A 54,686-nucleotide genomic window follows, 5' to 3' on the forward strand; every position below is an offset into this window, starting at 1 on the left:
ACCGCCACCCCGCTCACCCCCCACCCCCGCGCCGCCCGCTCCCGCCGCCTGCGCCGCGCCCTCGCCGCCGCCCTGCTCCCCGCCGCCACCCTCGCCGTCCTCGGCACGGTCCTCGACACCACCGGCCTCCACATCGCCGCGGCCCTGAGCGCCCTCCTCCTGACCCCGCCGGCCGTCCTGCTCGCCCTCGACGCCTACCGCAACCTCGGCCACGCCACCACCGACGCCTACCTGATCACCCGCTCCGGCACCGTCCGCCGCACCACGGTCGCCCTGCAACGCGGCGGCGTCATCGGCTGGACCATCCGCCAGTCCCTCTTCCAGCGCCGCGCGCACCTCCTCAGCGTCACCGCCACCACGGCCGCCGGAGAAGGCGCCTACACCGTCCACGACGCCGACGAGACCGAAGGCCTCACCTTCGCCGCCACCGCCGTCCCCGGCCTCCTCGAACCCTTCCTGGAACGCCGACAACGCACATAACGCCGACCGAGCAGCAGGCAGGGCATACGACGAAGGCCCGGCCCACCTCCAGGTGGACCGGGCCTTCGCAAACGCCACGACAGCGATCAGGCGGACGCCGGCGGATACAGATCCCGCGGCAGCAGCGAAGCCGCCGCCGCGTCCAGCAGCCACAGCGTGCGGGAGCGGCCCACCGCACCCGCCGCAGGAGCCTGCACCGGACCCGCGCCCGACAAGGCCAGCAGGGCCGCCTTCGCCTTGTCCTCGCCCGCCGCGAGCAGCCACACCTCACGCGCCGCCCGGATCGCCGGGAACGTCAGCGAGATCCGCGTCGGCGGCGGCTTCGGCGCGCCGTGCACACCCACCACCGTCCGCTCGGTCTCACGAACCGCCGGCAACTCCGGGAACAGCGACGCCACATGCGTGTCCGGTCCGACCCCCAGCATCAGGACGTCGAACGTCGGCACCGGCCCATGGTCCTCAGGACCGGCCGCCGCCGCCAGCTCCTCCGCGTACGCCGCCGCGGCCGCGTCGGCGTCGGAACCGTACGGACCGTCCGAGGCGGGCATCGCGTGCACCCGCGCCGGATCCAGCGGAACACTGTCCAGCAGCGCCTCACGGGCCTGCGTGACATTACGCTCCGGATCGCCCTCGGGCAGGAACCGCTCGTCGCCCCACCACAGATCGAGCCGCGACCAGTCCACCGCGTCCCGCGCCGGAGCCGAACGCAGCGCCGCCAGCAGACCGTTGCCGTTACGGCCACCGGTCAGCACCACCGACGCCGAACCACGGGCCGCCTGCGCGTCCACGATCCGGGTGATCAGCCGCGCGGCCGCGGCCTGAGCCATCAGCTCCTTGTCGTGGTGCACGACGAGCTGCGGAGCACTCACTTCCCCGCCGCCTTCTTCGCCGGCGCCTTCTTCGGCGCGGGCGCCTCGGCCGCCGGCTCCGCCACGGGAGCAGGATCGGGCTCGACGTCGGAGTGCGCACCCAGCCGGTCCACGCCGTACCGCAGCGCCGACGCGTACGTGTCGTCCGGATCCAGCCGCCGCAGCTCCTCCGCGATCAGCTCCGCCGTCTCACGCCGCTTGAGCGCCACCGCCCGGTCCGGCTGACCCTGGATCGACAGCGTCGCCAGCGAACCGTCCGCCCGGTCGAGCACGATCGGCCCGCAACTGGACTCGAGCCTTACGGCCGTCAGACCCGGTCCCGTCGACAGCGACCGCCTGACCGGGATCTTCAGCCGGTCCGCCAGCCACATCGCGAGCAGCTCCACGCTCGGGTTGAACTCCTCGCCCTCCACCTCGGCCCCGGTGACCTCACAGTTCACCTGGTCCAGGGCGGCGGCCAGCATCGAACGCCACGGCGTGATCCGCGTCCAGGACAGATCCGTGTCACCCGGCGTGTACGCCTCGGCGCGCGCCGCCAGCTCCTGCACCGGCTGCTCACAGGCGTACGCGTCGGTCACCCGGCGCTGCGCCAGCGCACCCAGCGGGTCGTTGGCCGGGTCGCTCGGCGCGTTCACCGGCCACCACACCACCACCGGAGCATCCGGCAGCAGCAGCGGCAGCACCACCGACTGGGCGTGGTTGATGACCTCGCCGTACAGCCGCAGCACCACCGTCTCACCGGTGGACGCGTCCGCGCCCAGCCGCACCTCGGCGTCCAGCCGGGCCTTGGCCCGGTCACGCGCCGAACGCGCGGCCCGCTTGATGACCACCAGCGTCCGCGAAGGGTGCTCGCGGGACGCGTCGTTGGCGGCCCTCAGCGCGTCGTACGCGTTCTCCTCGTCGGTCACGATGACAAGGGTCAGCACCATGCCGACGGCCGGCGTGCCGATCGCCCGCCGCCCCAGCACCAGCGCCTTGTTGATCTTGCTGGACGTGGTGTCCGTCAGGTCGGTCTTCATGGCCGGCGCCAGCTCCGTCCGTCTCGTGCGAGCATTTCGTCCGCCTCGACCGGACCCCACGTGCCCGCCTGATACTGCGCGGGCTTGCCGTGCGCGTCCCAGTACTGCTCGATCGGGTCGAGGATCTTCCAGGACAGCTCGACCTCCTCGACCCGCGGGAAGAGGTTGGAGTCACCCAGCAGCACATCGAGGATGAGCCGCTCGTACGCCTCCGGGCTCGACTCGGTGAACGACTCGCCGTACGCGAAGTCCATCGAGACGTCCCGGACCTCCATCTGCGTGCCCGGCACCTTCGAACCGAACCGCAGCGTCACACCCTCGTCCGGCTGCACCCGGATCACCAGGGCGTTCTGCCCCAGCTCCTCGGTGGCCGTGTGGTCGAAGGGGGAGTGCGGCGCCCGCTGGAAGACCACCGCGATCTCGGTGACCCGCCGGCCGAGCCGCTTGCCGGTCCGCAGGTAGAACGGGACACCCGCCCAGCGGCGGTTGTCGATCTCCAGCTTGATCGCCGCGTAGGTGTCCGTCTTCGACTTGGGGTCGATGCCGTCCTCCTGCAGATAGCCGACGGCCTTCTCGCCGCCCTGCCATCCCGCCGCGTACTGCGCCCGCACCGTGCTGCTGCCCAGGTCCTTCGGCAGCTTCACCGCGCCCAGCACCTTCGTCTTCTCCGCCGCCAGCGCGTCCGCGTCGAAGGAGGCGGGCTCCTCCATCGCCGTCAGCGCCAGCAGCTGAAGGAGGTGGTTCTGGATGACGTCACGGGCCGCGCCGATACCGTCGTAGTAGCCCGCCCGGCCGCCGATGCCGATGTCCTCGGCCATCGTGATCTGCACATGGTCGACGTACGACCGGTTCCACAGCGGCTCGAAGAGCGTGTTGGCGAACCGGAGCGCCAGAATGTTCTGGACGGTCTCCTTGCCCAGGTAGTGGTCGATCCGGAAGACCTCGTTGGGCGGGAAGACCTCGTGGACGACCTCGTTCAGCTCCATGGCGGAGGTCAGGTCATGACCGAACGGCTTCTCGATGACCGCGCGCCGCCACGACCCGTTCTTCTGGTCGGCGAGCCCGTGCTTCTTCAGCTGCCGTACGACCTTGGGGAAGAACTTCGGCGGCACCGACAGGTAGAAGGCGAAATTGCCGCCCGTGCCCTGCGCCTTGTCCAACTCCTCGATCGTCGTCTTGAGCTGGTCGAAGGCGTCGTCGTCGTCGAAGTCGCCCTGGACGAAGCGCATCCCCTGGCTGAGCTGCTGCCACACCTCCTCCCGGAACGGCGTGCGCGCATGCTGCTTGACGGCGTCGTGGACCTCCTGCGCGAAGTCCTCGTCCTGCCACTCCCGGCGGGCGAAACCGATCAGCGCGAAGCCCGGCGGCAGCAGACCGCGGTTGGCCAGGTCGTACACCGCGGGCATCAGCTTTTTACGGGACAAATCGCCCGTGACGCCGAAAATCACCAGGCCCGACGGCCCCGCGATACGCGGGAGCCGTCGGTCTGCGGCGTCACGAAGCGGATTCGCTTCATGAACAGCGGTCAAGGTGTCACGCCTCCGAAGCTACGGACGGCGCAAGGCGCTTCAGCTCCGCCTCGGTCGACTCGAGCAGGTCGTTCCAGGACGCCTCGAACTTCTCGACGCCCTCGTCCTCCAGCAGCTGCACCACGTCGTCGTACGAGACACCGAGCTTCTCGATCGCGGCGAGCTCGCCACGCGACTGCTCGTACGTACCACGCACCGTGTCACCGGTGACCTCACCGTGGTGCGCGGTGGCCTCCAGCGTGCCCTCCGGCATCGTGTTCACCGTGCCCGGCGCCACCAGGTCCACCACGTACAGCGTGTCCTTGTACCGCGGGTCCTTCACACCCGTCGAAGCCCACAGCGGACGCTGCTTGTTGCCCTGCGCCTTGTCCAGCGCCGCCCACCGCTCCGACGAGAACACCTCCTCGTACGCCTCGTACGCCAGCCGGGCGTTGGCCAGCGCGGCCTTGCCCTTCAGCTCCTTGGCCTCGGCCGTACCCACCGCGTCCAGACGCTTGTCGATCTCCGAGTCCACCCGGGACACGAAGAACGACGCCACCGAATGAATCTTCGACAGATCCAGACCGCGCGACTTCGCCTTCTCCAGACCCGCCAGGTACGCGTCCATCACCGCGCGGTACCGCTCCAGCGAGAAGATCAGCGTCACATTCACGCTGATCCCCAGACCGATCACCTCGGTGATCGCCGGCAGACCCGCCTTCGTGGCCGGAATCTTGATCAGCGTGTTCGGCCGGTCCACCAGCCACGCCAGCTGCTTCGCCTCGGCGATCGTCGCCGTCGTGTCATGCGCCAGGCGCGGGTCCACCTCGATGGACACCCGCCCGTCCTGACCGTCCGTCGCGTCGAAGACCGGGCGCAGGATGTCGGCGGCGTCCCTCACGTCAGCCGTCGTGATCATGCGAATGGCCTCGTCCACCGTCACCTTGCGGGCAGCCAGGTCGGCGAGCTGCTGCTCGTACCCGTCACCCGACGAGATGGCCTTCTGGAAGATCGACGGATTCGTCGTGACACCCACGACATGCTGCTGATCGATCAGCTCCGCCAGGTTGCCCGACGTGATCCGCTTACGCGACAGGTCGTCCAGCCAGATCGCGACGCCTTCGTCGGAGAGGCGCTTGAGTGCGTCTGTCATGAGAGTTGCATCTCCATTAAGTCGTACGTATACGGCGTCAGCGCGCCGCGGCAGCCAGAGATTCCCGAGCGGCGGCCGCAACCGCGCCGGCCGTGAAGCCGAACTCACGGAACAGCACCTTCGCGTCCGCCGACGCACCGAAGTGCTCCAGCGACACGATGCGACCCGCGTCACCCACATACCGGTGCCAGGTCAGACCCACACCGGCCTCAACCGCCACCCGCGCCTTCACCGACGGCGGCAGCACACTGTCCTTGTAGGCCTGGTCCTGCTCCTCGAACCACTCCACCGAAGGCATCGACACCACACGCGTCGGCACACCGGCCGCCTGCAGCTGCTCCCGCGCCTCCACGGCCAGGTGCACCTCGGAACCCGTACCGATCAGCACCACCTCGGGCTGACCACCCTCGGCCTCGAACAGGACGTAACCACCCTTGGCCGCGTCCTCGTTCGGCGCGTACGTCGGCACACCCTGACGAGTGAGCGCCAGACCGTGCGGAGCGCCCTTGCCGAACACCTTCGTGTGACGCTTGAGGATTTCGCGCCACGCGATCGCCGTCTCGTTCGCGTCCGCCGGACGCACCACGTTCAGACCGGGAATCGCCCGCAGCGACGCCAGGTGCTCCACCGGCTGGTGCGTCGGACCGTCCTCGCCCAGACCGATCGAGTCATGCGTCCACACGTACGTCACCGGCAGGTGCATCAGCGCCGACAGCCGCACCGCGTTACGCATGTAGTCAGAGAAGACCAGGAACGTACCGCCGTAGATCCGCGTGTGACCGTGCAGCGCGATGCCGTTCATCTCCGCGGCCATCGAGTGCTCACGGATACCGAAGTGGATCGTCCGCCCGTACGGGTCGGCCTCCGGCAGCGGGTTGCCCTCCGGCAGGAACGACGAACCCTTGTCGATGGTCGTGTTGTTCGAACCCGCCAGGTCCGCCGAACCACCCCACAGCTCGGGAATGATCGCGCCCAGCGCCTGCAGCACCTTGCCCGACGCCGCACGGGTGGCCACACCCTTGCCCGCCTCGAACACCGGCAGCTGCTTCTCCCAGCCCTCCGGCAGCTCGTTGGCCTGGATACGGTCGAACTCTGCCGCCCGCTCCGCGTTGGCCGTACGCCACGCCGCCAGCGACTTCTCCCACTCGCCCCGCACCTCACGGCCACGGTCCAGCAGACCCCGCGTGTGTGCCAGAACCTCGTCGGAGACCTCGAAGGTCTGCTCCGGGTCGAAGCCCAGCACCCGCTTCGTCGCCGCGACCTCCTCGTCGCCCAGCGCCGAGCCGTGCGCGGCCTCGGTGTTCTGCGCGTTCGGCGCAGGCCAGGCGATGATCGAACGCATCGCGATGAACGACGGACGCTCGGTCTCCGCCTCCGCCGCCCGGATCGCCGTGTACAGCCCGGCCGGATCCAGGTCGCCGTTCTCCTGCGGCTCCACACGCTGGACATGCCAGCCGTAGGCCTCGTACCGCTTCAGCGTGTCCTCGGACACCGCCGTCTCGGTGTCGCCCTCGATCGAGATGTGGTTGTCGTCCCACAGCATGATCAGGTTGCCGAGCTTCTGGTGCCCGGCCATCGAGGACGCCTCCGCGGAGATGCCCTCCTGCAGACAGCCGTCACCGGCGATCACATAGATGTGGTGGTCGAACGGCGACTGGCCGGGCGCGGCGTCCGGATCGAACAGGCCACGCTCGTACCGGGCGGCCATCGCCATACCCACGGCGTTGGCGACACCCTGGCCCAGCGGACCCGTGGTCGTCTCCACACCGGCCGTGTGGCCGTACTCCGGATGACCCGGAGTCTTCGAACCCCAGGTACGGAACGCCTTGAGGTCGTCCAGCTCCAGCCCGAACCCGCCGAGGTACAGCTGGGTGTACAGCGTCAGGGACGAGTGGCCCGCGGACAGAACGAAACGGTCGCGTCCGACCCAGTCCGGATCGGCCGGGTCATGCCGCATCACCTTCTGGAAGAGGGTGTACGCGGCAGGCGCCAGGCTCATCGCCGTACCAGGATGGCCGTTGCCGACCTTCTGTACGGCGTCCGCGGCCAGGATGCGAGCGGTGTCCACGGCCCGCTGGTCCAAATCGGTCCACTCGAGCTCTGTGGTGGTCGGCTTGTTGCTCACCCTGAGTCAGGGCTCCTCTCCACATGTTCGAAACCCGGTGACTGAGGGCGCACCGGCGTTGTCGAGCCTACCCTTGCGTCAGCGCGCATCTTTTCGAGTGCAGGCCTTGGGAAAAAGAAGACACAGCCAGAGTGCGGGCGACTGTGTCACTTCGCCTCCCGGGTCACCCCCCGGACCACCCCCAGTCCTCCGGAAGGTCACCCCCAGTCGCCTCCCCGGCCGCCCCGCAGCGCCCACCCAACACGACCCGACCCCCGCGAAGATCGGCGTATGGGCAACGTCTAGAGTGGCGTGGTACGCGCAAGTATTTACCGGGCCTTCACACAGCGCCCGGGCAGCTTGCTGGGAATTCTCTGTCAGGGGTGTGCGTGACGGCCGTCGAGTCCCGACCCGCAGGGGTCGTCTTGACTCCCAGCCCGGGGGGCCATAGGCCATTCGGTGCCCGCGTCAAGGCATTCGTGGCGCTGACCAAGCCGCGAATCATCGAGCTGCTGCTCATCACCACCGTTCCGGTGATGTTCCTCGCCGAGCAAGGCGTGCCGAACCTCTGGCTGGTGCTCGCCACCTGCGTCGGCGGCTACCTCTCCGCCGGCGGCGCCAACGCGCTGAACATGTACATCGACCGGGACATCGACGCCCTGATGGACCGTACGTCCCAGCGCCCCCTGGTCACCGGCATGGTCTCGCCCCGCGAAGGCCTCGTCTTCGGCATCACCCTCGCCGTGGTCTCCACGCTCTGGTTCGGCCTGCTCGTCAACTGGCTCTCCGCCGCACTCTCGCTCGGCGCGCTCCTCTTCTACGTCGTCGTCTACACGATGATCCTCAAGCGCCGCACCGCCCAGAACATCGTCTGGGGCGGCATCGCCGGCTGCCTGCCCGTCCTCATCGGCTGGTCCGCCGTCACCAACTCGATGTCCTGGGCCGCCGTCATCCTCTTCATGGTCATCTTCTTCTGGACGCCGCCGCACTACTGGCCGCTGTCCATGAAGGTGAAGGAGGACTACGCCCGCGTCGGCGTCCCCATGCTCCCGGTCGTCGCCGGCAACAAGGTCGTCGCCCGCCAGATCGTCCTCTACAGCTGGGTCATGGTCGCCGTCTCCCTGCTGCTCCAGCCCCTCGGCTACACCGGCTGGTTCTACACCGCCGTCGCCCTGGCCACCGGCGGCTGGTGGCTCTGGGAGGCCCACGCCCTCCAGGCCCGCGCCAAGGCCGGCGCCACCGGCGCCAAGCTCAAGGAGATGCGGCTCTTCCACTGGTCCATCACCTACGTCTCGCTGCTCTTCGTCGCGGTCGCGGTGGACCCCTTCCTCCGCTAGCCGCACGCAGTTCCCCCGAGATTTCCCCCGCACGGGCGGGTCACGTGGTCAAGGCCACGTGACCCGCCCGTCGCCAGTCGATCTACCCGTCGGTAGCATCCTGCTCATGGCAGACACCAAGCAGGCGGAAGACCAGGCGGCGGACACCCGGCAGGCGGCGCGCGCCGAGCGCACGGCGGCCAGGCTCGCCAAGCGGATCACCACGTTCTCCAAGAAGCACGGCGGCGCCGAAGGCCAGCTCGCCTACATCGGCCAGACGGGCACCCGCATCGTCCTCGTCGGCGAGGACGGCGGCTGGGGCGACGTCGTGGCCCCCACCCACACCATCGCGCGCAGCGCCGCCGAGAAGGCCGGCCTCACCCTCCACGACACCTTCGACGGCGACCTCGCCGCCAAGGTCGTCACCGGCCCGTACGAGTGGACGCGCATGGCCGGCATCCAGATCGGCGGCCCCGCGAACCCGACCGCCGGCAACTGAGGCAACACCTCACACGGGGCTCACCCGTTAGGACGGGTGGAAGCGCGTCCATCGCAGGGAGCCCCCGAATGATCGACACCCCGACCCTGGTGGACCAGTACTGCCACGGGGTGCTCCGTACGGAGCTCGGCCTCGGCACCTTCGAGGCACACCTCGGCAGGACCGCCGGGCCACCCGCGCCCGGCACCACCTTCTTCGACACCCAGACCGGGTTCGCCGTACGACGCTGGTGCCCACCCCTGCTCGGCCTCGAACCCCACTGCCCGCCCGCCCGCTACCTGGCCCGACGACGAGAACTCGGCGTCATCGAATCAGGACGCCGGCTGCTGCGGGCGAGCGGCATCTCCACCTACCTGGTCGACACCGGACTCCCCGGCGACCTGACCCCACCCGCCGAGATCGCCGCGACCGGCGCCGCCGAGGCCCACGAGATCGTCCGCCTCGAACTCCTCGCCGAACAGGTCGCCGACACCTCCGGCACCGTCGACGCGCTCCTCGCCAACCTCGCCGAAGCCGTCCACGGCGCCGCCGCCTCCGCCGTCGCCTTCATCTCCGTCGCCGCCCTGCGCTGCGGCCTCTCCCTCGCCCCCGAACCCCCCGGCCCGGGCGAAGTACGCGGCGCCGCCTCCCGCTGGCTCACCCGCCGCCCCGTCGGCGGCCGGCTCACCGACCCCGTACTCCTACGGCACCTGCTGTGGATCGCCATCTCCTCGGGCCGGCCGCTCCAGCTCCACGTCGGCATCGAAGACCCCACGCAACTGGGCGAATTCGCCGCCGCCACCAGCGGCCTCGGCACCGAACTGATCCTCCTGCACGGCTACCCCCACCACCGCCAGGCCGCCCACCTCACCAGCGTCTTCCCCCACGTGTACGCGGACCTGGGCCCCGTCCTCGTCCAGACCGGGCCACGGGCGGCCGCGATCCTCGCCGAGATCCTGGAGCTGGCCCCCTTCGGCAAACTGCTCTTCTCCAGCGGCGCCCACGGCCTGCCCGAGCTCCATGTGGTGGCGGCGAGCAGCTTCCGGGAAGCACTCAGCCGGGTCCTCGCGGAATGGACGGGCGGGGGAGCGTGGTCACGTACGGACGCACAGCGGGTGGCGGGGATGATCGCGGCGGGCAACGCCCGGCGGGTGTACGGCCTGGCGGCGGGCGACGGCCGATGACGGACACCCGATGACGGACGACGGATGACGGGTGACAGATGTGGTCATCCGTCACCCGTCATCGGTCAGCTGTGATCCGCCGTCCGCCGTCCGTCATCCGCCGTCACGCGTTGGTCAGCGCCGCGTCCGTCTGTGCCGGGATCTCCGCCTTCTCGACCGGCCGCTCCCGCAGGCTCAGCGCCAGCCGCAGCACCGCGATCCACATCAGCGAGGAGCCGAGCATGTGGAGGCCGACGAGGACCTCGGGGACCGAGGTGAAGTACTGGACGTAGCCGATGCCGCCCTGGAGCAGTACGACGATCAGCAGGTCGCGGGCGCGCGCCCGGGTGTCGTTCGGGGCGTCCACGACCCGGAGCACCAGCCACATCGCCACGGCCAGGGCGCACACCACCCAGGCGGCGATGGCGTGCACATGGGCGGCGACGGTCCAGTCCCAGGGCATGCGCGGGACGTCGCTGCTGTCACCGGCGTGCTTGCCGGAGCCGGTCACGGAGGTGCCGAGGACGATCAGGAGCGCGGAGACGCCGGTGATCGCCCAGGACAGCTTCCGGACCGGACCCGGGACCCGCGGCCGGGGCGCGGTGTCGCCCTCGTGGGCGCGGTGCCAGGTGAGGACGGCCGCGGTGAGCAGGGCGTTGGCAGCGATGAAGTGGGCGGCAACGGTCCAGGGGTTGAGCGCGAGCCGGACGGTGATGCCGCCGAGGACGGCGTTGAACACGACGAGCCAGAACTGGAGCCAGCCGAGCCGGGTCAGTCCGCGCCGCCACGGTTTGGTGGAGCGTGCCGCGACGATCGCCCAGCCGACGGCGGCCGACAGGACGTACGTCAGCATGCGGTTGCCGAACTCGATCGCCCCGTGGAGCCCCTGTTCGGGGGTGGCGAAGAGGCTGTCGTCCGTGCACTTGGGCCACGTGTCGCAGCCGAGGCCGGAGCCGGTGAGCCGGACCGCGCCGCCGGTGACGATGATGACGACGGTCATCACGACGGGGGCGAGCGCGGCACGCCGGAGCGTGCGGGGGCTGGGCGTCCAGCGTCGGGCGATGTGGGCGAGGGGGGTCAACACGGCCACTATCGTAGGCGCACGCTTGTGCGCGTTTTCACGAGGGGTCCATTTCGTATGATCCCGTGTCACCGCGCGGGCTTCCCACCCCCCTGGGTCACTCCCAGCGGAACAGTTTCGCCGCCGCGCCCAGCCCCGCCGCCGCCCAGAGGGCGAGGATGCCGAGCTCGGCCCACGGCATCGCCGCCCCGTCCTGGAGGACGTCGCGCAGGCCACCCGAGAGGGCGGAGATCGGCAGCAGTTCGAGCAGACCGCGGGCGGCGTCCGGGAACTTGTCCAGCGGCACCACCACACCGCCGCCGACCAGCAGCAGCAGGAAGACCAGGTTCGCGGCGGCCAGTGTCGCCTCCGCCTTCAGCGTGCCCGCCATGAGCAGTCCGAGGCCGGAGAACGCGGCCGTGCCGAGGACGATCAGCAGCAGCACCGGCAGCGGGCCGCCCTGCGGTGACCAGCCGAGGCCGAGCGCGATCGCCGTGAGCAGCGCGATCTGCAGCACTTCGGTGACCAGCACGGCGAGCGTCTTCGCCGTCATCAGCGCCCAGCGGGGCAGCGGCGAGGCGGCGAGCCGCTTGAGGACCCCGTACCGCCGCTCGAAACCGGTGGCGATGGCCTGGCCGGTGAAGGCGGTGGACATCACGGCCAGCGCCAGCACACCGGGCGCCAGGAAGTCCACCGGCCGCCCGTCGCCCGTGTCCACGATGTCGACGGTGGAGAAGAGGACGAGCAGCAGCGAGGGGATGACGACGGTCAGCAGCAGCTGTTCGCCGTTGCGCAGCAGCATCTTCGTCTCGAAGAGGGCCTGCGCGGCGATCATCCGGCCGACGGGGGCGGCGCCGGGGCGCGGGGTGTACGTTCCGGCGCTCATGCGCGCAGCTCCTTGCCGGTCAGCCCGAGGAAGACGTCTTCGAGGGAGTGCCGCTCCACGGAGATGCCGTCGGGCATCACGCCGTGCTGGGCGCACCAGCTGGTGACGGTGGCGAGCAGCTGCGGGTCGACGGTGCCGCTGATCCGGTACGCGCCCGGGGTCAGCTCGGCCGCGGCGGTGCCGTCGGGGAGCGCTTTGAGTAGGGAGCCCATGTCGAGGCCGGGGCGGCCGGTGAAGCGCAGGGTGTTCTCCGCGCCGCCGCGGCACAGCTCCTCGGGGGAGCCCTGGGCGACGACCTTGCCCGCGTCGACGATGGCGACGTCGTCCGCGAGCTCCTCGGCTTCGTCCATGAAGTGCGTGGTCAGCACGGTGGAGACGCCGTCGGCGCGCAGTTCGCGTACGAGGTCCCAGGTGGAGCGGCGGGCCTGCGGGTCGAGGCCGGCGGTGGGTTCGTCGAGGAAGACCAGTTCGGGACGGCCGACCACGGCCATGGCGAGCGCGAGGCGCTGCTGCTGGCCGCCGGAGAGCCGGCGGTAGGTGGTGCGGCCGCAGGAGCCGAGGCCGAGGCGCTCGATCAGGGCGTCGACGTCGAGCGGGTCGGCGTGGAGCTTGGCCATGTGGCGCAGCATCTCCTCGGCGCGGGCGCCGGAGTAGACCCCGCCGGACTGGAGCATCACGCCTATCCGGGGCCGCAGCCGGGCGGCGTCGGCGACCGGGTCGAGCCCGAGGACGCGGACGGTGCCCGCGTCGGGGCGCCGGTAGCCCTCGCAGGTCTCCACGGTGGTGGTCTTGCCGGCGCCGTTGGGGCCGAGGACGGCGGTGACCGTGCCGGCCCGGACATCGAGGTCGAGGCCGTCGACGGCGGTCTTGGATCCGTACCGCTTGACCAGGCCCCTGACCTGGACGACGGACTCGTTCTTCATGCGGGGAAGTCTAAGGAGCCCCGGCGGGCCGCCGGGCGGCGGGGGAGAACCCGGGGGCTCAAGGGGCGGGAATGGCCTGAACTGGCACGTGAGGCACCTTCACATGGACCTGTCAAACCTTTCACGGTCAGGTGACGGTACGTGCCCATCGGTGCACCTCTCGTGAGGGGGTCGTGGCCCTGCTCCCTCCGTCCCGAACCGAGCCCCCGACCGGAACCGAGCCCGCTTCAGACCCGGGCGCCCCAGAATCACCTTCGACACCAGGGGCCAGGCCCCCGGCACCGTGCTCACCGGCATGCTCCAGGTGACGTCGCGCAGCGGCCGCCAGCCGGTGATCGACATCCCGGTGAAGCTGGTCGTCCCGGCCTACCGGACGGCGATCGACGCCGGCGCCGCCACCGAGTCGGTGGACGCGCTCGGCGACACCTGGGGACCCGACCGCAAGCACGCGGCCGGCTCGTACGGACACCTGGGCACCACCAGCACGCTGTCCACCACCCGGCGATCACCGGCGCCGCCGACCCGACGATGTACCGCACGGCACGCCAGGGCATGTACGAGTACCGCTTCGACACCCTCCCCGAGGGCACGTACGAGGTCGAACCGGGCTTCGCCGAGCTCGCCGCCAGGCGTCCGACCGGCCGGGTCTTCGACGTGATGGCCGAGGGCACGCAATTCGTACCCAATCTGGACCTCGCCCTGGAGGCCGGCGTGCGTGTCGCGCACACCCGTTCCTTCACCGTGAAGGTCACCGACGGCCAGCTGAATCTGTGCTTCGTGGCCAACGCCGGAAAGACGCGGGTGAACTCGGTAAGGGTCACTCACAGGCCCGACCTGACCAGCTGATACGTCCGATGTGAGGGCCGTGGCCGCGTCCGTCCGGACGCGGCCGCGGTGCGTCCCTGAGATCATTTCCGCAGGTCAGATTAGGTTTACCTAAGTGATGCAGCGCACCGTTCGATGATCAGGCGGTGGCTTGTCACTCTCTCGAGAATTACGCAACAATGGCGTTGTGAAAAACGTCGGCGAGGCCCCAGCGGAGGAACTCGCGACCGGTGAGCGGTCCACCCGCAACCGGGTCGCGCGCTCCATCCTGGACCACGGCCCGTCCACAGTCGCCGACCTCGCGGGCCGCCTCGGCCTCACCCAGGCGGCCGTCCGCCGCCACCTCGACACGCTCGTCGCCGAAAACGTCGTGGAAGCCCGCGAACAGCGCGTCTACGGCGCGCGCACCCGCGGCCGCCCCGCCAAGGTCTTCGCACTGACCGACTGCGGCCGCGACGCCTTCGACCAGTCGTACGACACGCTCGCGGTCGACGCGCTGCGCTGGATCGAGCAGAACGCCGGGGGAGAGGCCGCCGTCGCGGCCTTCGCCCGCGACCGGATCGAGGCCCAGGCGGAGGCCTACCGCCAGGCCGTCGAGACCGCGGATCCGAAGGACCGCACCGAGGCGCTCGCCAAGGCCCTGACGGCGGACGGGTACGCTGCCACTGCGCGGAACGCGCCGGTCGGCCAGCAGCTCTGCCAGCACCACTGCCCGGTCGCCCACGTCGCCGAGCAGTACCCCCAGCTGTGCGAGGCGGAGACGGAGATCTTCTCCCGCCTCTTGGGAACGCACGTCCAGCGTCTGGCCACCATCGCGCATGGTGACGGCGTCTGCACCACGTTCATCCCGCACGGCAACCCACAGACCACTTCAGAACCAGCATCCGCAAGCACGGCCGGGAGGAACCCCGCATGACCACCGAGATCAGCCACCCCGAGCTCGAGGGCCTGGGTCGGTACGAGTACGGCTGGGCCGACTCGGACGCGGCCGGTGCCACCGCCAAGCGCGGTCTCTCCGAGGCCGTCGTCCGCGACATCTCCGAGAAGAAGAACGAGCCGGAGTGGATGCTGAAGCTGCGGCTGAAGGGTCTGCGCCTGTTCGACAAGAAGCCCATGCCGAGCTGGGGCTCCGACCTGTCGGGCATCGACTTCGACAACATCAAGTACTTCGTGCGGTCCACCGAGAAGCAGGCCGAGTCCTGGGAGGACCTGCCGGAGGACATCAAGAACACGTACGACAAGCTCGGCATCCCCGAGGCGGAGAAGCAGCGCCTCGTCGCCGGTGTCGCGGCCCAGTACGAGTCCGAGGTCGTCTACCACCAGATCCGCGAGGACCTGGAGGAGCAGGGCGTCATCTTCGTCGACACCGACACCGCGCTCAAGGAGCACGAGGAGCTCTTCAAGGAGTACTTCGGCACCGTGATCCCGGTCGGCGACAACAAGTTCGCCTCCCTGAACACGGCCGTGTGGTCCGGCGGATCGTTCATCTACGTCCCCAAGGGCGTGCACGTCGAGATCCCGCTCCAGGCCTACTTCCGTATCAACACGGAGAACATGGGCCAGTTCGAGCGGACGCTGATCATCGTCGACGAGGACGCCTACGTCCATTACGTCGAGGGCTGCACCGCCCCGATCTACTCCTCTGACTCGCTGCACAGCGCCGTCGTGGAGATCATCGTCAAGAAGGGCGGCCGCTGCCGCTACACGACGATCCAGAACTGGTCGAACAACGTCTACAACCTGGTCACCAAGCGCGCCGTGGCGTACGAGGGCGCGACCATGGAGTGGGTCGACGGCAACATCGGCTCCAAGGTGACGATGAAGTACCCGGCCGTCTACCTGATGGGCGAGCACGCCAAGGGCGAGACCCTCTCCATCGCCTTCGCGGGCGAGGGCCAGCACCAGGACGCCGGCGCCAAGATGGTCCACATGGCCCCGAACACCTCCTCCAACATCGTCTCCAAGTCGGTGGCGCGAGGCGGCGGCCGCACCTCCTACCGCGGCCTCATCGAGATCGGCGAGGGTGCCCCCGGCGCCAAGTCGAACGTCCTGTGCGACGCGCTGCTCGTCGACACGATCTCCCGCTCCGACACGTACCCCTACGTGGACGTCCGCGAGGACGACGTGTCCATGGGCCACGAGGCCACCGTCTCCAAGGTCTCCGAGGACCAGCTCTTCTACCTGATGAGCCGTGGCCTGACCGAGTTCGAGGCGATGGCGATGATCGTGCGCGGCTTCGTCGAGCCGATCGCCAAGGAGCTCCCGATGGAGTACGCGCTCGAGCTGAACCGGCTGATCGAGCTGCAGATGGAGGGTGCGGTCGGCTGACGCCGCCCTGCCGTCCGTACCCCCTGGTCTTTGCGTAGTTACGTAGGAAGAGAGCAACACGACAGCCATGGCTGAGGCTCAGAACATCCCGGCGGGCTCCACCACCGCCGGCTCGATCGCGGTGGCCGCCGAGTCGACCGTCGCCACGCGCATGAGCGCGCCCCCGTCCTTCGACGTCGCGGACTTCCCCGTCCCGCACGGCCGCGAGGAGGAATGGCGCTTCACGCCGCTGGAGCGACTGCGCGGCCTGCACGACGGCACCGCCGTCGCCGACGGCGAGGGCGTCAAGGTCGCGATCGAGGCCCCCGAGGGCGTCACCGTCGAGACCGTCGGCCGCGACGACGCCCGCGTCGGCCGGGCCGGCACGCCCGTCGACCGGGTCGCCGCCCAGGCGTACAGCTCCTTCGAGCAGGCTTCGGTCGTCTCCGTGCCCAAGGAGGCCGTGCTCACCGAGCCCATCCGGATCGCCGTGCACGGCGAGGGCGGCACCGCCTTCGGCCACCAGGTGATCGAGCTCGGCGCGTTCGCCGAGGCCGTCGTCGTCATCGACCACACCGGTGACGCGGTCCTCGCCGCCAACGTGGACTACGTCCTCGGTGACGGCGCCAAGCTCACCGTCGTCTCCGTCCAGGACTGGGACGAGAAGGCCGTCCACGTCGCCCAGCACAACGCGCTGGTCGGCCGCGACGCCTCCTTCAAGTCCGTCGTCGTCACCTTCGGCGGTGACGTCGTCCGCATCCACCCCCGGGTGCGGTACGCGGGCACCGGCGGCGAGGCCGAGCTGTTCGGCCTCTACTTCACCGACGCCGGCCAGCACCAGGAGCACCGCCTCCTGGTCGACCACAACACCCCGCACTGCCGCTCCAACGTGGCGTACAAGGGCGCCCTGCAGGGCCAGGACGCGCACGCCGTCTGGATCGGCGACGTGCTCATCCAGGCCAAGGCCGAGGGCACGGACACCTACGAGCTCAACCGGAACCTGGTCCTCACGGACGGCGCCCGCGTCGACTCCGTGCCGAACCTGGAGATCGAGACCGGTGAGATCGCCGGCGCCGGCCACGCCTCCGCCACCGGCCGCTTCGACGACGAGCAGCTCTTCTACCTGATGGCCCGCGGCATCCCCGCCGAGGAGGCCCGCCGGCTCGTGGTCCGCGGCTTCTTCGCCGAGCTCGTCCAGCAGATCGGCCTGCCGGACGTCGAGGAGCGCCTCATCGCCAAGATCGAGGCCGAGCTGGAGGCGTCGGTCGCATGACCTACGTACGCGCCTGCGGGCTGAGCGAGCTGGAGGAGGACACCCCCAAGCGGGTGGAACTCGACGGCACGCCCGTCTCCATCGTCCGCACCGAGGGGGAGGTGTTCGCGATCAACGACATCTGCTCGCACGCGAACGTCTCCCTGTCCGAGGGCGAGGTGGAGGACTGCGCCATCGAGTGCTGGCTGCACGGCTCCAGCTTCGACCTGCGCACCGGCAAGCCGTCCGGCCTCCCCGCGACGCGCCCCGTCCCCGTATACCCCGTCAAGATCGAAGGGGACGATGTGCTCGTCTCCGTCACCCAGGAGTCCTGAGTCACCCATGGCAACGCTTGAAATCCGCGACCTGCACGTCTCCGTCGAGGCCGAGAACGGCCCCCGGGAGATCCTCAAGGGCGTCGACCTGACCGTGAAGCAGGGCGAGACCCACGCCATCATGGGCCCCAACGGCTCCGGCAAGTCGACCCTCGCGTACTCCCTCGCGGGCCACCCCAAGTACACGATCACCGCCGGCACCGTGACCCTGGACGGCGAGGACGTCCTGGAGATGTCCGTCGACGAGCGCGCCCGCGCCGGCGTCTTCCTCGCCATGCAGTACCCGGTCGAGGTCCCCGGCGTCTCGGTCTCCAACTTCCTGCGCACCTCCGCCACCGCCGTCCGCGGCGAGGCCCCCAAGCTGCGCACCTGGGTGAAGGAGGTCAAGGAGTCCATGGAGCGTCTCCAGATGGACCCCGCCTTCGCCGAGCGCAACGTCAACGAGGGCTTCTCCGGCGGCGAGAAGAAGCGCCACGAGATCCTCCAGCTCGAGCTGCTCAAGCCGAAGGTCGCCATCCTCGACGAGACCGACTCCGGCCTCGACGTCGACGCCCTGCGCATCGTCTCCGAGGGCGTCAACCGCGTCCGCGAGACCGGCGAGGTCGGCACCCTGCTGATCACGCATTACACGCGGATCCTCCGCTACATCAAGCCCGACTTCGTCCACGTCTTCGCCAACGGCCGCATCGCCGAGTCCGGCGGCGCCGAGCTCGCCGACAAGCTGGAGAACGAGGGCTACGAGGCGTACACGAAGGGCGGCGCATCCGAGTGATCCAGCTGCCGGGCCTTCTCGACACCGAGGCGATCCGTAAGGACTTCCCCCTGCTGGATCGTGTGGTCCACGACGGGAAGAAGATCGTGTACCTGGACTCCGCGGCGACTTCGCAGAAGCCGCGCCAGGTGCTCGACGCGCTGAACGAGTACTACGAGCGCCACAACGCCAATGTGCACCGCGGCGTGTACACGGTCGCCGAGGAGGCCACGGCGCTGTACGAGGGTGCCCGCGACAAGGTCGCCGGCTTCATCAACGCGCCCAGCCGCAACGAGGTGATCTTCACCAAGAACGCCTCGGAGTCGCTCAACCTCGTGGCCAACATGCTGGGCTGGGCCGACGAGCCCTACCGCGTGGACCACGAGACCGAGATCGCGATCACGGAGATGGAGCACCACTCCAACATCGTGCCGTGGCAGCTGCTGGCGCAGCGCACGGGCGCGAAGCTGAAGTGGTTCGGCCTCACCGACGACGGCCGCCTCGACCTGTCCAACATCGAGGAGGTCATCACCGAGAAGACCAAGGTCGTCTCGTTCACCCTGGTCTCCAACCTGCTGGGCACGGTCAACCCGGTCGAGACGATCGTCCGCCGCGCCCAGGAGGTCGGTGCGCTGGTCTGCATCGACGCCTCGCAGGCCGCCCCGCACATGGTGCTGGACGTGCAGGCGCTCCAGGCCGACTTCGTCGCCTTCACCGGCCACAAGATGTGCGGCCCGACCGGCATCGGTGTGCTGTGGGGACGCCAGGAGCTCCTGGAGGACCTGCCGCCGTTCCTCGGCGGCGGCGAGATGATCGAGACCGTCTCGATGCACTCGTCCACCTACGCCCCGGCGCCGCACAAGTTCGAGGCGGGTACGCCCCCGATCGCGCAGGCCGTCGGTCTCGGCGCGGCCGTGGACTACCTCTCGGCGATCGGCATGGACAAGATCGCGGCGCATGAGCACGCGATCACCGAGTACGCGGTGCGCCGCCTGCAGGAGGTCCCCGACCTGCGGATCATCGGCCCGGTGACGGCCGAGGACCGCGGCGCCGCGATCTCCTTCACGCTCGGTGACATTCACCCGCACGACGTGGGCCAGGTCCTCGACGAGCAGGGCATCGCGGTCCGGGTCGGCCACCACTGCGCGCGGCCGGTCTGCCTGCGGTACGGAATTCCTGCGACCACGCGGGCGTCGTTCTATCTGTACTCCACGCCCGCCGAGGTGGACGCCTTGGTCGACGGCCTGGAGCACGTACGGAACTTCTTCGGCTGAGGGGCTGACGCGGTTGTGAAGCTGGATTCGATGTACCAGGACGTCATCCTGGACCACTACAAGCACCCGCACGGGCGCGGTCTTCGGGACGGCGATGCCGAGGTGCACCACGTCAACCCGACGTGCGGCGACGAGATCACGCTCCGTGTGAAGTACGACGGCTCGCGGATCGAGGACGTGTCGTACGAGGGCCAGGGCTGCTCCATCAGCCAGGCGTCGGCCTCCGTGCTGAACGAGCTGCTGGTCGGCAAGGAGCTGGCCGAGGCGCAGAAGATCCAGGGCACGTTCCTGGAGCTGATGCAGTCCAAGGGCCAGATCGAGCCGGACGACGCGATGGAGGAGATCCTGGAGGACGCTGTCGCGTTCGCCGGTGTCTCCAAGTACCCGGCCCGGGTGAAGTGCGCCCTGCTGAGCTGGATGGCGTGGAAGGACGCGACCGCCCAGGCTCTGGGTGACGGACAAGACGATTCTGCGAGGAAGTCGGCATGAGCGAGAACGCAGAGGCCACGATGAAGCCGGCCTCCGAGGAAGAGGTCCGCGAGGCGCTGTACGACGTCGTCGACCCCGAGCTGGGTATCGACGTCGTCAACCTCGGCCTGATCTACGGCATCCACATCGACGACTCCAATGTCGCGACGCTGGACATGACCCTGACGTCGGCGGCGTGCCCGCTGACCGATGTGATCGAGGACCAGGCGAAGGCCGCGACGGACGGCATCGTCAACGAACTCAAGATCAACTGGGTCTGGATGCCGCCGTGGGGCCCGGACAAGATCACCGACGACGGCCGCGAGCAGCTGCGCGCGCTCGGCTTCAACGTCTGATCGCAGCACTCCGAAGGCCTGAAGGGCCCCGGCTCGATGAGCCGGGGCCCTTCAGGCTGTCGGCTTTCCGCGAATACGGGATCTTGCCGCCCCGGGCTGTAAGACTGGCGGACATGGCCGTATCCCTGTACCACATCGCCGTCGACGCCCATGACCTCCCCGCGCAGGCCAGGTTCTGGACCCAGGTGCTGGACTGGCAGGTCCTGTACGAGGCCCCGGACGAGATCGTCATCGGGGCGCACGAGCACGCGCTGCCCGGGTTGTGTTTCCTGCCCGTGCCCGAGGAGAAGGCCGGCAAGAACCGGCTGCACATCGATCTCGCGCCCGACGATCAGGACGCCGAGGTGGAGCGGATCCTGAGGCTCGGGGCGAGACGGGTCGACGTCGGGCAGGGCGAGGACGCGACATGGGTCGTCCTCGCCGATCCCGAGGGCAACGAGTTCTGTGTGCTGAGGCCCAAGGCCTCGCTCATCGACTGACGGGGACCGCCTGGACCGCCGCCGCCTCCGCCAGCGTCGGGGCCAGGTTCTCCTTGCGGATGCGCTGGTCGACGTAGAGCAGGCCGGCCACCAGCTGGGGGAAGGTCGCCGCGACGATCTGGCTCACCAACTGGGCGAGCAGGATCATGACGAACAGGACCGAGAACGCCGCCACCGCCTCGCCGCCGGAGTCGACCTCGTCGAAGGAGGCGCCGGGGACCGATATCAGCAGCGAGAGCACCTGCTGGATCACGTAGCACACCAGGCTCACCAGGCCCGCCAGGAGGCCCGCCAGCAGGGTGATGCCGAAGATCCGCCACCAGGCGCCGCGGACCAGGTCCGCCGAGCGGCCCATCGCGGCCAGCGCCCCCTGGCCCTCGAAGACGGCCGCGGCCGGGGCCAGGCTGTAGCGCACCCACAGCCAGGTCGACACCGGCGCCACCAGCAGCGCGCCGAACATGGCGAGCAGCGGCAGGGCCGGGGAGCTGGTGAAGGCGTCGCTGGCCGCCGCGATCATCGCGACCACCACCCCGACGATCCCGATCCAGAACAGCGCGATGGGCACGAGGATGATCAGGGCCGTCAGGAAGACCGTGCCGAGGACCGCCGGCATCCGCTTCCAGGCCCGCCCCCACACCACCCCGAACGTGGTGGGCCGGCCCAGGACCGCGTCCTGGAGGACCGCCGGGCAGGCCGCGTAGAGCACCGCGTTCGCCAGCAGCAGAGCGACGATGCCGACCGCCCATACGGCGGCCAGCGCGATCAGCAGCGGCTGTCCGTCCTCCCAGGAGGGGCCCTGCCCCGGGGGCGGGTCGAAGACGCGCGGCAGATGGTCGGCGACCGCCGCGTACGCGATCGCGAGCGTCGCGCCGAGCAGCAGCGCGGCTCCGCCGTAGGCGACCAGCGCGACGGCGAGCAGCTGCTTCCAGTGGCGGCCCAGCGTCGCGAACGCGCCGCCCAGGATCTCACCGAGTCCGAGCGGCGCGAGGGGTATCACTCCGGGCTTGGGTGGCGGCGGAGGAGTCCAGCCGTACGGCCCCGTAGGAAATGTCATGCACACAAGGTAGCGGGCGGTGGAGTGTACGACCGTACGCAACGTTGGGTACGCTCGTACACATGGGCGTACACATGGGATACGGACTGCTGGCCGGCGCCATCGCCGCCGAGATCGCCGCCACCACGGCCATGAAGTACAGCGACGGCTTCACCCGCCTCTGGCCCTCCCTGATCACCGTCACCGGCTACCTCATCGCCTTCGCCCTGCTCGCACAGACCCTCAAGACCCTCCAGATCGGCACCGCCTACGCCATCTGGTCCGGCATCGGCACCGCCGCCGTCGCCACCATCGGCATGATCTTCCTCGGCGAATCCACCAGCCTGATCAAAATCACCGGCATCCTGCTGGTCGTCGCCGGCGTCATCGTCCTCAACCTCGGCGGCGCGCACTGATGCCCCGCCGCTACGACCCCGACCGCCGCCAGCGCATCATCGACGCCGCCCTCAGAGTCGTCGCCGAGCACGGCATCGCCGGCCTCAGCCACCGCACCGCCGCCGCCGAGGCCGACGTCCCCCTCGGCTCCACCACCTACCACTTCGCCTCCCTCGACGAACTCCTCGTCGCAGCCCTCCGCCAGGCAGGCGAATCCTTCGCGGCGGCCGTGGCCACCAGCGAGGCCCTCACCGACGCCGGCCGCGACCTCGCCACCGACCTCGCCCGCCTGATGGGCCGCTGGATCGCGGGCGACCGCACCGCGGTGGAGCTGGAGTACGAGCTCTACCTCGCCGCCCTGCGCCGCCCCGCCCTACGCCCCGTCGCCGCCGAATGGACCGACACCGTCGCCGCCGCCCTCACCCACCGCACCGACCCCGCCACCGCCCGCGCGCTCGTCGCCCTGATGGACGGCCTCTGCCTCCAGGTCCTGCTCACCGGCGGCCAGTACGACGAAGCCCACGCCCGGGAGATGCTGCGCCGCCTCATCCCGTGAACCCCCTCGGCCCCAGCGGGCGACAAGGGGTGTGACAGCCACCGACATCAGACACGGAGTGTCCGTGACCGGACCCCCAGGGCCCGACGACGCGGCACTCATAGCCGAGTCCCTCGAACGGCCCGACGTCTTCGCCGACCTCTACGGCAGGCACGCCGCCGACATCCACCGCTACGCCGCCCGCCGCCTCGGCGACGCCGCCGCGGACGACATCACCGCCGACACCTTCCTCACGGCCTTCCGTCATCCGCCATCACGACCGTCCTCGCCCGCACCTTCCACCTCCCGCCCCGCGTACACGGCGCGCTGCTGCGGGCCCTCGCCACCATTCCCGGTGTGACCGTCGTCCCCGGCGAAGACGTGCGGACGAGGAGGCCCATGGCCGTGCACCGGCAGGCCTCGGTCCGGGGGCCGGGCACCAGCAGCCGTGACGAGCTCCTGGTGAACCCGGTCACCTACGCCTTCGCCGGGCTGCGCACCGTCCACGAGGCCGACGGCAGAACGACCGGGGAGGAGACCGAAGAGCTGACGTACTGGAACCCGGTGGCGAAGCTGGGCGACTCCCGCGCCGTCCGCCGGCGCGCTGACCGCCGGCCGGGCGCGGGCCGCCGCCGGGGCCGACCGGTACCTGAGACCGGTTCGCCCCGGCCCGCCCCAGCCGGTTAGGTTTCCCTCATGACTGACTCGCCCGACAGCACCACCGCACCGCGCACCACCGGCGCCGTCGCCGCCGGCCTCGCCACGATCGCCGGTGACGGCACCGTCCTCGACACCTGGTTCCCCGCCCCCGAGCTCGTCGCCGAGCCCGGCCCGGCCGGCACCGAGCGGCTCACCGCCGACGACGCCGTCCGCCTGCTCGGCGCGGGCGCCGCCAAGGCCATCGGCGTGGACGCCCGCCGCGGGGTCGAGGTCGTCGCCGTCCGTACCGTCATCGGCTCCCTGGACGACAAGCCGCTCGACGCGCACGACGCCTACCTGCGTCTGCACCTGCTCTCCCACCGTCTGGTCAAGCCGCACGGCCTGAGCCTCGACGGCCTCTTCGGGGTCCTCGCCAACGTCGCCTGGACCTCGCTCGGCCCGGTCGCCGTCGACGACGTCGAGAAGGTCCGCCTCAACGCCCGCGCCGATGGGCTGCACCTCCAGGTGACGTCCGTCGACAAGTTCCCGCGCATGACCGACTACGTCACCCCCAAGGGCGTCCGGATCGCCGACGCCGACCGCGTCCGGCTCGGCGCGCACCTCGCCGCCGGCACCACCGTCATGCACGAGGGCTTCGTCAACTTCAACGCCGGCACCCTCGGCACGTCGATGGTCGAGGGCCGGATCTCGGCCGGTGTCGTCGTCGGCGACGGCTCCGACATCGGCGGCGGCGCCTCCACCATGGGCACCCTCTCCGGCGGCGGCAACGTCGTCATCGCCATCGGCGAGCGCTGCCTGATCGGCGCCGAGGCCGGTGTCGGCATCGCCCTGGGCGACGAGTGCGTCGTCGAGGCCGGGCTCTACGTCACCGCCGGCACCCGCGTCACGATGCCCGACGGCCAGATCGTCAAGGCCCGCGAGCTCTCCGGCGCCTCGAACATCCTCTTCCGCCGCAACTCGGTCACCGGCGCCGTCGAGGCCCGCCCGAACAACGCGGTCTGGGGCGGCCTCAACGACATCCTCCACAGCCACAACTGATCGGACCGGCTCCGCGTTGAACAGACCGCAGAGCCGACCGATCATCTGATGCGAGGAGTGACATGAGGACCAGATCCACGGTGGCGGGGGCGCTGACGTTCCTGGCCGCGCTGCTGCCGGCCACCACCGCCACCGCTGACGAGACCAACCGCGACTCCCGCAACGGCCCTGTCGTCGCCCTGATCCACGCCGGTCAGATCGACGACCCGGCCGAAGACGTCCTGGAGCACGCGAACATCCTCGGCACCACTCACGTCTCCGGCTGAGCCAACTCGTCGTACGCAGCCCGCAGCCCGTCGGCCGCCTCCCGGCCGGCGGGCTGCAGCGGTTCCCGGACCGGCCCGCCGAGCAGCGCCTTCACGGTCACCGTGCCCGGCAGCCCGGACGCCATCATCAGCTCGGTCAGCGGCAGCACCCGCCGGTTCAGCCGCCGCGCCCCCACCGTGTCGCCCGCGTCGAACGCGTCGAGCACCGCCCGCATCGCACGCGGCGCCACATTGGCCACCGTACTGACGTACCCCGCCCCACCCAGCGCGTACAGCGGCAGATTCAGCTCCTCGGACCCCGAGTAGTACGCCAGCGACGTGCGCGCCATCACCTTCGCGCTGCCCAGCAGGTCGTACGAGCAGTCCTTGACCGCCACGATCCGCGGATGCCCCGCCAGCTCCAGCAGCGTCTCCGGCTCGATCCGGGTGCCCGTACGCCCCGGAATGTCGTACAGCATCAACGGCAGCCCGCTCGCGTCCGCCACCCGCAGGAAGTGCGCCCGCACCGCGTCCTGCGGCGGACGGCTGTAGTACGGCGTCACCACCAGCAGCCCGTCCGCGCCGGCCTCCTCGGCCTGCCGGGCCAGCGCCAGCGTGTGCCGGGTGTCGGACGTGCCGACGCCCGCCACGACCGCGACACCGGCCCCGACCTCCTCCCGTACGGCCCGTACCAGCGCCGACTTCTCCGCGTCGCTCGTGGTGGGCGACTCACCGGTCGTGCCGTTCAGGACCAGGCCGTCGCAGCCCTCCGCGACCAGACGCGCCGCATGGCGCCGCGCCGCCCCGAGATCGAGCTCCCCGGAGTCGGTGAACGGCGTGATCATCGCGCACAGCGCGCGGCCGAACGGACGTGGAGGCTGTTCAAGGTGAGGAGGCTGTTCAGAGTGAGCGATCGTCATCCTCGCAGTCTCCGCGCCCCCGAACGTGAAGGTCCACTTAGTTCTTCTTGTCAGGCAGGGTTAGCACCGCTGAACAATCCGGGGCTGTGCGCGGCCGTCTGGCATGATCGAGCCGCGCGACAGGGGGACTTCAGGAGGAATCACACACCATGAGCGAACAGCGCGTCGCGCTCGTCACCGGATCGTCCTCGGGCATCGGAGCCGCCGTCGCCCGCCGCCTGGCCGCCGCCGGGATCCGGGTCGTCGTCAACTCCGCCCGGTCGGTGGAGGCGGGCCAGGCCCTCGCCGCCGAACTGCCGGACGCCCGCTACATCCAGGCCGACGTCTCCGACGAGACCCAGGCCACCGGGCTCGTCGCCGCCGCCGTCGAGGCGTACGGCCGGCTCGACATCCTCGTCAACTGCGCGGGCACCACCCGCTTCATCCCGCACGACGACCTCGACGCGGCCTCGCCCGACGTCTGGCGCCACCTCTACGACGTCAACGTCATCGGCGTCTGGCAGACCATCACCGCCGCCGTCCCGCACCTGCGCGCGAACGGCGCCGGCTGCGTCGTGAACATCTCCTCGCAGGCGGGCGTACGCCCCGGCGGCAGCTCCATCCCGTACGCCGTCTCCAAGGCCGCCGTCAACCACATGACGAAGCTGCTCGCCAAGACCCTCGGCCCCGGGATCCGGGTCAACGCCGTCGCCCCGGGCTTCATCGACACGCCCTGGTTCGACGGCGTCGAGGGCGCCGACGAGGCCAAGGCCCATGTGGCCGGGGCCGTCCCGATGCGCAGGGTCGGCCGCCCCGAGGACATCGCCCAGGCCGTCTTCGACCTCGCCCACGCCGCGTACATCACCGGAGAGGTGCTCCTCGTCGACGGCGGCGGCCACCTCCTCTCCTGACCCCCCGCCGCCGCATCGCCCGCCGTCCGGCCCTGATCGCACCGCGCCGATCAGGGCCGGAGGTCTCTCCGGTCCACGCTTGACCTCAACTTTGGTTGACGTTCCACGATGTTCCTGCGCGCCGGCCAGGCGCCCACCACCGGAAAAAGGGGACCATCATGACCGTCCACGCCCGCCTCGACTCCGACGCCCGCCCCGACCTCACCCGCACCGACGTCGGTGTCGTCAAGGCCGGCACCTGGCGGGTCGGGACCCCCGAGCGCCAGCGCGCCGCCGTCGACGCCATCCGCAAGACCTGGCAGAGCCGCGCATGGCCCGACAGCGGGATCCTCTCCTACACCGTGTACACCGGGGAGGACGGCGACACGCTCTTCCACTACTCGCAGTGGCGCAGCGAACAGGCCTTCCAGGACTTCTTCGCCCGCCACCGCGGCGACCGCAACGGCGAGATCGACGCCGCAGTCCCCGGCATCGAGCGGGTCGAGGTCAACTCCTACGAGCTCTACCGCGCCAAGGAAGCGGACAAGGACGACCCCCGCGTCCCGGGCAGCATCGTCGTCGTGGACGTCATGTTCGACGGCCCGGACGCCGACCGGCAGCGGGACTGGGTGGACGGCGTCTTCGAGGCGCTGGCGACCGACCCGAACCCGCACCCCGGTGGCATCTCCGGACACTTCCACATCAGCGTCGACGGCACCCGCGTCCTCAACTACGCCGAGTGGGAGAGCGCCGAGGCCCACATCGAGGCCCTCGCCGCCCCCGGCGACGGCATCGGCGCGGACACACCCCAGTGGCGCAAGGTGCAGAACTACCCGGGTGTCGTCGGGGGTGGCGTGAAGCGGTACACGCCCGCGCTGAGCCTCAGCCCGGGCGTGTCCTGAGGGACATGCGGGAGCTACGGACGGAAGCGCAGCACCTGCGGGTCGTGGTCGCTGTTCTGCTCGGCGAACTCCGCGTTGATGTGGACGCTGTCGTACTCGAAGTCGTCGATCGACGGGCTGGTCAGGATCTGGTCGAGGACCTGGCTGTTGCCCTGGAAGACGTACGAGTACCGCTCGCTGCGCGGCAGCGACTTCACGGCCGGGTACAGCACACCGCCGTCGGTGAGCGCCTTCGTCGTCGCGGAGAACTCGAAGTCGTTGATGTCACCGAGGACGACCACGTCCGCGCCGCGCTGCACCTTCAGGATGTCCTTCACGAAGGTGTTCACGGCCTGCGCCTGCTGCAGACGCTTCACCTCGGAGGAACGGTTCGGCGGCTGGTGGTGCGAGACCAGCGACTCGTCACCGCCCTTCGAACCGAAGTGGTTCGCGATCACGAAGACCGTCTTGCCCTTGAAGGAGAACTCACCCGCGAGCGGCTTGCGGCTGTTGTCCCAGGCGGTGTTCGCCGGGTCGATCCGGCCCGGGGACAGCGTCAGCTCCGCCCGGCCCTTCTCCCCGCGCACCACACCGGTCGCGCTCTGCGCGTCGCCGCCGGCGCGGTCGGTGAAGGAGACCCGCTCCGGGTTGAAGAGGAAGACCTGGCGGATGTTGCCGCCGGGCTCGCCGCCGTCCCGGTTGTTGGCCGGGTCGATCGAGCGCCACGCGTAGGACGGGCCGCCGGCCGCCGCGATCGCCTCCGTGAACTTCTTCAGCGTCTCGTCGGCGGCCACCGTGCCGTCGTTCTTGGCGCCGTTGTTGTCCTGGATCTCCTCCAGGGCCACGATGTCGGGCGAGGCGAGGTTCTCCACGACCGCCTTGGCCAGCGCGTCGAACTTCTCCTGCGGGTCCGACGGGTCCAGGTTCTCCACGTTGTACGTGGCCACCGCCAGCTCGCCGCGGCGCTGCGGCTCGGTGGTCTCCCGCTCCAGCCCGCGGTCCACGACCGTGCCCAGCGTGCGGGCGGTCAGCGTGTAGCCGCCGAACTGGTTGAAGTCCAGCGGGCCCTCGGTCGTCCCCGCCAGCACGTCACCGACGTTCGCCTTCGGGAACGGCTGCTGGGCGATCGGGGTCAGCGACTGGATCTGGAGCCGGCCGGTGTTCTGCGAGGTGTACGAGCCGTAGACCGTGCCGCCGCGGCGGTTGGCGTGCTCGTACGGCTTCACCGTCACCCACAGCTCGGAGTACGGGTCGGTGGCGCCGACCACCCGCGACGAGCCGATCGCGACGTTGGTGCCCTCCAGGGACTCGTAGTAGTCCAGGGCGTACGTCTTCGGGCGCAGCGTCAGCCCGTTGATGGAGCCCTCGGCGGCCGGGTCGCCCTCGGGCGCGTACACGGACGGAACGGACTTCGCCGAGATCCGGACCGGCGCGGGCAGCGCGTTCCCGGAGGAGACGACCGTCACGGCCGGCTTGGTGATCTGCGTGACCGACTGGTTGCCCGACTTCGTGCCGCCCGGCACGTACTCGCCGACCGTGCCCGACACCTTCACCGCGTCGCCGACCGCGACCGTCGGCGCGGAGCCCGTGTAGACGAAGACGCCCTCGCTGGTGGCCGCGTTGCCGTCGCCCTCGGGGTCCTGGAACCAGAAGCCCTTGGAGCCGTACGTCCGCACGCCCGTGACGATGCCCGAGACATCCGTGACCGCCTGGCCGGCGAGCGGCGAGACGCGGGTCGTGCCCTGGATGTCGTGGATGTGCACGACGGCGGGGGCGGTGTCCTCGGCGGCGGCGGTGGCGGAACCGGCCAGCAGGCCGGCGGCGAGGGCGGCGGCGACGACGGTGGACACGGCCGCGGATCTCGGTATGGAGGAAGGCATCAAAAGGCTCCGAAAGTGCTTGGAGGATCGGTCGATTGATCTACGCGCGTCAATCTCTTGTGTGAGTACGGAACTTGTCAAGAGTTGCCGGGGGTACGGTCGGTGACCGGTTCATGAACCGGCAGGCACCGGGCGAAGAGCGTCTACGCTGGGTCGGCCTGCAACACGCGCCTGGAACACGTACGCCCCGAGGAGAATCCCTGATGGTCTCGGACCGCCCCACCCTGCCGCCCGTACGGCTGCACTCGGACGCGGAGCTGGCGAGGGACGCACTCGCCAGCCCGCTGCTCGCGCGGGCCGTCCGCCTCGCCCGCTGGGCCGGACCCGACACCCGCGTCGGCGCCGGCGGCGAACTCGCCGACGAGCAGCTGCCCGAGGCCGCCCGCGTCCTCGGCCTGGAGCCGGACAAGGACGGCGCCGCCTACGCCAGCGAGGCCTGGCGGGTGGCCGTCGACACCGGACTCGTCGACGTCGTGGAGCCCTCGGAGACGGAGGAGGGTGACCACGGCACCGCCACCGCGGGCGAGAACCTCGCCCTCGTCACCGGCGGCGCCCCGCAGGACGTCCTCGGCCTCTGGCTCGACGGCCTCGACGTCGTCTTCGCCGACGCCACCGCGCCCGTCCTCGACGACATCGCCGACGTCATCGGCGAGAACGGCGAGATCGACTTCGACGCGCTCGACTGGGACCCCGAGGCCGAGGCCGAGTTCCTCGAAGGCGTCCTCGGCAACCTCTACCTGCTCACCGTCGCCGAAGGCGGCTCCGGCGAAGGCCCGGTGCCGCTGCCCGCCCTCGCCGCCTCGATGATCGTCCCCGACGACATGGGGGAGCCCACCGACGACGTCCTGGAGCAGGTCTCCGAGGCGATGATGCGGCTCGACGACCAGTTCCGGCTCCTCGAACCGATCGGCCTCGTCGCCTACCAGCCCGTCGACGAAGCCCTCATGGCCGAGGAGGGCGAGGAGCCCGCGCCGCCCGTCGACGACGAGGACGTCAGCCGCTACGGCATGGTCCGGCTCACCCCGCTCGGCCTGTACGGCATCCGCGCCCGCATGCTGGAGGCCGGTGTCGACGCGCCCGCCGTCGGCGACCTCGCCGACAAGGGCGCGGACACCCTGCTTGACGGCCTCGCCCAGTACCCCGAGCCGTCCGCCCGCGCCGAGACCGCACTGTGGCTCGCCCGCCGCGACCCCCTCGCCGGCGCCCGCGAACTCCTCGCCGCCGCCCGCGGCACCGACGCCGGCTCCCCGCTGCGCCGCCTCCACTGCCAGCAGGCCCTCTCCCTCGTCGGCGCCGACGCCGAACCCGCCGTCCGCGACGTCCTCGACGACCCCGAACTGGGCGGCCTGGCCCGCGTCTGGCTCGCCGAACGCGGCGCGTCGGACGTCCCCCCGCCGCCGGAGGCCATGATCTTCTGGCTGGCCATCGACACGATCGCCGCCCAGCTCGACGCCGACGGCGACCTGGAAGAACTCCAGGACCTCGTGGAGGGCCTGACGGGCCAGCACAGCGGCTTCTTCGACGCGGCGTGGCGGGTGAACCATCCGTCGACGGCGGAGGTCCTGGAGGCGATGGGCCGCCTCCACCGCGACAAGCAAGCGGCGAAGGAGGCCCGCAAGGCCGCCTTCAAGGCCCGCTCCCAGGGCTGAGCTCCCCCCACCCCGCCCCTTCCCGAAGCCCTGCCGGGGGCGGTGGGGAGTGAGGTGATCCGGGGCGGGGCCCCGGGCCCGGGTGCGCCGGCTGCGGGTCACCCGCCCGCTGGGTGCGCCGGCTGCGCGGGGCGGTATGGGGGCCTCGGCGGCGGGGACGTCGGCTGCACGGCGCGGCGCGGTGCCCCGGGGCGCCGGCTGCACGGCGCCCCGTTGTGGGCATACGTTCCGCTGGGGCTGGGGGCCCCGGACGGTGGCGCCGCACCCCCCGCGCCTGACCCTCACTACCCCTGCCGTACGACGCAAGCGGCCCGCCGGAGATCCCCGGCGGGCCGTTGCCGTTGCGCTTCCGTACCGTCAGAGCGCCTGCGCGGCGGGCTTCACCATGCCTCGGACCGTGCGGGACTTCACGAAGTCGCCCATCGCCGTCATCTCCCACTCGCCGGAGAACTGGCGGATCAGCTTGCACATGATCACGCCGGTCTGCGGTTCGGCGTTGGTGAGGTCGAAGCGGACCAGTTCCTCGCCCGTCGCCGCGTCCATCAGCCGGCAGTACGCCTTGGCGACCTCGGTGAACTTCTGGCCGGAGAAGGAGTTCACCGTGAACACCAGGCCCGTCGCCTCGGCCGGCAGGCGGCCCAGGTCGACGACGATCACCTCGTCGTCGCCCGCGCCCTCACCGGTCAGGTTGTCGCCGGAGTGCTTGACCGAGCCGTTCAGGATGGCCAGCTTGCCGAAGTAGCAGCTGTCCAGGTGGTTGCGCTGCGGGCCGTAGGCGATCACCGACGCGTCGAGGTCGATGTCCTTGCCGCGGTAGGCCGGCTCCCAGCCCAGGCCCATCTTGACCTGGGAGAGCAGCGGACGGCCGCCCTTGACCAGGGAGACCGTCTGGTTCTTCTGCAGGCTGACCCGGCCCTTGTCCAGGTTGATCTTCCCGGCGCCGGGCGCGGGCGCTGCGGCGGCAGGGGCCGCGGGCGCTGCGGCCGGGGCCGGGGGAGCCGTCACCCTCGGGTCGGCCGGAGCCGCGGGCGCGGGGGTCGCCGGGGCCGTCGCGGGCTCCTCCTCGACCGAGACGCCGAAGTCCGTGGCGATCCCGGCCAGCCCGTTCGCATAGCCCTGGCCCACGGCGCGCGCCTTCCAGGCGCCGCCCCGCAGATAGATCTCCACGATCACCAGCGCCGTCTCGGCCCCGAGCCGCGGCGGCGTGAACGTCGCCAGCGCCGCGCCGCTGTCGGCGTCACGGATGGTCGCCGTCGGCTCGATGCCCTGGAACGTCTGCCCCGCGGCGTCCGGGCTCGCCGTCACCACGATCTTCTCGATCCCGGCCGGCACGGCCGAGGTGTCCACGATGATCGCGTCGGGGGCGGTGCCCCCGCCGGACCGGTAGGTCACGCCCGGTCCCGTCGGCTGGTTGTAGAAGATGAAGTCGTCGTCGGAGCGCACCTTGCCGTCGGCGGTGAGCAGCAGGCCCGATACGTCGAGCCGCACCGGTGCGGTGACGTCCACCGCCACACGCGCGACGCCGAGGGGGATGTTCGAGCCGGGGGTCATTGCGGTCATGCTCTCGGTAACGAGCGACGCCGCTTTGCCGTTCCCTTACCTTGCTAAACGTTCCGCTATCCGCGTGCACCCCGGTTGCGCGGATGCTGCCGGGCAAGCCGTTCGTTGCCGTGCTTGTACGCGCCGGTCCAGCGCGCCATCACCAGCTGGGCGTCGCCGGACTCCGCCTCCTGGAGGAACTTCTCCGCCCGGGCGCCGCGCAGCGTCCCCGCCGCGCGGCCCTGGTGCACGATCTCGACGGTGCCGTCGGCGCGCTGCTCGTAACTGAATCCATACGGTCGTGGCATGGCCGCATCATCCCGGCCACTGACCGCGCCCGTCACCCGAATATCCTCAGTCGCAGACGAACCGGTTCCCCGCGCCCCGGAACATCAGCCCCCGCAGCGGCCCCGGCCGCGCCCCCAGCGCCCGCTCCTGCTGCCGCCGCACCACGTAGCGCCCCGGCGCGATCCCGCTGGCGCCGTGCTCCGGATGGATCAGGTACGCCACCGAGGCCGCCTCCAGCGCCCCGATCGCCAGCCCGGTCGGATCGTCGACACGCGTCGTCCAGCGGCACCGGCCCCGGTCGGCGACGAGGGTGTGCGGGTTCCCGCCCGCCGAGCTGCGCAGCAGCTCCACCCCCTCCGGCGGCACGCCCCACCACCCGTCGTCGTCCACCCGCAGCTGCCCCAGCATCGCGAGCGGAACGACGATCAGGTCGCCCTGTGCCTGCATTCCGTCGACCACCGGGACGGTCACCTCCCGCTCCAGGTGGTCCAGCACGTCGAGTCCGGTCCGGGCCGTCAGCTCGCCCAGGGTCACGTTCACGTTCATGGTCATGGCAGATTCCTCCAATGTCTGTTGGTTCGTCAGATGACAGATGACAGATGACGTCATCCGCCCTCACGTGCGGCGCCGCAACCGCCCGTACTGCTCCCCGCTCAGGCCGTACGACCACCCCGCCGCCGCCACCGGGTCGTCCAGGAACGCCGGGACACCCAGCGCGTACTGCCGCCGCCGCCCGTCGGGCTCCACCGAGCCGTTCACCGTCAGCAGCAGCCGGGCCGAGCGGCCCCACAGCTCCCGCGGCACGTCGTAGAGGCGCAAGCGGAAGCCGGGGTTGCCGGGGTCGTCGGCCGTGCCGACGAGCCGGAGCCCGGCCTGCTCGATGTACGCGTCCCAGCCGATGCGTTCGATCGCGGCGCGCCGGACCTCCACATTGGTCTCGGCGTGGATCCGCTCCACCGTCGGCCCGGTGACCACCCAGCCCGGCACCCGCGCGCCGTGCAGGACGTACACCCCGCTCCCGTCACGGAAGCGGACCGCCGGGCCGTCGTCGTGGTGCAGCCGGATCTCGCCATGGACGGCGCCGGGAGCTGGTTCGGTGTGTACGGCGGCCGGTCGCTCGGCCATCACGCACCGGCCCTCCCCCGCCCACCACCAGCCGGTGGACCGGGCCAGCCGGGCCCACAGACCCAGCTGCGCGAGGTCGCCCGCCGCGAACCACCCGTGACCGATCCGGGCGCAGGCGTCGTAGTGACCGACCCAGGAGGCGTCGTGCTGCCCCCACCAGGTCAGCGGGTCGGGCGAGTCGGTGCGCAGCGCGCTGCGCACCGGGGCGCGGACCGCGTCGCCCAGCGACCCGCGCAGTGCGTCCCGTACGGCCACCCACAGCACCCGGTCCAGCGAGGCGCCGGCCGCGAGCGCCTCCCGCGGGGCCGTCGAGCGGAGCTGTTCCCAGTCCGGCTCGGGCTTGAGCGGCCGCAGGGACCACCCGTACCGATCAGGCCCGCGGACCGAGCTCTCCAGCCGGTCCCGCAGCTCCGACTGGAGCGTGGCGAGACGTGAGGGCGGCGACCATCCTTCGGCCCGATCGGGCAGCACACCCGTGTGCAGCCGCACGGGCCCGAAGGCGGGGTCGGTTCGTACGAGTTCCAGTCCGGCGGACGGAGAGTCCACCCAGGTGAAGCGGGGCGCCGGCGCGTCGATCAGCCGGTACAGCTCCCGTACGGCATCCTCGGCCTCCGCGCGCTCGGCGCTGTGCGCCGACAAGCCGTGGGCCAGCCATGCGTCACGGACCGCGCACGCCTCGCGTGCCCGGTCCATCTCGGCGGCCCTCACCGCTCGATGGCGGAGGCCGCCTTTCCGTCGTTCACGACGTCAACAGAGATCATGCGCGCAGCATGCCATCCCAACTCCGCTCCCGGCAAAGGAATTTCGGCGGCGCAAAACAGGGGAGTGTCATGCGCGGGCGGCCCGGCGGTTCTCGTACCGCAGCGCCGCGCCGGTCACCACCGCCCCCACGCCCTCCCAGATCCCCACCCCGAGAAAGCCCTCCGCCGCCCGGCCCGACAGCACCGCCGTCGTGAACACCGCGCAGGTCAGCAGCCGGAAAGGGACCGTCCAGCGGAAGAACGCCCGCCAGTCGGCCAAGGCCGCCAGCACGTAGTACACACCCATGTTGAGCGCCGCCATCGACGACGCCATGAGGAACACCAGGGTGTGGTCTCCCTCCGCCCGGCGGGCCGAGGGTATGGGCTCGAAACCCATCAGCGAGATCATCACATCGGGGGCGACCAGCCCCACGACACCGAGCGCCGCGGCGAGCACGCCGAAGACCGCCATGGTCCAGCCGGACAGGGAACGAGGCAGCCGCACGGAACTCCTCCGCCAACACAGGGACGTCGATCGACACCCCCTGCATATCGTGCGGCCCGCCCCGCCCCCGACCCAGGGTCTACTTCAGCGCCGCGGCCATCATCTTCTGCGCCACCGGAGCCGCCAGACCGTTGCCGCTCACCTCCGAGCGCGCCGCCCCCGAATCCTCGATGAGCACGGCCACCGCGACCTCCTTCCCGCTGGAGGAATCCTTCGCGTACGACGTGAACCACGCGTACGGCGTCTTGCTGTTGTTCTCGCCGTGCTGCGCCGTGCCCGTCTTGCCGCCCACCTCCGCGCCGTCGATCCGGGCGTTGCTGCCCGTGCCCTGCTCCACGACCGTCCGCATCGCGTCCCGCAGCTGCCCGGCGGTCTGGGACGACACGATCCGCGTCGATCCGGTGTCCTCGAACGACTGGAGCGTATTGCCGTCCCCGTCCACCACCTTCGACACCATGTGCGGTGCCATCAGGACTCCGTCGTTGGCAATGGCGGCCGACACCATCGCCATCTGCAGCGGCGTCGCCGTCACATCGAACTGCCCGATCCCCGACAGCGCCGTCTGCGCGTCGTCCATCTTCGACGGGTACACACTCGCGTAGGCACGCACCGGCACGTCCAGCTTCTGGTTGTTGAAGCCGAACTTCTCCGCCATCGCCTTCACCTTCGCCTGGCCCAGATCCACGGCCATCTTGGCGAAGACGTTGTTGCACGAATACCGCAGCGCGGTACGGATCGTGGCGTTCTCGCACGGCGCCGACGGGTTCTCGTTCTTCAGCACCCGCACCGTCCCCGGTAGCGTGTACGGATCCGGGCTCTGGGTCGCCGTGTCCACCGACCCGTACAGCCCGTCCTCCAGCGCCGCCGCGGCGACCACCAGCTTGAACGTCGAGCCCGGCGGCAACGGCTGCCGCATCGCCCGGTTCACCAGCGGCTTGTCCTCATCGGCGGTCAGCTTCCCCCACTCCGCCCCGTCCGTCCCGCCCGCGATCTTCGACGGGTCGTACGACGGCGTACTGACCATCCCCAGGACGCGGCCGGTCTTCGGATCGAGGGCCACGGCCGCGCCCTTCTTCGAGCCGAGCGCCTCGTACGCCGCCTTCTGCACCGCCGGATCGATCGTCGTCAGCACATCGCCCGGATCCTGCTGCTCACGGGTGAGCGTGTCCAGCGGACTCTTCAGCCGCGAGTCGGTCCCGTCGAGCACATCGGCGTAGACGCCCTCCAGCTGCGTGGCGCCGTACACCTGCGAGCTGAACCCCGTGACGGCCGCGTACAGCTCGCCCTGCGTGTACGTGCGCTTGTACGCCAGATCACCACTCTCCGTCCTCTTCGAACCGGTGACCGGCGAACCGGCCACGATGATGTCCCCGAGCGGCCGCGCGTACTGCGCGATCACCTTCCGGCGGTTGTTCTTGTCGTCCGCGAGTGCCCTGTCCTCGTACGCCTGCACCCAGGTCGCCCGCATCAGCAGGGCGGCCACCAGCAGCAGCGAGAAGACAGCCGCTCGCCTGATCGTTGTGTTCATCCCACAGACGGGACGAGCGGAATGCAGGCCTCCGTTCCCGATGTGTCCGGTTTCTCAGGGAATCCTCATCTCCGCGCCGCAGCCCTCAGGGGAGCCCTACCCCGGTGTGATGAACCCCGACTCGTACGCCGCGATCACCGCCTGCGTACGGTCCCGCGCCCCCGTCTTCGCCAGCACCGCCGCCACATGCGTCTTCACCGTCGCCGGACCCACCCCCAGCCGCCCCGCGATCTCGGCGTTGGCCAGGCCCGTCGCCATCAGCCGCAGCACGTCCGCCTCCCGGTCGGTCAGCCGCGCCGCCCATGGCGGAGCCGCCGGCCGCCGCCGCGCGTGCTCCGCGGCCAGGCCCCGCACCGCCGCCGGGTACAGCAGCGAATCACTCCGCGCCACCAGCCGCACCGCGCTCACCAGCTCGTCCGCCGCGGACCGCTTCAGCACGAACCCGGCCGCCCCCACCCGCAGCGCGTCATACACATACGCGTCGTTCTCGAACGTCGTCACCACCACGATCCGCGGCGGCCGCTCCATCGTGGCCAGGATCTGCTCCGTGGCCCGGATCCCGTCGATCTCCGGCATCCGCACATCCATCAGCACCACATCGGGCCGCACCTCACGCACCACCGAGACGGCCTCGGCCCCCGTCGACGCCTCCCCGGCCACCTCGACATCCGGCTCGGCGTCCAGGATCACCCTCAGCGCCGTACGTACCATCCGCTCGTCGTCCGCCAGAACGACCCTGATCGGAGTGCCCGTCACCGGCCACCGCCCACCGGCAGCCGGGTCGCCAGCCGCCACACCTCGCCGACCGGACCCGACGCCGCCGTACCGCCCAGCAGCCGGGCCCGCTCCTCAAGGCCACGCAGCCCACGGCCCCCACCCGGCCGGACCACCGGCCCCCCGGCCGGCAGCGGATTCTCCATCACGATCTCCAACTCCTCCCCGTCCACACCGATCCACCCCGTCACCGGCTGACCGCCGGCATGCCGCACCGCGTTCGTCAGGCCCTCCTGAACGATCCGGTACGCCTCCCTGGACACCGCCGCCGGCACCCGGTCGAGACCCTCACCGATCCTTAAGCCCACCTTCGCCGCGGCCGCCCCCGCGAGGAGCCCGTCCAGCGCCTCAAGGCCCGGCCCCGGCAGCTCCCCGTCGTCCTCGCCCTGCCGCAACAGGCCGAGCACCGCGTCGAGTTCACCGACCGTGCGCCGCGTGGTCTCCTCGATCGCCGCCAGCGCCTCCCGGACGAACGCCACATCCGCCGCCGCGTCCGAATCGAGGACCCGCCGCGCCGCACCCGCCTGCAAGGTCACCGCACTGAGCGCATGACCCACCGAATCGTGCAGCTCCCGCGCCAGCCGGTTGCGTACGGCCAGCTCGGCTGCCCGCCGCTCGGCCGCCGCCAGCCGGTCCGCCGGGGTGGGACCCAGCAGCCGCGGCGCCTGACGGGCCATGAACGACCCCGCACACGCCGCCGCCGCCACGAGCGCCAGCAGCATCAAAAGACCGGCGGGCACACCCCCGTAGACCAGCCACTCCTGGTCAAGCGACCAGAAATGGGCCACCGCGGAGGCACGCAGACCGGGCGAGAACGGCAGCAGCATCGTCGTCACCGCGAACGGCGGCAACGCCAGCGTCGCACCACTGACCAGCCCGCCCAGCCCGACGTGCAGCGTGTACCAGCCCGCCGTCCGCAGCCGCGCGTCCCGGCTGTCCGCCGGACCCTCCGCGAACCGCCCCTCCGCCACCCCGCACAGCGACCTCGCCGCCGCCACCGACATCGGCCGGGTCAGCGGGAAAAGCGCCGTGACGGCGGCCAGGGGCAGCGCGATCGCATACGCCGTGAACTGCACGGCCGGCGACGACGCGAACATCGCCTGCCCGCCCAGCAGCGGCCCGGCGACCACCGTCCCCAGCAGCCAGTACGGCATCAGCAGGGCCCCGCCCAGGATCAGATGCACCCAGCGCAGCCGCGCCCGCCGCCCGAACAGCCTGCCGGCCACGGCCCTGCCCGTATTCCCCCGCACTCCTGAGCCCCCGCCCTACGCGCCGCGGCGCCGCAGCACGACCGCCAAGCAGCCGGCCATCAGGAGCCCCGTGATCATTTCTCCAGCGTAGGCGGTCAGCATCCACCCGGTGACCCGCTTGCCGGGATCGTCGACCGGCAGCAGCGCCGCCGTCAGCAGGTAGGCTCCCCAGGAGCCGAGCGCAGCCGAACCCAGCCAGGCCAGCGCCAGCGGGGTCCGCACCCGCAGCGACCGGCCCAGCCGGAACACCAGCATCAGCGTCCCCGCCACAGCGACCGCCGCGAAGGCGACCCGCATGCCCTCCAGGAGGGCGAAGTCGCTGGTGCGCTCCGCGATCCGGGCGGGCGTCAGGCCGCCCTCCACACCGAAGGCCCAGAGGGTGTGCAGGGCCACCGGTACGAGAGCGAGGAGCGAGGCGACGACGGCCGTGGCCCGCGTCCCCGCGCCGGACAGCGACCGGGGCAGCTCACCGACCCGGCCCCGCGCCACGTGCCCCCAGCGGTCCCGGGCGTACGTCACGAACAGGGCGCCGAGTGCGAGGGCCTGCACGATGAAACCGCCGTAGACGACCCCGAAGACCCAGTCCTCCAGGAACGGGCGGCCGTCGGCGACCCGGCGCGGGGCGCCCATGAACGCCGCGAGGACCAGCTGGGCCGGGTAGGCCACCACGATCGGGGAGAGCAGCCCGGTCGCCCCCCACATCGGCACGGCCGGCAGCCAGGCCCGGACCCGCAGCCCCCAGGCCTGGGTCAGCAGGAGGGCGAGCACGACGACGGCGGCGTCCATCAGGACCGTGACGCCGTTGGCGACGGCCATCACCGTGCGGTGCTCCAGCAGCACACTGCCGTCCGGTATGCCGATCCGGCTGCCCGCGATCCAGGCGATCTTCAGCGAGACGTACGGCAGGCAGGCGGCGACGGTGATCGCGCGCAGGGCGCGGCGGGCGGGGGAGAGCGGTGGTGTCATGGCTCCCACGCTCCCGGCCGCACTGTGCGGGCACGTCCTGCCTGATGACGAACCGCCTCCGCCGTGCGGGGGAGAGCTGTGCGGGCGGTCCGGTGGGGCGAGGGGGAAATTGACCCACGATCGAGGGGTCTGAATGACCTGCCTGGCGGGTCGATCTGCTCCTAAGCTGATCTTCATGAACACGCAGACGCCTTTGAACATCCCGGCTTTCGCCCCCGTCCTCACCCGCGGCGCCGACGCCGAGACCACCGCGGACCCGAGCAGTGTGATGACCCTCCTGACCGACTCGGACACCACCGGCGGCCTGCTCACCAGCTACCGCTCGTCCTTCGCGAAGGGCGCGGTCGGAGCCCCCGCCCACTTCCACACCAAGGCGTCCGAGATGTTCTTCGTGCTCGGCGGCTCACTGGAGGTGCTGGTGGGGGAGGAGCTGACCGTCCTGAACGAGGGCGACTTCCTGCTCGTACCGCCGCACACCCCGCACGCCTTCGCGGCCGCGCCGGGTGCCGAGGCGGACGTGCTGTTCGTGTTCACGCCGGGGATGGCGCGCTTCGACTATCTGCGGCTGCTGGGCCGGGTGATGCGCGGTGAGGCGGGGTTCGAGGAGATCAGGGAGTCGTCGGAGCGCTTCGACAATCACTACGTCGACAGCCCGGTGTGGCAGAAGGCGCTGGCCGTCAGAGCCGGCGCGTCGCCAGAGTGAGGCGGTCGCGCGCGTCGAAGAGCGCGTCCTTGATCGTCTGTTCGTGGCCCGGTGTCAGCCGTGCCACGGGCACCGAGCAGCTGATCGCGTCACGCGACGGTGTCCGGTACGGGATCGCGATGCCGAAGCAGCGCAGCCCCAGCGTGTTCTCCTCGCGGTCCACGGCGTATCCCTGCTCGCGGACGGCGTGCAGCTCGTCGATGAGCTTCTCGCGGTCCGTGATCGTGTGCTCGGTCACCGCGGGGAGGGTCTCGGGGAGCAGCTTGCGGACCTGCTCGTCGGTGTGGGTGGCGAGCAGGGCCTTGCCGAGCGCGGTCGAGTGGGCGGGCAGCCGGCGGCCGACGCGGGTGAAGGGGCGCAGGTAGTGCTGGGACTGACGGGTCGCGAGGTAGACGACGTTGGTGCCGTCGAGCCGGGCGAGGTGGATGGTCTCGGTGGTGTCGTCGGAGAGCCGGTCGAGGGTGGGCCGGGCGGCGCTCACGACTTCGTCGCCGTCGATGTACGAGGTGCCGACGAGCAGGGCCCGTACGCCGATTCCGTACCGCGTACCGGTGGCGTCGGTCTCCACCCAGCCGAGATCGACCAGGGTGCGCAGCAGCATGTACAGGCTGGACTTGGGGTAGCCGACGGCTTCCTGGACGGCGGCGAGGGAGTGCATGCCGGGGAGGCCCGCGAAGTATTCGAGCAGTTCCACCGTGCGTACGGCCGACTTGACCTGCGCCCCACCCGAATCGGCAGTCGACATTCGCCCCGCACCCCTTGTGTTCGCGTTCACCTATAGGAACTGCGGTCAGAATAGCGAACAGGGGCAGGGCGGGCAGCAGAACCAGTGTGGAGCCCGGACCCCTGGACGGAAAGCCCGCCCGAGCAGTCTGCGGTCGAGACCACAGCGGACGGGATCCCCCGGACGCTGCTCCCTTGGGAGCCGTGTGACGGCAATACTCCCGGTCTTCCCCGTCGTGCCGACGGGCGCCTGGAACACTGACCCCCATGGATCTGGTTCTCCCCGAACTCCCTTTCCCGCTGCGCGCCTACGGTCCCGACGCCGACTGGTCGTACGAACGGGGTGTGCTGAACGGCTGGGCGGGCGCCCGGCAGGACCGTTTCGTGCCGCCCACGGGCGACGCGCTGGACCCGGCGTCGGACGCGCCGCGTCTGCTGGGCGCGCCCGAGGGCGATTTCCAGCTCCTCGCGCGCGTGAAGGCGGGCTTTGGTGCCGCCTTCGACGCGGGTGTGCTGTACGTCCACGTTGCCGAGCGGGAGTGGGCCAAGCTCTGCCTGGAGCTCTCCCCGGACCGGCCGACGGTGTGCACGGTCGTGACGCGGGGGCACTCCGACGACGCCAACTCCTTCGTGGTCGACGGCGACAGTGTCTGGCTGAGGGTCAGCAGGACCGGAGGCGCGTTCGCGTTCCACGCGTCGACGGACGGCGAGAAGTGGACGTTCGTGCGGATCTTCTCGCTGGGGACGACGGAGCAGGCGTCGGCGGCGCTGGTCGGTTTCATGGCGCAGTCGCCGGTGGGCGAGGGCTGTGTGGTCTCCTTCGACCGGATCGAGTACCGCCCGGCGTGGCCGCAGGGTCTGCGGGACGGCTCCTGAACGACCGGTACGGGCCTCAGGCGCGGGGCAGTCGCAGCGAGGCCGCCGTCGTAACCGTCAGCAGCACGGCGCTCACCAGCAGGCTGGTGCGCAGGCCGGTGGCGAAGCCGCCCGCCACCAGCGAGCCGAAGACCGCGATGGCCAGGCCGCCCGCGGTCCGGCGGACGGCGTTCAGGAGACCCGCGGCGGTGCCCGCGCGGTCGGCGGGCATGGCCTCCATCATCGCGGCGATCAGCGGCGGCAGCGAGAAGCCGCAGCCGAGGGCCAGCGGGACGAGGGTGACGGCCAGCGGCGGCAGAGGTGTTGCCGGGCCGACCGTCAGCAGGAGCAGCAGTCCGCCGACCGCCACCAGCTGGCCGGTGACGATCGGCAGCCGGGGGCCGTAGCGAGCCGCGACCTTCGCCGAGGCGATGTTCACGGCCGCCAGCAGTAGTGGCCCGAATGCCATATGCCCGGAGGTTCTGGCCATGTCGGTGGCGCTGGGGTCGTCGGCCCGGCGGGTCGAGGTGATCGCCGCGCCGCCGGTGTCGATGTTCAACCTGTCCATCCCCGAGATGCTGTTCGAGAAGGCCGAGGTGGACGGGGAGCGCTGCTACGAGACGCTGATCTGCGCCCCCGACCCGGGGCCGGTCGCCACGGCCGGGGGTCTGGAGCTGGTCGTCGCGCACCGCCTCGACGTGGTGGACACGGCGGACACGGTGGTCCTCGCGGGCAGCGGGGTGTACGACGCGCCCGACGCGCGGATCCTGGACGTGCTGCGGCGGGCCGCAGCGGCCGGGAAGCGGATCGCGTCCTTCTGCACGGGCGCGTTCGCGCTGGCGGCGGCGGGGCTGCTGGACGGCCGGGCGGCGACGACGTACTGGACGTACCGCGAGGCGCTCGCCGCCCGTCATCCGTCGGTCGACCTGCAGGACGACGTCCTGTACGTGCAGGACGGGCCGATCTGTACGTGCAGGACGGGCCGATCCTCACCTCGTCCGGGACGCGGCCGGGATCGACCTGTGCCTGCACATCATCCGTACCGACTACGGAGCCGCCGTCGCCAACGCGGTGGCCCGGCTCGCGCTGGTCGCGCCGGTACGGCCCGGCGGGCAGGCGCGGTTCACGCACACCCCGCTGCCGCCGGAACGGGGCGTCTCCTTCGCCTGCACGCGCGCGTGGGCCATGCGCCACCTGGACGAGCCGCTCACGCTGACCGACCTGGCCCGGCACGCGGGGGTGTCGGTGCGGACGCTGTCGCGCCGGTTCCACGCGGAGACCGGGGTGAGCCCGCTGCAGTGGCTGCTGCACCAGCGGGTGGAGCGGGCGAAGGAGCTCCTCGAGACGACGGAACTGGCCATGGACCAGCTGGCCCGGGCCGCGGGCCTGGGCTCGGCGGACTCCCTTCGCCGGCATGTGCTGCGCCGCACGGGCCTGACCCCGACGGCGTACCGCGCTTCGTTCACCCGCCGCGGCCTGCCCACGGACCTCAGCGCCGACCGCCCCGGTCTGCCCGCGGGCATTCCCTGCCTTCCCGCAACCGCCGCCGGTCCGTCCGCGTCCTCGGTCGCGTGATCCGATACGCCCACGCCGAAGATCTTGACGCCATCGCCGCCCTGCACCGCCAGGCCCGGGCCACCTACTACCGCGGTCATCTGCGGGAGGGGGAGTTCCTGGGCCCCGAGGAGCTGGCGCGCGGCCGGGCCGGGTGGACGGCCGCCGTCGCGGAGGGCCGGGTGCTGTGCGCGGAGCGGGAGGGCGAGGTGGCCGGGGCCGCCGCCTTCGGCGTCCGCGACGGCGTCATGTACCTGACCCAACTGCATGTCGCCCCGGCTCACTGGCGCCAAGGCGTCGGCACGCGGCTGCACGCGGCGTGCGTCGAGGCCTGGCGTACGGCCGGGGTCACCACCGCCCGCCTGGAGGTGTACGAACACAACGCCCGCGCCCAGGCCTTCTACGCGGCCCACGGCTGGCGCCCCGACCCGGCGGCCCCGCGCGCCGGCAGCCATCTCGTGCTGCGGCTCACACTCCCCGCAGGTCAGGAATGAGCCGGGTGACGGCCGCGTTGGCCCTCCCGTGAGCGGAGGAGGTCCCTCCGGGCCGTATGAGTGGGAGTGGAACAGCATGCGCGTCGAGATCTGGAGCGACATCGCCTGCGCGTGAACCAACGGAACCACAGGTTATCGCAGGGCCGTTGACCAGCGGTGACGAACGCGAAGATGCCCCGGTCGGCGCTCGCGGGGGAAGCGCAGACCAGGGCAGTGCGGGGTGTCAGCCCACGGCGGGGACGGGGTGGTCCGGGGAGTCGAGCCAGGCGCGTTCCATGCCGTCAGCCACGGTCAATCCGAACCGATCGAACCCGGGTCGCTCCTGTCCGTGCCACCAGTAGTAGGCGGCTTCCGTCTCGTCCCACAGCCGGCGGGGACCCGCCTGCACCACCGCGAACGAGTCGGCCCCGGGTTCGTAGTCGGCCGATGCCCACGACTCCGTGTCGGTGCTGTACGTCCACAGGGTGTACGTGCCGTCGTCATAGCGTTCCACGCTCCAGAACGCCCCAGACATCTGGAGCCCGATGGCGAACTGTTCCACCCACCCGCCAACCTCGGCGGGCGAAAGCGTGGTGGTGCTCCTGGTGCCGTCCGCAGGCCACTCGTGGCCGTTCAGATAGGCGTCATGCCGTGGTAGGTCCGGGCGCTGCTGCCGCAGGCGCATGAAGGCGCTGGAGCGCGTGAAGCGCCCGCTCGCCGTTCCGCCGTCCACGGTCAGCCTGACGATGGCTTCACCGCCGTACAGGGTTCCCCAGGGGGCCACGATCAGCCCGCCCGAACGCGTCTGGTCCACCCATGCCCGGGGAACCTCGCCGACCGAGCACGTCGCGATGACACGGTCATACGGTGCCCCTCCTGCGTACCCCAGCCGGCCGTCACCGACGATCACCAGCGGAGACAGACCCGCGGTGCGCTGGTTCTCCCCGGCCCCCTTCGCAACCTCAGGGTCGAACTCGATGGAGACGACGTTCTCGGCGCCGAGCCGGTGTGCGAGCAGTGCCGAATTCCAGCCCGTGCCCGTTCCGATCTCCAGCACCCTGTGCCCGTCTGCGACGCCGAGATCGGCCAGCATCGAGAACACCATGTGAGGCTGCGAACTGGAGTTGGAAGGCGTCTTGCCCAGCCCGTCCCCGGTGTGGCTGCCGTCGTCCCACTGGGTGGTCAGCGGGATGTCCGAGTACACCGCCGCGAACCACGCGTCCGGGTCCTCGGTGCGGTCCACCATGGGGTTCTGCCGGGTGCCGTCCGAGATTCCGGGCCAGATGCGGTCAGGTACGAACTTGTCCCGGGGCACCGCCTCGTAGGTCGGCAGCCAGTCCGATTGCAGAGCGCCCGAAGCAACGAGCGCGGAGGCGAGCCCCGAGGGGCCCACCTCCTCTTTGCGCGCGGCCATCCGGTGCTACTTCTTCGCGGGGCCGGAGCCGTCGGAGCTGTTCCCGCCGCTCGTCTCGGACCCGCCGCCCCCGTGTCCGCGTCCGCTGCTGCCGTCGTCCTGCTGGCTTCCGCCCTGTCCGCTTCCGGTACCGCCGCCGTGCTTGGGCATCTCGTGCTCCTCAACTCGTGATGGTGTGGGGCTTTCACTTACTGACCCGCCCTGGCGGGGGCGGGGGCTGTGGGGGTCAGGCGGGCCTTGCGGTGGCCGGGTCGGCGTGCCACTCGCGGCCCCGTGTTCGGACCAGAGAAAGGCGATGGGGCGCTTCCTGCGTCGGTTCGGCGGGTCGGACGGGTCTTCCCACTCGGGGTCGAGATCCCGCAGGATGCCGACACGACCCGCGCTGTCCTCCACCAGCTTTCCGACATCCCGTTTCGTGATCACTTCGGGCACTCGTTCTCGCGGTGCCGGTACACCACGGTGGGCGGGGCACCGATCCGCGCAACGATGTCCCGGTGCACCTGTTCAAGGCTGCCGATAGGCCCGTCGCAGTTCGAACACCTCTCACCCGTAGGCGCGTAAGTCAGGTACTCCGATTTCGCGCCCGCATTCGATCTGGTTTGGCTCGCCATCGTCCGCCGTCCCCTCACGTGATCCGACGACGACCACGCTACGGAGAGCGAAAGCCCAATCCTCAGTGCATTGCACGAGGTTGCACGCGAGTTACCCGAGGGCGTCCAAGGCTGATGTGATCAGCGCGCGGGCGGAGGCCCCGTACACCGCGAGCGCTGCAAGCTCCGCGAACGTGTCGGCGTAAAGCGCAATCTCGCTCGGCTGCGTGAGCGTGAGGTAGCCGGAGATCAATTCGACGTTGACCTGTGCCGTGTCGTAGATCCAGAACCCTTCAGCCGGCCAGCGCTCCCGGTCCGGCGCCATGGGGACGACTCCCAGACTGACATTGGGCAGTGAGGCAACGGAGATCAAGTGGCCGAGCTGACCGGACATGACGTCAGCGCCGCCGATTCCCGTCCGCAACACCGACTCCTCGACGAGGAACGCGAACCGCCGGTCACCCTCGTACAGGACCCGCTGACGCTCCATGCGGGCGGCCACGGCTTCGGCCACGTCGTCCACCAGGCCGCGCCGTCGTTGGATGGCTTGTAGCGCTGCCGTCGTATAGGGCCGGGTCTGGATCATGCCGGGCACGAGCCACGATGAGTATGACCGGAAACGGCGGGTGCGCTGGTACAGCGGTAGGCGGGCTTCCTGCGCCTGCCTGAGCCCGGCCCGCTCCATCCGTCGCCAGCCGACCCACATGCCCTCGGCTGTCCGCAGCATGGCAATGAGGTCTTCGGTCTGGTCGTCGGCTCCGCAAGCCGTGCACCACGCCCGGATGTCGTCCGCTGACGGGGGCGTACGGCCGTTCATGATCCGGGAGGACTTGGACCGGCTCCACTCGCAGCGCTCGGCGAGTTCGGCCCCGGTCAGCCCGGCATCCCGGCAAAGCTCCCCGAGTCGATCCGCGAGAGCCTGCCGGGCTTGCTGGGCACTGGAAGATGCAGAGACAGCCATGGGTACGTGATCAGTCGGGCCGGTACTCCGCGTGGGGAACCGCGCGCTCCCACGCTGCCTCGTACGCACTGACGTACTGCGCGGCCAACGTCGCGTCGTGGACTACCTCCATGCGAGGCCCGGTCCACTGACCCTCGCCGCTGAAGTGGTGCAGGATCACGGTCTCCTCATCCATGACCCACCCGTCCAGGGCGGGGAGCAGGAGATCACGGGCCCGAGAACGCGGCAGCCAACGTACTTCCTCGCCCGCTGCGACGTTCGTGAAGGTGCCGTCGTACTCGTAGCGGACGTAATCGCTCAACGGCTCCGAGACGACGCGCAGCCGGCGCATGACCACACCGCGGCGTGTCGTCTCGGCCACCACGTCCAGCCACGAGCGCCACCACGACTCCCGGTCGGCCGGGTCGTACCGGTGCCCCTCCTGCCAGCGGATGAACTCGGGGTCATCCCGCATGTAGCTGTCCCGCATCTCAAGGTGCATCGCCGAGCGCTGCGCCTTCGCGAGGCATTCACGTACCGCTGTTGCCACCGTTGTCCTCACTGTCCGGGCGGGGGATGAACTGGAGCATGTTGGCAGGCAACCGGATCACGGTCTCGTGGTCCGGCACGTCCGTGGAGTGGCCCGGAACCGAGCCGACTTCCTGAGCCTGCCGGATCGTCTCGTCGTCCGCCTTCCACGACTGGATGATCAGGTCTCCGGTCTCCTCCTCTACCCAGATCGTGGGCGAGCCGTCATCGGGGGTGTTGGGCCAAATCCCCAGGAACCTTAGGGCCATTGGGCACTCCTGTACCGAGTCGGTTGCACGGATGTGCACGAGCCTCACCCCTCCAGCGCATCGGCGCAAGAGCGCAGCGCGACGCACGCTGTGCTGCCGACTGAAAGCACGAAAGCCCCGCACCGGCCACCCTGGTACTGGCGACGCGCGCGGGGCTCTGCGATGAGGGAATTTCTCGGCTGAATCAGGTGACCGACCGTATTCGCTGGGCGCGGGATCCCCCAAGCTCACTGAGGCGATGGCAGCGGACTCGTTTGAAATCAATCTGCACTCTGAAGTATTCACCGCCGCCAAAACGACCTAATCAGCCATGCGAGTTTTTTGCCTCCCTGCCGTTCTGGCGTGAGAGGGGTGGGGGGTACCCCCCTGGTCGAGCCGTGCCCTAGGACCGGATCGGCTTGACGTTCGCGGCAGCCCCCCCCGCCCGGTTGACGCTTAGCGGTCTCTCGGTTGTGGCAGCGAACGCACAGCGGGCGGAGATGCCTCGCCCCGTCCGGATCCGCCTCACCCCGTGCCACCAGCTCTCGCTGGCTCAAGGGGAAGTGGTCCGCGACGTCGCCGCAGAACCGCACAGCAGACACATGGTTCCGGTACAGGTACGCCCGGCGGACGCGCTGCCAACAAATGTCGTACGCGGGTTCTATTCTAGGGACCGAGGGATTCCTTCCCGGGTTAAAGGAGGGGCGAAGGTTTCCAAGACACACGTTTCCGCAGGTCAGGCGTGGTGTGGCTCCGTTGGTCCATGCCTGCCCGTGGTGCTACATCGGGAAGGCGCGCTTCGAGAAGGGGCTCGCGGCCTTCGCCCACCGTGAAAAGGTCGAGGTCGTGCACCGTTCCTTCGAGCTCGACCCGGGCCGGGCCAAGGGGGACACCGCGCCGGTGGTGGACATGCTGGCGCGGAAGTACGGGCGGAGCCTGGAGGAGGCGCGCGCGATGGAGGAGCGCGTCGCCGCCAACGCCCGCGCCGAGGGGCTCGGCTACCGCACCGAAGGCCGTGACCACGGCAACACCTTCGACATCCACCGGCTGCTCCACCTGGCCCGTGAGCGCGGCCGGCAGAACGAGCTCCTCGACCTCGCCTACCGGGCGAACTTCGCCGAGGAGCGCTCCGTCTTCGACGCCGAGGTGCTCGTGCGGCTCGCCGTCGAGGCGGGTCTGGAGGAGGCCGAGGTCCGTGCCGTCCTCGCCGACGAGGACGCCTACGCCGAGGCCGTACGCTCCGACGAGCGCGAGGCGGCCGAGCTCGGCGCGAACGGTGTGCCGTTCTTCGTCCTGGACCGCCGCTACGGCGTCTCCGGCGGACAGCCCGCCGAGGTGTTCACCCGGGCGCTGGAGCAGGCATGGGAGGGACGTGTGCTCCAGCCCGTGGGCGGCGAGGCGGAGGTCTGCGACACGGACGGCAGCTGCGCCGTCTGAGCCCACCCCCCCGGCCCACCCCCGTTATCCATAAGCATTGCTTAGGGTGGACGTGTAAATCTCGGTAATTGACTTTGAGTTGAGGGGAATCCAGGCTGGACCCATGGAGACCCTGGGTGGCGCCGAGTTCGCGCCGAAACTGACGTATCTGAACACCTCCAGCTGCGGTCTGCTGCCCCGCAGCGCCGTCGACGCCGTCAAGGCCCTCGCCGAGAGGCTCGCCGAGGGGAGCCCCGAGGGGGCGGGCAGTTTCGAGCTGGCGGAGCGGGCCCGCGCCGCCTTCGCCCGGCTCGCGGGCGTCGGCGCGGACCGGGTGGCCCTCGGCAGCTCGGTCGCCGTCCACGTCGGGCTGATCGCCCAGTCGCTGCCGGCGGGCGCCGAAGTCCTCTTCCCCGAGGGCGAGTTCAGCTCCGTCATCACCCCCTTCGCGGTCCGCGGCGACCTCAAGCTGCGGTACGTGCCGCTGGAGTCGCTCGCCGAAGCGGTCGGCTCGCAGACCGCGCTCGTCGCCTTCTCGTCCGTGCAGTCCGCCGACGGGCGCGTCGCGGACATGCCGGCGGTCCGCGCCGCGGCCGCCGCGCACGGCGCCCGTACGCTCCTCGACGCCACCCAGTCCGCGGGCTGGCTGCCGCTGGACGCCGGGGCGTACGACTACACCGTCACCGGTGCCTTCAAGTTCCTGGTCTCCCCGCGCGGCGCGTCCTTCCTCACCGTCACCGAGGAGGCCCAGGACTCGCTGGTGCCGGTGCACGCGGGGTGGATCGCGGGCGAGGACGTGTGGGGCAGTGTGTACGGCCCGGTCCCCGAGCTGGCCCGCTCGGCGCGGCGGTTCGACGAGCCCCCGGCCTACCTCTCGTACCACGGCGCCGAGCGCTCCCTCGCGGTGCTGCTCGACACCGGCATCGACACGATCCACGCCCATGTGACCGCGCTGGCCACCCGTTTCCGGGCCGGACTCGACCGGCTCGGCCACCCGGCCGTCCCCTCCGACTCGGCGGTCGTGGGCGTGCCCGGCCTCGGCGACCGCCAGCCGGCCCTGCTGGAGGCCGGCGTGGTCACCTCCGCCCGCGCGGGCAATCTGCGGGCCTCATTCCACCTGTACAACTCGGCGACGGACGTCGACCGGGCGCTGAACGCGCTGGAATCGCTGGGCGGCTGAGGAGCGACGGAAGGGCAGGGGGCCGGGGCACGCCGCCCCGGCCCCTCAGCCTCCAGAAGAGCTCACCGCACCGGCGTGAAGTCCCGCGCCCCAATGAACTCCGGTCGCCGCACGGGCGCCGCGAACGGCTCCTGCGCCGCGTTCTCCACGCTGTTGAAGACGATGAAGACGTTGCTGCGCGGGTACGGCGTGATGTTGTCGCCCGAGCCGTGCATGCAGTTGCAGTCGAACCAGGTCGCCGAACCCGCCCGGCCGGTGAACAGCTTGATCCCGTGCGCGTCCGCGAGCCGCGTCAGCGCCTCGTCGGACGGCGTCCCCGCGTCCTGCATCTGCAGCGACTTCTTGTAGTTGTCCTTGGGCGTCGCCCCAGCGCAGCCCAGGAACGTCCGGTGCGAACCCGGCATGATCATCAGGCCGCCGTTGGTGTCGTGGTTCTCGGTCAGCGCGATCGACACCGACACGGTCCGCATCCGGGGCAGCCCGTCCTCCGCGTGCCAGGTCTCGAAGTCCGAGTGCCAGTAGAAGCCGGAGGCGCCGAAGCCGGGCTTCACGTTGATCCGTGACTGGTGGACGTACACGTCCGAGCCGAGGATCTGCCGGGCCCGGCCCACCACCCGCTCGTCGCGCACCAGCCGGGCGAAGACCTGGCTGATCTTGTGCACCTCGAAGACGGACCGTACGGCCTGCGACGCCGGCTCCACGATCGAGCGGGCGTCGGCCCGCACCGCCGGGTCGGCCACCAGCCGGTCCAGCTCCGCCTTGTAGAGCGCGACCTCGTCGTCGGTGAGCAGACCGGGCTCGGCGAGGAAGCCGTCACGCTCGTACGACTCCAGGCCCGCGCCCGGACCCCACACCACCGGGTCCTGGCGGGGGGTGAGGGTCTCGACCGTGCCGCGCGTGGGATAGAGGTCCGTCGTGGCCGTGGCCGTCGTGGGATGGGGGTACAGATCCGTCATGGTTCAGCCCTCCTCGGTCAGCAGGGGGTAGACGCCGTTCTCGTCGTGGTCCTCCCGTCCGGTCACGGGCGGGTTGAAGACGCAGACGCACCGGAAGTCGGTCTTGGGGCGCAGGGTGTGCCGCTCGTGGCCGTCGAGGAGATACATCGTGCCGGGCTCGATCCAGTGGACCTCACCGGTCTCGTCGTCGGTGAGCTCGGCCTCGCCCTCGACGCAGAGCACGGCCTCGATGTGGTTGGCGTACCACATGGACGTCTCCGTGCCCGCGTACAGCACGGTCTCGTGCAGGGAGAAGCCCACCCTCTCCTTGGCGAGCACGATGCGCTTGCTCTCCCATGTGCCGGACTTGGCCCGGACGTGCCGGTCGGTGTTCTCGATGTCCTTGAGCGATCGGACGATCATCGGTGGTGCAACTTCCCTTCGTACGTGCGGTGTTCAGGCGGTCTCGCGGACCGCGCGGTCCAGGGTGCGCAGACCTTCGTCCAGCTCCTCCGGCGTCACGGTCAGCGGCGGCAGGAGCTTGACGACCTGGCTCTCCGGGCCGGAGGTCTCGAGCAGCAGGCCCAGCTCGAAGGCGCGGGCGCAGACCGCCGAGGCGCGGGACCGGTCGGCGAACTCCAGGCCCCAGACCAGGCCGCGGCCGCGGAAGTGGGCGCCGTAGGCGGAGTTCTCCTCGCAGATCGCGAGCAGGGCCTGCTCGACCTGCTCGCCGCGGACGAGGGTCTGCTTCTCCATCTGCCCGTCGGCCCAGTAGGCGTCGAGGGCGGCGGTGGCGGTGACGAACGCCGGATTGTTGCCGCGGAAGGTGCCGTTGTGCTCGCCCGGCTCCCAGACGTCCAGCTCGGGCCGGAACAGGCAGAGCGACATCGGCAGCCCGTAGCCGCTGATGGACTTGGAGAGGGTGACGATGTCCGGGGTGATCCCGGCCTCTTCGAAGGAGAAGAAGCCGCCGGTGCGGCCGCAGCCCATCTGGATGTCGTCGACGATCAGCAGCATGTCGCGGCGGTGGCACAGGTCGGCGAGGGCCCGCAGCCACTCGGGACGGGCGACGTTGATACCGCCCTCGCCCTGCACGGTCTCCACGATCACCGCGGCGGGCTTGTTGAGCCCGGAGCCCTGGTCCTCCAGGAGCCGTTCGAACCAGAGGAAGTCCGGGACCTGGCCGTCGAGGTAGTGGTCGAACGGCATCGGCGTGCCGTGCACCAGCGGGATCCCGGCCCCGGCCCGCTTGAACGCGTTGCCGGTGACGGCGAGCGAGCCCAGCGACATGCCGTGGAAGGCGTTGGTGAAGGAGACGACCGACTCGCGGCCCTTCACCTTCCTGGCCAGCTTCAGCGCGGACTCCACGGCGTTGGTGCCGGTCGGGCCGGGGAACATCACCTTGTACGGCAGGTCGCGCGGCCGCAGCACCACCTCCTGGAAGGTCTCCAGGAAGGCGCGTTTGGCGGTGGTGGCCATGTCCAGGCCGTGGGTGATGCCGTCCCGCTCGATGTAGTCGAGCAGCGCCCGTTTCAGTACGGGATTGTTGTGGCCGTAGTTGAGCGATCCGGCGCCGGCGAAGAAGTCGAGGTAGGACCGGCCGTCCTCGTCGGTGAGCCGGGCGCCCTGCGCGGTGTCGAAGACGGCGGGCCAGCCGCGGCAGTAGCTGCGCACCTCCGACTCCAGGGTCTCGAAGACGCTCAGGTGGTCCAGGGGGGTGGTGACAGTCACAGCGAATCTCCTGTGGGGCGGGAGGGGAGGGGGCCGACGCGGTAGAGGACTTCGGGCTGGTGGGCCCGGTCCGGGAAGAGGTCCCCGGCGAAGAGGACTTCGCGGGCGAGGGGGACGTCATGGCGCCGGGCGTACGAGGTGAACAGTCGGTCCGATGCGGTGTTGTCCGGGGTGACGGTCGTCTCGACCGTGTCGATGCCACGGGAGGCGACCCGCGTGGTCAGCGCGTCGAGGAGCACCCCGGCGAGGCCCCGGCCGCGGTGGGTGTGGTCGACGGCGATCTGCCAGACGACGAGGGTGTGGGGGCGTTCCGGCCGTATGTATCCGGTGACGAAGGCGACCGGCTCGCCGTCCGCGCCGCGGGCCACCAGCGAGGTGGCGGCGAAGTCACGGCACCACAGCAGATAGCTGTACGAGGAGTTGAGGTCCAGAACCTCGGAGTCGCGGGCGATACGCCAGATCGCGGCTCCGTCCTCCACTCGTGGGCTGTCCAGAACAATGGCTGCTTGTGCTGCGGTCATGCCGAGGGAATTTACCGAGGGAATTCTTGGATTGCATTCCCCGCAGGTCTGGGCAGGCGGCTTCCCATGTGTTATCGCGCGGGCGCGTGCCCCGCGCGGACGGTCGCAGAAATGGCCGATATGCCCGGTAATATCCGGGCATATCGCTTGTGGTGTGGAGTCCGTCACAGGGGCGAAACGCCCGCTCGCCCGCTTGAAAATCTTGGTGTTTGAGGTCGGGGGAACCGGGCAGAAGAATGCGGGGACCTAATCATCTTGAAATTGTCCCGGTGATTCTCCAGTTTCTGACGGATGGGGCCGCCGAATTTCATCTCCCGGCGCCGTTCGGGCTCTTTCCCGTCGCCTTCCGCTTTCACGATCCGGAAATCATCGTCACGATTCTTCTTGGGTGAAGTGCACGCAGATCCGCCGGCGCGTGCGGCGCCGCCCCGAAGGCGTGGGGCAGGCCCGGCGGTACGACGACCAGGTCGCCGGCGGCCACCCGTACCCGCTCCGGCTCCGGCCACATGTCCAAGGCGCCGTCCAGGACGTGGAAGACCTCCGTTGAGCGCGGATGCCGTGCGGCTTCGCGCCGTCCGCGCCGGCCGGCGGCGTCAGCCGGTTCCCGCCCAGCGCCCCGCCCGTGGCGTCCCCGTCCGCCAGCAGCCGGAACACGCCCCCGACGGCAGCTCCACACGCTCCGCCGCGCTCCCTCGTACCACCAGAGGACGCACCCAGCCCTCCTTCGCTCCGGCCCGAATGCCGAGAGCCAGTCCATCCCGGGAACCCGGCGCGACCAAGAAGCAGTTGAGCAGCACAGTGATCACGAACGTAGATGACACGTACGGGGGTGACACGTACGTGGATGACATCGATCGGCGAGGGTTGGGGGGAGCGGTCCTGTGGAACTGCGTCAGCTGGAGTACTTCGTCGCGGTCGCGGAGGAGCTCGGCTTCGGCCGGGCCGCCGAGCGGCTGCACATCGTCCAAGGGGCGGTCAGCCGGCAGATCGCCCGCCTGGAGCGGGAGCTGGGCTTGCGCCTCTTCGACCGCTCCACCCGGCACGTACG

General features: G+C 70.6%; 60 protein-coding genes and 2 pseudogenes (1 of these 62 only partly in view). 30 read left to right on the top strand and 32 right to left on the bottom strand.

What is annotated here, in order from left to right; genetic code table 11:
- A partial coding sequence (locus IEZ01_RS34745; protein ID WP_229832784.1) for a PH domain-containing protein occupies positions 1–480 on the top strand: 480 nt, incomplete at its 5' end.
- Between the two features lie 86 nt (positions 481–566).
- Here the strand turns inward: IEZ01_RS34745 and pgl are convergent.
- From pgl to tkt, 5 genes are read right to left on the bottom strand one after another with little or no spacing between them, the layout of a single operon-like run.
- A complete protein-coding gene (gene pgl, locus IEZ01_RS08230; protein WP_019885337.1) occupies positions 567–1,349 on the bottom strand; it encodes a 6-phosphogluconolactonase in 783 nt (260 codons plus the stop codon).
- Positions 1,346–2,368 carry a glucose-6-phosphate dehydrogenase assembly protein OpcA gene (opcA, locus tag IEZ01_RS08235; RefSeq protein ID WP_019885336.1) on the bottom strand — a complete coding sequence of 341 codons (1,023 nt, stop codon included), beginning with the start codon at positions 2,366–2,368 and terminating at the stop codon, positions 1,346–1,348. Before opcA ends, pgl begins: the two co-directional genes overlap by 4 nt.
- Entirely contained in the window at positions 2,365–3,897 is a 1,533-nt protein-coding gene (gene zwf, locus IEZ01_RS08240; RefSeq protein WP_019885335.1) for a glucose-6-phosphate dehydrogenase, read from the bottom strand. The genes opcA and zwf overlap by 4 nt, the downstream gene beginning before the upstream one ends.
- A 4-nt stretch (positions 3,898–3,901) precedes the next feature.
- On the bottom strand, positions 3,902–5,029 hold the full coding sequence (gene tal / locus IEZ01_RS08245; RefSeq protein WP_019885334.1) for a transaldolase: 1,128 nt from the start codon (positions 5,027–5,029) through the stop codon (positions 3,902–3,904).
- A gap of 37 nt (positions 5,030–5,066) precedes the next feature.
- On the bottom strand, positions 5,067–7,154 hold the full coding sequence (tkt, locus tag IEZ01_RS08250; RefSeq protein WP_189200723.1) for a transketolase: 2,088 nt from the start codon (positions 7,152–7,154) through the stop codon (positions 5,067–5,069).
- A gap of 368 nt (positions 7,155–7,522) precedes the next feature.
- Between tkt and IEZ01_RS08255 the strand changes: the two genes are divergently transcribed.
- From IEZ01_RS08255 to IEZ01_RS08265, 3 genes are all read left to right on the top strand, one after another.
- The gene (locus IEZ01_RS08255; protein WP_028797397.1) at positions 7,523–8,470 is read left to right on the top strand and encodes a heme o synthase; all 948 of its coding nucleotides are present in this window, start codon (positions 7,523–7,525) and stop codon (positions 8,468–8,470) included.
- A gap of 106 nt (positions 8,471–8,576) precedes the next feature.
- Positions 8,577–8,948, top strand: coding sequence for a hypothetical protein (locus IEZ01_RS08260; protein WP_189200725.1), 372 nt, complete (start codon positions 8,577–8,579; stop codon positions 8,946–8,948).
- A 68-nt stretch (positions 8,949–9,016) separates the two neighbouring features.
- Positions 9,017–10,111, top strand: coding sequence for an amidohydrolase family protein (locus IEZ01_RS08265; protein WP_189200727.1), 1,095 nt, complete (start codon positions 9,017–9,019; stop codon positions 10,109–10,111).
- 103 nt (positions 10,112–10,214) lie between these two features.
- On the opposite strand, the gene IEZ01_RS08270 is transcribed toward IEZ01_RS08265, so the two are convergent.
- The 3 genes from IEZ01_RS08270 to IEZ01_RS08280 all read right to left on the bottom strand — a co-directional run bounded on the left by IEZ01_RS08270 (position 10,215) and on the right by IEZ01_RS08280 (position 12,959).
- Positions 10,215–11,174: a COX15/CtaA family protein gene (locus IEZ01_RS08270; protein WP_189200729.1), complete on the bottom strand. Its 960-nt coding sequence runs from the start codon at positions 11,172–11,174 to the stop codon at positions 10,215–10,217.
- Between the two features lie 94 nt (positions 11,175–11,268).
- On the bottom strand, positions 11,269–12,036 hold the full coding sequence (locus IEZ01_RS08275; protein WP_189200731.1) for an ABC transporter permease: 768 nt from the start codon (positions 12,034–12,036) through the stop codon (positions 11,269–11,271).
- Positions 12,033–12,959 (bottom strand): ABC transporter ATP-binding protein, encoded by a 927-nt coding sequence (locus tag IEZ01_RS08280; protein ID WP_019885327.1) that lies wholly within the window; start codon positions 12,957–12,959, stop codon positions 12,033–12,035. The genes IEZ01_RS08275 and IEZ01_RS08280 overlap by 4 nt, the downstream gene beginning before the upstream one ends.
- A 528-nt stretch (positions 12,960–13,487) precedes the next feature.
- On the opposite strand from IEZ01_RS08280, the gene IEZ01_RS36000 reads away from it, so the two are divergent.
- From IEZ01_RS36000 to IEZ01_RS08330, 10 genes are all read left to right on the top strand, one after another.
- A complete protein-coding gene (locus IEZ01_RS36000; protein ID WP_229832786.1) occupies positions 13,488–13,805 on the top strand; it encodes a malectin domain-containing carbohydrate-binding protein in 318 nt (105 codons plus the stop codon).
- A 166-nt stretch (positions 13,806–13,971) separates the two neighbouring features.
- Positions 13,972–14,700 carry a helix-turn-helix transcriptional regulator gene (locus IEZ01_RS08290; protein WP_019885326.1) on the top strand — a complete coding sequence of 243 codons (729 nt, stop codon included), beginning with the start codon at positions 13,972–13,974 and terminating at the stop codon, positions 14,698–14,700.
- Positions 14,697–16,112 (top strand): Fe-S cluster assembly protein SufB, encoded by a 1,416-nt coding sequence (gene sufB / locus IEZ01_RS08295; protein WP_019885325.1) that lies wholly within the window; start codon positions 14,697–14,699, stop codon positions 16,110–16,112. The genes IEZ01_RS08290 and sufB overlap by 4 nt, the downstream gene beginning before the upstream one ends.
- Positions 16,113–16,179: 67 nt before the next feature.
- Positions 16,180–17,364 (top strand): Fe-S cluster assembly protein SufD, encoded by a 1,185-nt coding sequence (gene sufD / locus IEZ01_RS08300; protein WP_019885324.1) that lies wholly within the window; start codon positions 16,180–16,182, stop codon positions 17,362–17,364.
- A complete protein-coding gene (locus IEZ01_RS08305; protein WP_019885323.1) occupies positions 17,361–17,678 on the top strand; it encodes a bifunctional 3-phenylpropionate/cinnamic acid dioxygenase ferredoxin subunit in 318 nt (105 codons plus the stop codon). Before sufD ends, IEZ01_RS08305 begins: the two co-directional genes overlap by 4 nt.
- Before the next feature lie 7 nt (positions 17,679–17,685).
- Positions 17,686–18,450, top strand: coding sequence for a Fe-S cluster assembly ATPase SufC (gene sufC / locus IEZ01_RS08310; protein WP_019885322.1), 765 nt, complete (start codon positions 17,686–17,688; stop codon positions 18,448–18,450).
- Complete coding sequence (locus IEZ01_RS08315; RefSeq protein WP_019885321.1) at positions 18,447–19,703, top strand: cysteine desulfurase; 1,257 nt, start codon at positions 18,447–18,449, stop codon at positions 19,701–19,703. Before sufC ends, IEZ01_RS08315 begins: the two co-directional genes overlap by 4 nt.
- A gap of 15 nt (positions 19,704–19,718) precedes the next feature.
- Positions 19,719–20,192, top strand: a complete 474-nt coding sequence (sufU, locus tag IEZ01_RS08320) for a Fe-S cluster assembly sulfur transfer protein SufU (RefSeq protein WP_019885320.1) — start codon at positions 19,719–19,721, stop codon at positions 20,190–20,192.
- Positions 20,189–20,527, top strand: a complete 339-nt coding sequence (locus IEZ01_RS08325; protein ID WP_019885319.1) for a metal-sulfur cluster assembly factor — start codon at positions 20,189–20,191, stop codon at positions 20,525–20,527. The genes sufU and IEZ01_RS08325 overlap by 4 nt, the downstream gene beginning before the upstream one ends.
- A gap of 113 nt (positions 20,528–20,640) precedes the next feature.
- Positions 20,641–21,006 carry a VOC family protein gene (locus IEZ01_RS08330; protein ID WP_019885318.1) on the top strand — a complete coding sequence of 122 codons (366 nt, stop codon included), beginning with the start codon at positions 20,641–20,643 and terminating at the stop codon, positions 21,004–21,006.
- On the opposite strand, the gene IEZ01_RS08335 is transcribed toward IEZ01_RS08330, so the two are convergent.
- Complete coding sequence (locus IEZ01_RS08335) at positions 20,996–22,060, bottom strand: DUF7847 domain-containing protein (RefSeq protein WP_229832788.1); 1,065 nt, start codon at positions 22,058–22,060, stop codon at positions 20,996–20,998. The two genes, IEZ01_RS08330 and IEZ01_RS08335, sit on opposite strands and share 11 nt — an antisense overlap.
- Positions 22,061–22,134: 74 nt before the next feature.
- Here IEZ01_RS08335 and IEZ01_RS08340 point away from each other — a divergent pair, with 74 nt between their 5' ends.
- From IEZ01_RS08340 to IEZ01_RS08365, 6 genes and pseudogenes are all read left to right on the top strand, one after another.
- Positions 22,135–22,455: a DMT family transporter gene (locus tag IEZ01_RS08340; protein WP_028797396.1), complete on the top strand. Its 321-nt coding sequence runs from the start codon at positions 22,135–22,137 to the stop codon at positions 22,453–22,455.
- Complete coding sequence (locus tag IEZ01_RS08345; RefSeq protein ID WP_189200735.1) at positions 22,455–22,991, top strand: TetR/AcrR family transcriptional regulator; 537 nt, start codon at positions 22,455–22,457, stop codon at positions 22,989–22,991. The genes IEZ01_RS08340 and IEZ01_RS08345 overlap by 1 nt, the downstream gene beginning before the upstream one ends.
- 64 nt (positions 22,992–23,055) lie before the next feature.
- Positions 23,056–23,259: pseudogene (locus tag IEZ01_RS08350) on the top strand (sigma factor); the annotation flags it as partial.
- A 110-nt stretch (positions 23,260–23,369) separates the two neighbouring features.
- Complete coding sequence (locus tag IEZ01_RS08355) at positions 23,370–23,657, top strand: hypothetical protein (RefSeq protein ID WP_189200740.1); 288 nt, start codon at positions 23,370–23,372, stop codon at positions 23,655–23,657.
- A 9-nt stretch (positions 23,658–23,666) separates the two neighbouring features.
- Complete coding sequence (gene dapD / locus IEZ01_RS08360; RefSeq protein WP_019885314.1) at positions 23,667–24,668, top strand: 2,3,4,5-tetrahydropyridine-2,6-dicarboxylate N-succinyltransferase; 1,002 nt, start codon at positions 23,667–23,669, stop codon at positions 24,666–24,668.
- A gap of 62 nt (positions 24,669–24,730) precedes the next feature.
- Entirely contained in the window at positions 24,731–24,934 is a 204-nt protein-coding gene (locus IEZ01_RS08365; RefSeq protein WP_028797394.1) for a hypothetical protein, read from the top strand.
- On the opposite strand, the gene dapA is transcribed toward IEZ01_RS08365, so the two are convergent.
- Entirely contained in the window at positions 24,919–25,833 is a 915-nt protein-coding gene (dapA, locus tag IEZ01_RS08370) for a 4-hydroxy-tetrahydrodipicolinate synthase (RefSeq protein ID WP_189200742.1), read from the bottom strand. The genes IEZ01_RS08365 and dapA overlap by 16 nt on opposite strands.
- Before the next feature lie 149 nt (positions 25,834–25,982).
- Between dapA and IEZ01_RS08375 the strand changes: the two genes are divergently transcribed.
- Positions 25,983–26,723 (top strand): SDR family NAD(P)-dependent oxidoreductase, encoded by a 741-nt coding sequence (locus IEZ01_RS08375; RefSeq protein ID WP_189200744.1) that lies wholly within the window; start codon positions 25,983–25,985, stop codon positions 26,721–26,723.
- Between the two features lie 158 nt (positions 26,724–26,881).
- Positions 26,882–27,604 (top strand): antibiotic biosynthesis monooxygenase, encoded by a 723-nt coding sequence (locus tag IEZ01_RS08380; RefSeq protein WP_189200746.1) that lies wholly within the window; start codon positions 26,882–26,884, stop codon positions 27,602–27,604.
- Between the two features lie 14 nt (positions 27,605–27,618).
- Here the strand turns inward: IEZ01_RS08380 and IEZ01_RS08385 are convergent, their stop codons facing one another.
- Complete coding sequence (locus IEZ01_RS08385; protein ID WP_028797392.1) at positions 27,619–29,463, bottom strand: DUF8508 domain-containing protein; 1,845 nt, start codon at positions 29,461–29,463, stop codon at positions 27,619–27,621.
- A 203-nt stretch (positions 29,464–29,666) separates the two neighbouring features.
- Between IEZ01_RS08385 and IEZ01_RS08390 the strand changes: the two genes are divergently transcribed.
- On the top strand, positions 29,667–31,112 hold the full coding sequence (locus IEZ01_RS08390) for a hypothetical protein (RefSeq protein WP_189200748.1): 1,446 nt from the start codon (positions 29,667–29,669) through the stop codon (positions 31,110–31,112).
- A gap of 357 nt (positions 31,113–31,469) precedes the next feature.
- Here IEZ01_RS08390 and IEZ01_RS08395 read toward each other — a convergent pair whose 3' ends face one another.
- The 9 genes from IEZ01_RS08395 to IEZ01_RS08435 all read right to left on the bottom strand — a co-directional run bounded on the left by IEZ01_RS08395 (position 31,470) and on the right by IEZ01_RS08435 (position 39,827).
- Positions 31,470–32,672 (bottom strand): TerD family protein, encoded by a 1,203-nt coding sequence (locus IEZ01_RS08395; RefSeq protein ID WP_189200750.1) that lies wholly within the window; start codon positions 32,670–32,672, stop codon positions 31,470–31,472.
- Positions 32,673–32,728: 56 nt separating this feature from the next.
- Positions 32,729–32,959: a hypothetical protein gene (locus IEZ01_RS08400; RefSeq protein ID WP_189200752.1), complete on the bottom strand. Its 231-nt coding sequence runs from the start codon at positions 32,957–32,959 to the stop codon at positions 32,729–32,731.
- Between the two features lie 46 nt (positions 32,960–33,005).
- A complete protein-coding gene (locus tag IEZ01_RS08405) occupies positions 33,006–33,491 on the bottom strand; it encodes a DUF8820 family protein (RefSeq protein ID WP_019885305.1) in 486 nt (161 codons plus the stop codon).
- Between the two features lie 63 nt (positions 33,492–33,554).
- Positions 33,555–34,772 (bottom strand): DUF6745 domain-containing protein, encoded by a 1,218-nt coding sequence (locus IEZ01_RS08410; protein WP_189200754.1) that lies wholly within the window; start codon positions 34,770–34,772, stop codon positions 33,555–33,557.
- A gap of 120 nt (positions 34,773–34,892) precedes the next feature.
- On the bottom strand, positions 34,893–35,309 hold the full coding sequence (locus IEZ01_RS08415) for a hypothetical protein (RefSeq protein ID WP_373287578.1): 417 nt from the start codon (positions 35,307–35,309) through the stop codon (positions 34,893–34,895).
- A gap of 79 nt (positions 35,310–35,388) precedes the next feature.
- Positions 35,389–36,837 (bottom strand): peptidoglycan D,D-transpeptidase FtsI family protein, encoded by a 1,449-nt coding sequence (locus IEZ01_RS08420; RefSeq protein ID WP_019885302.1) that lies wholly within the window; start codon positions 36,835–36,837, stop codon positions 35,389–35,391.
- A gap of 96 nt (positions 36,838–36,933) precedes the next feature.
- Positions 36,934–37,593 carry a response regulator transcription factor gene (locus IEZ01_RS08425; RefSeq protein WP_189200756.1) on the bottom strand — a complete coding sequence of 220 codons (660 nt, stop codon included), beginning with the start codon at positions 37,591–37,593 and terminating at the stop codon, positions 36,934–36,936.
- Positions 37,590–38,837 carry a histidine kinase gene (locus IEZ01_RS08430; RefSeq protein ID WP_189200758.1) on the bottom strand — a complete coding sequence of 416 codons (1,248 nt, stop codon included), beginning with the start codon at positions 38,835–38,837 and terminating at the stop codon, positions 37,590–37,592. Before IEZ01_RS08430 ends, IEZ01_RS08425 begins: the two co-directional genes overlap by 4 nt.
- Before the next feature lie 39 nt (positions 38,838–38,876).
- A complete protein-coding gene (locus IEZ01_RS08435; RefSeq protein ID WP_189200760.1) occupies positions 38,877–39,827 on the bottom strand; it encodes a hypothetical protein in 951 nt (316 codons plus the stop codon).
- Positions 39,828–40,002: 175 nt separating this feature from the next.
- Between IEZ01_RS08435 and IEZ01_RS08440 the strand changes: the two genes are divergently transcribed.
- Positions 40,003–40,530, top strand: a complete 528-nt coding sequence (locus IEZ01_RS08440; RefSeq protein ID WP_028797390.1) for a cupin domain-containing protein — start codon at positions 40,003–40,005, stop codon at positions 40,528–40,530.
- Here IEZ01_RS08440 and IEZ01_RS08445 read toward each other — a convergent pair.
- Entirely contained in the window at positions 40,505–41,275 is a 771-nt protein-coding gene (locus IEZ01_RS08445) for an IclR family transcriptional regulator (RefSeq protein ID WP_019885297.1), read from the bottom strand. The two genes, IEZ01_RS08440 and IEZ01_RS08445, sit on opposite strands and share 26 nt — an antisense overlap.
- A gap of 245 nt (positions 41,276–41,520) precedes the next feature.
- Here IEZ01_RS08445 and IEZ01_RS08450 point away from each other — a divergent pair, with 245 nt between their 5' ends.
- Positions 41,521–42,129, top strand: a complete 609-nt coding sequence (locus tag IEZ01_RS08450; RefSeq protein WP_019885296.1) for a DUF1349 domain-containing protein — start codon at positions 41,521–41,523, stop codon at positions 42,127–42,129.
- 16 nt (positions 42,130–42,145) lie between these two features.
- On the opposite strand, the gene IEZ01_RS08455 is transcribed toward IEZ01_RS08450, so the two are convergent.
- A complete protein-coding gene (locus IEZ01_RS08455) occupies positions 42,146–42,676 on the bottom strand; it encodes an MFS transporter (RefSeq protein WP_019885295.1) in 531 nt (176 codons plus the stop codon).
- Between IEZ01_RS08455 and IEZ01_RS08460 the strand changes: the two are divergent.
- Both IEZ01_RS08460 and IEZ01_RS08465 read left to right on the top strand, forming a co-directional pair.
- Positions 42,597–43,683: pseudogene (locus IEZ01_RS08460) on the top strand (GlxA family transcriptional regulator). The gene IEZ01_RS08455 and the pseudogene IEZ01_RS08460 sit on opposite strands and share 80 nt — an antisense overlap.
- Complete coding sequence (locus tag IEZ01_RS08465; RefSeq protein WP_019885292.1) at positions 43,680–44,156, top strand: GNAT family N-acetyltransferase; 477 nt, start codon at positions 43,680–43,682, stop codon at positions 44,154–44,156. The pseudogene IEZ01_RS08460 and the gene IEZ01_RS08465 overlap by 4 nt, the downstream one beginning before the upstream one ends.
- A gap of 223 nt (positions 44,157–44,379) precedes the next feature.
- Here the strand turns inward: IEZ01_RS08465 and IEZ01_RS08470 are convergent, their stop codons facing one another.
- From IEZ01_RS08470 to IEZ01_RS08490, 5 genes are all read right to left on the bottom strand, one after another.
- Positions 44,380–45,549, bottom strand: coding sequence for a methyltransferase domain-containing protein (locus IEZ01_RS08470; protein ID WP_189200761.1), 1,170 nt, complete (start codon positions 45,547–45,549; stop codon positions 44,380–44,382).
- 6 nt (positions 45,550–45,555) lie between these two features.
- A complete protein-coding gene (locus IEZ01_RS08475; RefSeq protein WP_019885290.1) occupies positions 45,556–45,699 on the bottom strand; it encodes a hypothetical protein in 144 nt (47 codons plus the stop codon).
- 552 nt (positions 45,700–46,251) lie between these two features.
- Entirely contained in the window at positions 46,252–47,100 is an 849-nt protein-coding gene (locus tag IEZ01_RS08480; RefSeq protein ID WP_019885289.1) for a helix-turn-helix domain-containing protein, read from the bottom strand.
- A gap of 10 nt (positions 47,101–47,110) precedes the next feature.
- Positions 47,111–47,629: a DUF6879 family protein gene (locus IEZ01_RS08485; protein ID WP_342342038.1), complete on the bottom strand. Its 519-nt coding sequence runs from the start codon at positions 47,627–47,629 to the stop codon at positions 47,111–47,113.
- A complete protein-coding gene (locus tag IEZ01_RS08490; protein ID WP_019885287.1) occupies positions 47,610–47,876 on the bottom strand; it encodes a hypothetical protein in 267 nt (88 codons plus the stop codon). Before IEZ01_RS08490 ends, IEZ01_RS08485 begins: the two co-directional genes overlap by 20 nt.
- Before the next feature lie 735 nt (positions 47,877–48,611).
- Between IEZ01_RS08490 and IEZ01_RS08495 the strand changes: the two genes are divergently transcribed.
- Positions 48,612–49,292: a DsbA family oxidoreductase gene (locus tag IEZ01_RS08495; RefSeq protein WP_189200821.1), complete on the top strand. Its 681-nt coding sequence runs from the start codon at positions 48,612–48,614 to the stop codon at positions 49,290–49,292.
- A 103-nt stretch (positions 49,293–49,395) separates the two neighbouring features.
- Entirely contained in the window at positions 49,396–50,451 is a 1,056-nt protein-coding gene (locus IEZ01_RS08500; protein ID WP_189200762.1) for an aminotransferase class V-fold PLP-dependent enzyme, read from the top strand.
- A gap of 62 nt (positions 50,452–50,513) precedes the next feature.
- Here IEZ01_RS08500 and thpD read toward each other — a convergent pair whose 3' ends face one another.
- The 5 genes from thpD to IEZ01_RS36005 all read right to left on the bottom strand — a co-directional run bounded on the left by thpD (position 50,514) and on the right by IEZ01_RS36005 (position 54,395).
- Entirely contained in the window at positions 50,514–51,407 is an 894-nt protein-coding gene (thpD, locus tag IEZ01_RS08505) for an ectoine hydroxylase (protein WP_189200764.1), read from the bottom strand.
- A gap of 3 nt (positions 51,408–51,410) precedes the next feature.
- Entirely contained in the window at positions 51,411–51,809 is a 399-nt protein-coding gene (locus IEZ01_RS08510) for an ectoine synthase (protein ID WP_019885283.1), read from the bottom strand.
- Positions 51,810–51,842: 33 nt separating this feature from the next.
- Positions 51,843–53,117, bottom strand: coding sequence for a diaminobutyrate--2-oxoglutarate transaminase (ectB, locus tag IEZ01_RS08515; protein WP_189200766.1), 1,275 nt, complete (start codon positions 53,115–53,117; stop codon positions 51,843–51,845).
- Positions 53,114–53,638 (bottom strand): diaminobutyrate acetyltransferase, encoded by a 525-nt coding sequence (gene ectA, locus IEZ01_RS08520; protein WP_189200768.1) that lies wholly within the window; start codon positions 53,636–53,638, stop codon positions 53,114–53,116. Before ectA ends, ectB begins: the two co-directional genes overlap by 4 nt.
- A gap of 352 nt (positions 53,639–53,990) precedes the next feature.
- The gene (locus tag IEZ01_RS36005) at positions 53,991–54,395 is read right to left on the bottom strand and encodes a cupin domain-containing protein (RefSeq protein ID WP_078513265.1); all 405 of its coding nucleotides are present in this window, start codon (positions 54,393–54,395) and stop codon (positions 53,991–53,993) included.
- 124 nt (positions 54,396–54,519) lie between these two features.
- Here IEZ01_RS36005 and IEZ01_RS08530 point away from each other — a divergent pair, with 124 nt between their 5' ends.
- On the top strand, positions 54,520–54,686 hold the 5' end (the start) of the coding sequence (locus IEZ01_RS08530) for a LysR family transcriptional regulator (protein WP_189200772.1). The gene runs 829 nt beyond the window's last position; only the first 167 of its 996 coding nucleotides appear in the window; its start codon is at positions 54,520–54,522; its stop codon lies off the right edge, out of view.

The organism is Streptomyces purpureus (assembly GCF_014648195.1).
Lineage (GTDB): Bacteria > Actinomycetota > Actinomycetes > Streptomycetales > Streptomycetaceae > Streptomyces > Streptomyces purpureus.

Excerpts from the sequence above, each read along its gene's own strand:
- IEZ01_RS08355 (WP_189200740.1), top strand. The coding sequence starts at position 23,370 with ATGGCCGTGCACCGGCAGGCCTCGGTCCGGGGGCCGGGCACCAGCAGC.
- IEZ01_RS08500 (WP_189200762.1), top strand. The coding sequence starts at position 49,396 with ATGGAGACCCTGGGTGGCGCCGAGTTCGCGCCGAAACTGACGTATCTG.
- IEZ01_RS36005 (WP_078513265.1), bottom strand. The coding sequence starts at position 54,395 with ATGGACTGGCTCTCGGCATTCGGGCCGGAGCGAAGGAGGGCTGGGTGC.
- dapD (WP_019885314.1), top strand. The coding sequence starts at position 23,667 with ATGACTGACTCGCCCGACAGCACCACCGCACCGCGCACCACCGGCGCC.
- IEZ01_RS08490 (WP_019885287.1), bottom strand. The coding sequence starts at position 47,876 with ATGGCCCTAAGGTTCCTGGGGATTTGGCCCAACACCCCCGATGACGGC.
- dapA (WP_189200742.1), bottom strand. The coding sequence starts at position 25,833 with ATGACGATCGCTCACTCTGAACAGCCTCCTCACCTTGAACAGCCTCCA.
- IEZ01_RS08340 (WP_028797396.1), top strand. The coding sequence starts at position 22,135 with ATGGGATACGGACTGCTGGCCGGCGCCATCGCCGCCGAGATCGCCGCC.
- IEZ01_RS08330 (WP_019885318.1), top strand. The coding sequence starts at position 20,641 with ATGGCCGTATCCCTGTACCACATCGCCGTCGACGCCCATGACCTCCCC.
- IEZ01_RS08325 (WP_019885319.1), top strand. The coding sequence starts at position 20,189 with ATGAGCGAGAACGCAGAGGCCACGATGAAGCCGGCCTCCGAGGAAGAG.
- IEZ01_RS08395 (WP_189200750.1), bottom strand. The coding sequence starts at position 32,672 with ATGACCGCAATGACCCCCGGCTCGAACATCCCCCTCGGCGTCGCGCGT.
- thpD (WP_189200764.1), bottom strand. The coding sequence starts at position 51,407 with ATGACGGATCTGTACCCCCATCCCACGACGGCCACGGCCACGACGGAC.
- opcA (WP_019885336.1), bottom strand. The coding sequence starts at position 2,368 with ATGAAGACCGACCTGACGGACACCACGTCCAGCAAGATCAACAAGGCG.
- sufB (WP_019885325.1), top strand. The coding sequence starts at position 14,697 with ATGACCACCGAGATCAGCCACCCCGAGCTCGAGGGCCTGGGTCGGTAC.
- IEZ01_RS08440 (WP_028797390.1), top strand. The coding sequence starts at position 40,003 with ATGAACACGCAGACGCCTTTGAACATCCCGGCTTTCGCCCCCGTCCTC.
- IEZ01_RS08450 (WP_019885296.1), top strand. The coding sequence starts at position 41,521 with ATGGATCTGGTTCTCCCCGAACTCCCTTTCCCGCTGCGCGCCTACGGT.
- IEZ01_RS08470 (WP_189200761.1), bottom strand. The coding sequence starts at position 45,549 with ATGGCCGCGCGCAAAGAGGAGGTGGGCCCCTCGGGGCTCGCCTCCGCG.
- IEZ01_RS08390 (WP_189200748.1), top strand. The coding sequence starts at position 29,667 with ATGGTCTCGGACCGCCCCACCCTGCCGCCCGTACGGCTGCACTCGGAC.
- IEZ01_RS08435 (WP_189200760.1), bottom strand. The coding sequence starts at position 39,827 with ATGACACCACCGCTCTCCCCCGCCCGCCGCGCCCTGCGCGCGATCACC.
- IEZ01_RS08305 (WP_019885323.1), top strand. The coding sequence starts at position 17,361 with ATGACCTACGTACGCGCCTGCGGGCTGAGCGAGCTGGAGGAGGACACC.
- IEZ01_RS08480 (WP_019885289.1), bottom strand. The coding sequence starts at position 47,100 with ATGGCTGTCTCTGCATCTTCCAGTGCCCAGCAAGCCCGGCAGGCTCTC.
- IEZ01_RS36000 (WP_229832786.1), top strand. The coding sequence starts at position 13,488 with ATGTACCGCACGGCACGCCAGGGCATGTACGAGTACCGCTTCGACACC.
- ectA (WP_189200768.1), bottom strand. The coding sequence starts at position 53,638 with ATGACCGCAGCACAAGCAGCCATTGTTCTGGACAGCCCACGAGTGGAG.
- IEZ01_RS08475 (WP_019885290.1), bottom strand. The coding sequence starts at position 45,699 with ATGCCCAAGCACGGCGGCGGTACCGGAAGCGGACAGGGCGGAAGCCAG.
- sufC (WP_019885322.1), top strand. The coding sequence starts at position 17,686 with ATGGCAACGCTTGAAATCCGCGACCTGCACGTCTCCGTCGAGGCCGAG.
- tal (WP_019885334.1), bottom strand. The coding sequence starts at position 5,029 with ATGACAGACGCACTCAAGCGCCTCTCCGACGAAGGCGTCGCGATCTGG.
- IEZ01_RS08420 (WP_019885302.1), bottom strand. The coding sequence starts at position 36,837 with ATGAACACAACGATCAGGCGAGCGGCTGTCTTCTCGCTGCTGCTGGTG.
- IEZ01_RS08365 (WP_028797394.1), top strand. The coding sequence starts at position 24,731 with ATGAGGACCAGATCCACGGTGGCGGGGGCGCTGACGTTCCTGGCCGCG.
- IEZ01_RS08275 (WP_189200731.1), bottom strand. The coding sequence starts at position 12,036 with ATGAGCGCCGGAACGTACACCCCGCGCCCCGGCGCCGCCCCCGTCGGC.
- IEZ01_RS08385 (WP_028797392.1), bottom strand. The coding sequence starts at position 29,463 with ATGCCTTCCTCCATACCGAGATCCGCGGCCGTGTCCACCGTCGTCGCC.
- IEZ01_RS08455 (WP_019885295.1), bottom strand. The coding sequence starts at position 42,676 with ATGGACAGGTTGAACATCGACACCGGCGGCGCGGCGATCACCTCGACC.
- IEZ01_RS08265 (WP_189200727.1), top strand. The coding sequence starts at position 9,017 with ATGATCGACACCCCGACCCTGGTGGACCAGTACTGCCACGGGGTGCTC.
- IEZ01_RS08405 (WP_019885305.1), bottom strand. The coding sequence starts at position 33,491 with ATGACCATGAACGTGAACGTGACCCTGGGCGAGCTGACGGCCCGGACC.
- IEZ01_RS08335 (WP_229832788.1), bottom strand. The coding sequence starts at position 22,060 with ATGACATTTCCTACGGGGCCGTACGGCTGGACTCCTCCGCCGCCACCC.
- IEZ01_RS08445 (WP_019885297.1), bottom strand. The coding sequence starts at position 41,275 with ATGTCGACTGCCGATTCGGGTGGGGCGCAGGTCAAGTCGGCCGTACGC.
- IEZ01_RS08400 (WP_189200752.1), bottom strand. The coding sequence starts at position 32,959 with ATGCCACGACCGTATGGATTCAGTTACGAGCAGCGCGCCGACGGCACC.
- IEZ01_RS08280 (WP_019885327.1), bottom strand. The coding sequence starts at position 12,959 with ATGAAGAACGAGTCCGTCGTCCAGGTCAGGGGCCTGGTCAAGCGGTAC.
- IEZ01_RS08510 (WP_019885283.1), bottom strand. The coding sequence starts at position 51,809 with ATGATCGTCCGATCGCTCAAGGACATCGAGAACACCGACCGGCACGTC.
- sufD (WP_019885324.1), top strand. The coding sequence starts at position 16,180 with ATGGCTGAGGCTCAGAACATCCCGGCGGGCTCCACCACCGCCGGCTCG.
- IEZ01_RS08380 (WP_189200746.1), top strand. The coding sequence starts at position 26,882 with ATGACCGTCCACGCCCGCCTCGACTCCGACGCCCGCCCCGACCTCACC.
- IEZ01_RS08345 (WP_189200735.1), top strand. The coding sequence starts at position 22,455 with ATGCCCCGCCGCTACGACCCCGACCGCCGCCAGCGCATCATCGACGCC.
- IEZ01_RS08260 (WP_189200725.1), top strand. The coding sequence starts at position 8,577 with ATGGCAGACACCAAGCAGGCGGAAGACCAGGCGGCGGACACCCGGCAG.
- IEZ01_RS08375 (WP_189200744.1), top strand. The coding sequence starts at position 25,983 with ATGAGCGAACAGCGCGTCGCGCTCGTCACCGGATCGTCCTCGGGCATC.